The organism is Flavobacteriales bacterium, from assembly GCA_016713875.1.
GTDB lineage: Bacteria > Bacteroidota > Bacteroidia > Flavobacteriales_F > PHOS-HE28 > PHOS-HE28.
Map to the genome: position 1 here is coordinate 403,242 of JADJOI010000003.1, position 57,671 is coordinate 460,912.

The window sequence follows — 57,671 nt, forward strand, 5'->3', positions numbered from 1 at the left end:
ATGCGACCGGGTTCGCGCTTCAGGGCTTCACCATAGAAGCGTGACGCACCGTAGTGGTCGCCGCGCGCGAAGGCGGCATCGCCCCAGGCGATCCACTGGGCGAGCCCCTGGCCGAACAGGGCCGTGGGCAGGAGCAGCAGCAGCAGCAGCGTGTGGCGCTTCCTCATAGCTGATGCGGACAGGCTTTGAACCGGGCCGGTACCGACGGCCGGCGGCGGAACACGCGGGTCACCGTTACTTCAAAACCGCCCCGGTTGCGGCTGGCGGGCACCAGGTCGCTGGTGTTGATGTCGTAACTGAGCCCGGCGGTCCAGTCGTCGTACTCCAGTCCGGCGTAGATCGTTCCAGCATCGGCCGCGCGGTAGCTGCCGCCCATCCGCAGGGCGCGCAGGGTGCCGAAACGGTCCACCAGGATGTAGCGCAGCATCACGCCGAGCAGCAGCTCCCGGAACCTCCCCTGGGCCATGTATTGCATGTTCGGCAGCAGGTCGAAGCTGGTGCTCAAGGGCAGCTGGCCGATGACATGGAACGTGGTGCGCAGGTCCAGCGGTTCGGGCGGGCTGCCCAGGAAGCCGATGCGCGGGCGCGTGAGGTTGAACACGCCCAGGCCTGCCTGGATCAACTGGCGGTGCGCGGGACGGAAGCGGTAGGCCACACCGGCATGCAGGTCGGGATGCACGAGCGAGGCGCGTTGGAAGTCCTCGTTCGTGGCCAGGCTGGGGTCGTGGTAGAACCCGTTGTACTGGGCGTCGAAGCTCAGCTGGTCGTCGTTCAGGCTCAGCGCGGTGAAACCCAGCTGCATGCCGGCGGTGACGGCATGCCGCCCGCTGCCCGGGGCCAGCGTCCAGCTGGGGCCCACGCCCAGCTGGAAGGTGTTCAGCCGCGAGTCGCCCGCGTTGTCGTTGAAGAGCCAGAGCCCCACACCGAGGCCCCGCTTGCCGAAGGCGTTGGCCGCGTCATAGCCGAGGCCGAAGATGCGGTAGGGACGGGTGACCGCACGCCATTGCTGCCGGAAGATGGCGTGCACCCGATGGTCGCCGTCGAAGGCTCCGATCAGCCCCGGGCTTGTGGCCAGCGGCGTATGAAAGAACTGCGTGAAATGGATGTCCTGCGCGTGCGCACCATCGGACCACGCGAGCAGCAGGGTGGCGAGGGCCGGAAGGAGAATGCGGCGCATCGGATCAGCGGATCACCGTGACGTTGCCCTTCTTGAACAGCTCTTGCCCATCGGCGCAGCGCACCCGCAAGTGGTAGACGAAGACGGCCGGGTCCACCGCCTTGCCGTTGTACGTCGCATCCCAGCCGATGGCCTGGTCCGTGGTCTCGAACACCTTCTCGCCCCAGCGGTCGAAGACCTTGAACTCCAGGTCGGTGATGAAGCGTCCGCGCACGAACAGCACATCGTTGTTGCCGTCGCCGTTGGGGGTGAGGGCATTGGGCACGAAGATGTCGGGTTCGTCGCAGTTCAGTTCATATACGGTGACCAGCACGGAGTCCGACTTGGTGCAGATGCCGTCGCTCACCGTCACCACGAACCAGGTGCTGGTCGTCACCACGGCGGTGGGCGCGGCGATGGCGGGGTTGCTCACCGTGGTGGGCGTCCAGCTGTAGGTGACACCCGAGCCCGGTGTGGCGTTGAGCTGCACCTGCGTACCGGACACCACGATGGGTTGATCGACGGTGGCGTTGACGTCTGCGGCGTTCACCGGGCTCACCTCCACCGTCACCGTGCCCGACCACGAACAGCCGCTCGGCGCGGTCACCGTGACACTGAAGACGGTGGTCTCCGATGGGGCCACGGTGGCGATGGGGGTGCCCTGGCCGGCCAGGACCTCCGCGGCGGGGCTCCAGGTGATGACGGACCCGGGGTCGGCGCCGATCAGCACCAGTTGGGCCTGTTCGTCGGCACAGATCAGCTGGTCCGGGGACAGGGAGATGATCGCCAGCGACACGGTCACCGTCACACTGTCGGTCACCTGGCAGCCCCCGGCATCGGCCCGTACATGGTAGGTGCCGCCGATCGCCGGTTGCACCAGGGCGGTGCTGTCGGCCGAGGTGGCGTTCAACATGTCGGTGAACTGGGCGTTGGTGCTCCAGTGCCAGTTGGTCGCCGTGCCGTTGCTGGTGGCCGTGAGCAGGAAGGAGCCGAGCGGGCCGCAGAGCGTGGTGTCGGGCATGGCCTGCACCAGAGGCGCGGCGTCCACCACCACCACGGTGAAGGAGGTCTGGTCCTCGGCGTTGCAGCTGTTGGGGTCGAAGGCCGTGAGCGTCACGATGTAGTTCCCCGGGCCTGGGTACAGGTGCGTGGGTTCCACCAGCGTGGAGCTGTCGCCGTCGCCGAACTCCCAGAGATAGGTGGCCCCGTTGCTGAAGTTGGCGAAGTCCACCGGCGTGTTCGCGCACACCGTGTCGGGGGCATTGCCGGCGGCCACGACCAAGGGGGCGTCGAAGTCGAACTTGAACACGCCATTGTTGCAGTTCGGGCTGTTGTTCGTCGGGCTCCACGCTCCGGGGTCGGGCTCGATCGGGAAGTCCGAGTTGCCGCCGCAGCCGGCGCACACGCTCTGGTACACGCGCCCGCGGCGGTCGAAGCGGCTCGTTCCGCCGTCCACATGTTCGCTGCTCGCGATCCCACCGAAGTAGGTGGCATAGGTCAGCGCGCTCATGTCCACCTCGAACACGGCGAGGTAGAAGTCGTTGCCCGTGGTGGTGCCTTGGTAGGCGTCCGGGGTCACCGGCAGCCCTGTGGTGGTCATGGGCGGGCCGATGCCGATGTTGCTGCCCCAGCCGCTCACGTAGAGCTTGTCGCAGTAGTCGACCAGGAAGGCGGTGGGGCTGATGGACGGTGTGCCGTTCGCCAGCCCGAAGCGGGAGCCCAGCACCCAGCTCTGGAGGTCGGGGCTCAGCTTGGCGATGAACTGGCCGCCGTTCGGCACGTTGTACGGGGCGTTGAGGATGAGCTGCCCGACGGGGGCCTGGGTCTGTCCGAACAGGAACACGTTCTGCTGGTCGTCCAGGTCGGCGAAGTAGGCCTGATCGTAAGCGTTGGAACCGTAGAAGGTGCAGGCCTGCACGGTCGATCCATCCGCGGACAAGCGGGCGGCGAAGGCATCTGCAAGGCCACCCTGGTAGCTGCCTTGGTAGGCGTTCGAGGTCACCGGAAGGTCGGTGCTGTTCGTGCCCCCGCAGATCAACAGGTCGCCGTTGGCGAACAGTTCACCGCCGAAGACGGCGTCCGCGTTCCCTCCGCCCAGGAAGGTGCTCCACACCAAAGAGCCAAGGTCGGAGGTCAGCTTAGTGATCACACCATCATGGGTGCCCGCTCCGAACCCGGTCTGCGCAGCGTTCGGGCTCACGGGATAGTCGCTGGACTGGGTGCAGCTCATCACGATCACGCGGCCCGCATCGTCCAACAGGATCTCGCCGCGCATCTCGTCGGCGTAGTTGAACTTCAGCGCCGGAGCGCTGTTGTGACCGTCGTTCTGCGTACCGCCGAGGAAGGTGGCGGCGAGCAACTGGCTGCCATCTGCGCTCAAGCGCGCGACCAGCATGTCGCTGCCGCTCGGGTAGCTCACCCCGATGCCTTGTGGGGTGTACGTGGAGCCTCCGGCGAAGGTGGGCTGGAAGGCCCCGGTGCTCACCGGATGGTCCGGCGAACCTGTAGTGCCCAGGATGAAGACCTCATCGTTGGCGTTCACGATCAGGCTGTGCGGGAGGTCATCACCCTGTCCGCCCAGCATGGTGCTCCACACCAGGAAGGTGCCGGAGGTGTCGTACTTCGTGATCGCCATGTCCGTACCCACGATGGTGCCCTGCCCGTCGCCGCCGTTCCAGGTGGTCTGGTAGGCGCCGATGGTGGTGGGGTAGCCGCTGCCGAAGCTGGAACTTCCACTGTACAGGAAGCCCAGGTCGTCGAAAGTGGCCGTGTAGCCGAAGTTGTCCGTGGTGGCGCCCGAATAGGTGCTGAACTCCAGCGTGGGGTCGATGATCAGCTCATGCCGCGGGTCGTAGGGGCCAAGGGCATAGCCGATGCGGCCGTTCTTCAGGCGGTAGCCACAGCTTACAGGCACCTGCCGGCCGGCGATCACCTGGTAGGCCAGCGGGATGCGCTCCACCACGGGTCCGAGGGCGGTGCCGATCACCAGTTGTCCGTCCTGGATGCGCAGGCCATCAGCCCCTTCATAGCGAAGGTGCAGGCCGGCCGGGTCGGCGCCGGGCGCCAGGTGCAGATCGTACTTCAAGCCATTGGAGGTGGTGGTCAGCTGCAGGGCGATCCCCGGAGCGATGGCGCTCCATTCCACGGTGGAGAACGAGCGGGCGTTGCTTCCCCAGCGCGCGGGATCGTTGCCCAGGAAGAAGTGGTGGAGCCCCGGCTGCTGCTCGTGGCCTTTGGTGCGCGGGCTGGTCGTGGCGTCGGCGAAGTGCAGACGCAGAACGTGGTGGGGGATCACGGGGCGGCGGTCGCTCACCGGCGCTCCGCCCTCATGGGCGTGGGCCGCGTGCACCTCGCGCGCATCGAACCGGTCGATGAGCAGGGCGTTCCGTTCGCACCAGACGGTGGCTCCGGGCACATCCGCCTTGAAGTGGACGGCCTCCGGCCATTGCCCCTTGTTCTCCACGAACCGGACGCGTTCCTGCGGAAGCATCCGATGGGACGTGAGCGCGAGCACGCTGAGCGCCAGCGCCCTGGTCCAGGGAAAAGGTGAAGGCATCGAGCGAAAGTAGCGATAGCAGGACGTGTCCTGCCCGCTCGATGTTGCTCGGAGGCCTACTTGGTGATGCGGGCCTGGTCCTCCTGGGGGACGTTCAGGCGGAACTCCACGCGGCGGTTCTTGGCGCGTCCGGCCTCGCTGATATTGGAGGCAATGGGCCGGGCCTCGCCATGGCCGAGGGGCACGAGGCGGTCGGCAGCGATGCCCTGCCGGGTGAAGTGCTCCAACAGCGCTTGGGCCCGCTTGTCGCTCAACTCGCGGTTGTAGGCGTCGCGGCCGCGGTCATCCGTGTGCGCCTCGATCACCAGGGTCACACGCGGATGCTTGTTCAGCAGCTCGGTGATCTTGGCGAGCGAGGGCTCGAACCCTGGGTCGTAGTTGGCCGAGTTGGTGGCGAAGTACACGGTCGAGGCCCGCACCACGGTGTTGTTCAGGTCCTCTGCGGCCACCAGGCCCAGCATGCTCAGGTCGACCACTTTGTCCACATTGAGGGCCATCACCTCGGCATCCAGGAAGGTGAGTTGCTTCACCTTCTGGTAGAGGTCGTACACCTCGGCCAGTGTCTTGGCCTCACCCACTGAGTAGGTGTAGACCCCACGTGCGGGGTCGAATCGTTCGATCACGGGATAGTGCTTGCGGATCTCGGTGAACATCGGGTCGTCGAGGGAACGACGCTCCTTGCTGGCGAACAGTTCCACGGAGAAGCGGACGTCCACGCCCTCCTTCACTGCCAGCTGGAATTGATCGAACGGAAGCGCTTGGTAGTTGAATTCACGCGTCACGCCCTTGGCATCCTTGTAGCTTGCCAGCACGGGTTCATCCTCGGTATCCACGAACCGCTGGATCACAGCGATGGGTTTGGTGACACATCGGCTCATCAGCCGCCCGGTGGCGCGCTCCGTGCCCAGGATGTCGAGCTGCACCAGCTGATCGCCGACCGCGCCGAACCGATGCTGGGCCAGTGGACCTGAGACCTCCTTCCCGTCCGGGAAGCGCCAGCGTACGTCCTCGACCACCCATTCGGGCAGGTAGGTATGACGGGCATCCAGCAGCACCGGCCTATCGGTCCTGGCGGAATCCAGCGCGGTGATGTAAGGTTGGTGCACCTCATCGATGATCAGCTGCCGCTTGGCTGCGGTGAAGAAGACGGAGTTCGAAGTGGTATCGACCAGGTCCCGATGAACGATGTAGATACCCGGACGGGCATAGCAATGCTCGGCCACATCGCCCATGATCCGTGTGCCATCGCCCAGATCCCAGGCGTAGCGCAGCGGAAGGCCCTGCACTTCGGGGTCCACCGGCTCGCTGAACTGGTAGCAGAAATTGTTGGTCTCCTGCGGGCGGCAGTCCGCGAAGCGGGGCACCGTGCGCATGAACAGGAAGATCTCGTCACCCCCGTTGCGGTCGCTGCTGAAAGCCCCGGATACGTCCGTGGCGAAGCTCGTGTACCCCAGGTCGTTGGCCGCCGAGTTCACAGGCTCCGGCAGGTGAACGGGGCGGTCCCAGCCCTTGCCGCTGGGCTCAGCGGAAAGGATGTCCAAACGACCAGGACCACCTTCCCGGTCACTGCTGAAATAGAGTCGGCCGCTGGCATGGAGGAAGGGAAACACTTCGTTCTCCGGACCGTTGATGGTGGGCCCCAGATTCAATGGCAGGCTCCAAGACCCATCCTCGCGCTCGCACTCGTAGAGGTCCATCCCGCCTTGTCCGCCTGTCAGGTCCGCCGCGAAGATCAACCGCTTGCCGTCAGCGCTAAGGGTGGGGTGCATGATCCGGTGCTCGAGGTTGTTGAACGGGAACGGTTCAGGGGTCGTCCATCCGTCGCCTTCCGCACGGGCGAAGAACAGGCCGATGCCACCACTGGCCCGCTTCAGCTCCCTGAGCGTGCCGGGGGTGTCCAGGTTCCGCGTGAAACAGATGGTCCGCCCATCAGCGGTGAAGCTAGCCGGACCGTCGTTGAGGATCGTGTTGAGCGCGGGGCCCATGGACGCGGTCGGCACCGTGCCGGTGGCCGAATAGGGCACGGAGAACAGGTCCGCGAGCGGCTTCTCGCTCTCGGCCTGCTGGATGCGGACGGCCTGGTCGCCTTCGCGCAGGGTGCAGAACACCAGGGTGCTGTCCCGAAGGGCCGGGGCGTAGTCCTCCCCCTGCGGCCGGATCTGCGCCGGGCGCACCTCATAGGTCCATTGGGCGGCCACGGAGGTGGCGCACACCAAAGCGCAGAGGACGGTGGATGTACGGGCCATCAGAAATAGCGCGGGTCTTTTACGCGGATCCTGTATCCGAGTTCGTATTGGAGCATTATTTCATGTGTGCCGCTGTGGTACGGTGTGATGGCCGATAGCCCCAGGTCGTAGCTGTAGCCGATCCGCCATTGTTGCGTGGGCATCACCTCGAACATGCCGACCAGGGCGTCCTGCGTCCGGTACGACAGGCCCGCCGTGAAACGGTCCTTGAAGAACACGTTCATGTTCAGGTCGGCCTGCACGTTCGAGCTGGACTGGTACCGGATGAGGGTGCTGGGTTTCAGTTTAAGGTCGTTGGAGACCTTCCACACGTACCCGCCGGTGATCATGGGCTGCAGTTGGCGCAGGTCGGCCGAGGCCACCCAGCGACCGTTCGCCGCATCGAACCTCCGGCCCAGCAGAAAGGGGACCGAGGCTCCCATGAAGAAGGTCTTCTTGTAGTAGAACACGCCGCCGCTGAAGGTGGGCCTGAACGAGCCCCGGGTGTCCGCGGCATAGACGGCGTCCTGCCGGTCCTGGAGGGCCACCTCCGTCCATCGCGCCTGGGCGAAGATGGCGCCCGCCCCAAGGCCGAACGAAAGCCGGCCCTTGCGGAACTTCACGCGGTACGAGTAGTTGGTGGTCAGTCCCGTCTCGCGGCTCACCCCGATGCGGTCCGAGTAGAGCATGGCCCCCCAGGCCGAGCTTCCGGCCTTTGAGGGGAGAGTGCACGCTGAGGACCTGGGTCACCGGTGCACCTTCCATGCCCACCCATTGATGTCGGTAGGTGAGGTTCGCTGCGAACGCGTCGCGGCTTCCCGCGTAGGCCGGGTTGATCAGCAGGCCATTGAAGAGGTACTGACTCGTGATGGGCGTATGCTGCGCGTGGGCGGCAAGGCTCAGGGCGAGGCACAGCAGCAGGATGGAATGACGCATGCTCCTTACCGCTTGATGATCAAGTAGCCGTTGTACGTGCGTTCCTCATCCAGGTTCAGGACGAAGAAGTAGGTGTCGTCGATGAGCGGGATCCCGTTGCCACCGCGACCGTCCCAGCTGTTGTCGTAGCCGCGCTGGGCGAACACGGGCCGACCCCAGCGGTCGAAGACCTTCAGCTCGTTGGTCGGGAAGGCCTCGATGCCGGTGACCTCGAACGTGTCGTTCACGCCATCGCCGTTGGGCGAGAATCCCTGTGGCACGAACACGTCCAGGACGGTGACCTGCACGGTGTCGCTCGAAGTGGCGCATCCGGAGATGGAGGCGGTGAGGACAAAGGCGTTGGTGCCCAGAGCCAGGCCGAGCACATCGGTCGTCGTCCCATCGGGCGTGGCCAGATGCCCCTCGCCGGCGATGCGTGTCCACAGCACCTCGGCACCGGGTTCGGCCTGTCCGGACAGGGTGGTGTTGGTCACCATGGCCAGTTCCTGGTCCTCACCGGCGTTCACGAACAGGGCGGTGCCGGGTTCGTGGAACACCACGGTCACCGAGTCGATGGCGACACAAGGCGCCTGGCCCACGGTCCACAGGAAAGTGTATGTGCCGGGCGACGGTACGGCCACGTTCGCGTTCGGGGCGGTGGGGTCGTCGAACGTGCAGCCCATCGGCGCGCTCCAGGTGCCGCCCGCCTGGAGGACCAGGGCCTCAAGCTGCACCATCGTGCCGCAGACGGTGGTGTCTGCGCCTGCATCGGCCAGGGGGCCGGGCGTCACCAGCAAGAGCTGCTCCAGCTCGGCCGTACAGCTGCCGTTGAGCACGGCATAGGTCACGGCGAAGGTGCCGGGTCCCACGCCGGGGTCGAAGCCCGAGCCGGTGACCCCGGTGCCGGTCCAGGATCCACCGGCCGTGCCGGTGACAAGGGCGGCGAGGTCCACGGGGCCTTGCTGCACGCAGATGCTGCCGGGCTGCGTCCACTGTGGGTCGGGCAAGGTGTCGATGGACAGGGTGTCGGCGCTCACCGCCGGGCATGTGCCGGGGATGCTGTGCGTGATGAGGTAGGTGCCCGGAGCACTGTTGCCGATGTCGATGGACCCGGTGGACGGATCGAGGGCGAGACCAGCGGTGCTTTGGAAGGTGCCCGCCGTATCCGCCACCCACGGGGTCACGGTCCCGGTGTTCTCACAGTAGGCGGAAGCGGCATAGGCGAAGGAGGCGTCCACCACCAGGTGAGAACCGATGCAATTGCAGTTCGCGTCCCAGGTGTCATTGAGGGTGCAACCATCCCCATCATCGCAGGCCGTACCCGGCATGGCTGAGCCGTTGAGCACGCCGAGGCAGTCGGTGCAGGTGGTGTTCCAGAGCGGGTCGGAGGGGCCGTTCGCATAGCACACACCGCAGGCATCCTGCTGTGCACTGCCGCCCGGCACGCCGAGGCAGTCGAGCAGCTGACCCACGCAGGTGCAGTTGGCATCCCAGGTGTCGTTGCCGGTGTTCGCGTTGCCGTCATCACAAGGGGTGCCGGGCAGGGCGGTGCCGTTGGGGACGCCCAGGCAGTCGAGCATCACCGGCGTGCCGACGCAGGCGCAGTTGGCGTCCCAGGTGTCGTTGTTGGTGTTGGCGTTGCCGTCGTTGCAGGCAGTGCCCGGGAGGGCGCTGCCGCCCGGCACGCCGAGGCAGTCGATCAGCTGACCCACGCAGGTGCAGTTGGCATCCCAGGTGTCGTTGCCGGTGTTCGCGTTGCCGTCATCACAAGGGGTGCCGGGCAGGGCGGTGCCGTTGGGGACGCCCAGGCAGTCGAGCATCACCGGCGTGCCGACGCAGGCGCAGTTGGCGTCCCAGGTGTCGTTGTTGGTGTTGGCGTTGCCGTCGTTGCAGGCAGTGCCCGGGAGGGCGCTGCCGCCCGGCACGCCGAGGCAGTCGATCAGCTGACCCACGCAGGTGCAGTTGGCATCCCAGGTGTCGTTGCCCGTGTTCGCGTTGCCGTCGTTGCAGGCAGTGCCCGGCAGGGCGCTGCCGCCCGGCACGCCGAGGCAGTCGATCAGCTGACCAACGCAGGTGCAGTTGGCATCCCAGGTGTCGTTGGTGGTGTTGGCATTGCCGTCATTGCACGCCGTGCCCGGCAGGGCGCTGCCGCCCGGCACACCGAGGCAGTCGAGCAGCTGACCGATACAGGTGCAGCCGGGGCTCCATGTATCGTTGCCCGTGTTGGCGTTGCCATCATCGCAGGGTGTGCCTGGTAGGTTCGGTCCACCGAGAATGCTGAGGCAATCGGCGGGTTGACCGACACAGGTACAATTGGCATCATACGAGTCACTGATCGTATTGCTGTCACCATCATCACAGGCGGTGCCCGGCAGGGCGGTGCCGTTGGGGACGCCCAGGCAGTCGAGCATCACCGGCGTGCCGACGCAGGCGCAGTTGGCATCCCAGGTGTCGTTGCCCGTGTTCGCGTTGCCGTCGTTGCAGGCAGTGCCCGGGAGGGCGCTGCCGCCCGGCACGCCGAGGCAGTCGATCAGCTGACCCGCACAAACGCAGTTGGCATCCCAGGTGTCGTTGCCCGTGTTGGCGTCGCCGTCGTTGCAGGCAGTGCCCGGGAGGGCGCTGCCGCCCGGCACGCCGAGGCAGTCGATCAGCTGACCAACGCAGGTGCAGTTGGCATCCCAGGTGTCGTTGGTGGTGTTGGCCAGGCCGTCGTTGCAGGCGGTGCCCGGCAGGGCGCTGCCGCCCGGCACACCGAGGCAGTCGAGCAGCTGACCGATACAGGTGCAGCCGGGGCTCCATGTATCGTTGCCCGTGTTGGCGTTGCCATCATCGCAGGGTGTGCCTGGTAGGTTCGGTCCACCGAGAATGCTGAGGCAATCGGCGGGTTGACCGACACAGGTACAATTGGCATCATACGAGTCACTGATCGTATTGCTGTCACCATCATCGCAGGCGGTGCCGGGAAGGGCGGTGCCGTTGGGGACGCCCAAGCAGTCGAGCGTCACCGGTGTGCCGACACAGGCGCAGTTGGCGTCCCAGGTGTCGTTGGTGGTGTTGGCATTGCCGTCGTTGCAGGCGGTGCCCGGCAGGGCGCTACCGCCCGGCACGCCGAGGCAGTCGATGAGCTGACCCGCGCAGACGCAGTTGGCATCCCACAGGTCGTTGCCGGTGTTGGCGTTGCCGTCGTCGCAGGCGGTGCCCGGCAGGGCGCTACCGCCCGGCACGCCGAGGCAGTCGATCAGCTGACCTGCGCACACGCAGTTGGCATCCCACAGGTCGTTGCCGGTGGTGGCCAGGCCGTCATCGCAGGCAGTGCCGACGAGAGCACTACCGCCTGGTACGCCGAGGCAGTCGATGAGCTGACCCGCGCAGACGCAGTTGGCGTCCCACAGGTCGTTGCCGGTGGTGGCCAGGCCGTCATCGCAGGCGGTGCCCGACAGGGCGCTACCACCCGGCACGCCGAGGCAGTCGATCAGCTGACCCGCGCAGACGCAGTTGGCATCCCAGGTGTCGTTGCCCGTGTTCGCGTTGTTGTCGTTGCAGGCGGTGCCCGGCAGGGCGCTACCACCCGGCACGCCGAGGCAGTCGATCAGCTGACCCGCGCACACGCAGTTGGCGTCCCACAGGTCGTTGCCGGTGGTGGCCAGGCCGTCATCGCAGGCGGTGCCCGACAGGGCGCTACCACCCGGCACGCCGAGGCAGTCGATCAGTTGACCGGTGCACACGCAGTTGGCATCCCAGGTGTCGTTGCCCGTGTTGGCGTTGTTGTCGTTGCAGGCGGTGCCGGGCAGGGCGCTACCACCGGGCACGCCGAGGCAGTCGATGAGCTGACCCGCGCAGACGCAGTTGGCATCCCACAGGTCGTTGCCGGTGTTGGCGTTGCCGTCGTCGCAGGCGGTGCCCGGCAGGGCGCTACCACCCGGCACGCCGAGGCAGTCGATCAGCTGACCCGCGCACGCAGTTGGCGTCCCACAGGTCGTTGCCGGTGGTGGCCAGGCCGTCATCGCAGGTGGTGCCCGGCAGGGCGCTACCACCCGGCACGCCGAGGCAGTCGATCAGTTGACCGGTGCACACGCAGTTGGCATCCCAGGTGTCGTTGCCCGTGTTGGCGTTGTTGTCGTTGCAGGCGGTGCCGGGCAGGGCGCTACCACCGGGCACGCCGAGGCAGTCGATGAGCTGACCCGCGCAGACGCAGTTGGCATCCCACAGGTCGTTGCCGGTGTTGGCGTTGCCGTCGTCGCAGGCGGTGCCCGGCAGGGCGCTACCACCCGGCACGCCGAGGCAGTCGATCAGCTGACCCGCGCACACGCAGTTGGCGTCCCACAGGTCGTTGCCGGTGGTGGCCAGGCCGTCATCGCAGGCAGTGCCGACGAGAGCACTACCGCCTGGTACGCCGAGGCAGTCGATGAGCTGACCCGCGCACACGCAGTTGGCATCCCAGGTGTCGTTGCCGGTGGTGGCCAGGCCGTCATCGCAGGCGGTACCGACGAGAGCACTACCGCCCGGCACGCCGAGGCAGTCGATCAGTTGACCGGTGCACACGCAGTTGGCATCCCAGGTGTCATTGCCCGTGTTGGCGTTGTTGTCGTTGCAGGCGGTGCCGGGCAGGGCGCTGCCGCCCGGCACACCGAGGCAGTCGTTCAGCTGACCCGCGCACACGCAGTTGGCGTCCCACAGGTCGTTGCCGGTGGTGGCCAGGCCGTCATCGCAGGCGGTACCGACGAGAGCACTACCGCCCGGCACGCCGAGGCAGTCGATCAGCTGACCTGCGCACACGCAGTTGGCATCCCACAGGTCGTTGCCGGTGGTGGCCAGGCCGTCGTTGCAGGCGGTGCCTACGAGCGCAGAGCCGCCGGCTATGCCCAGGCAGTCGATCAGCTGACCCGCACAAACGCAGTTGGCATCCCAGGTGTCGTTGCCCGTGTTCGCGTTGCCGTCGTTGCAGGCAGTGCCCGGGAGGGCGCTGCCGCCCGGCACGCCGAGGCAGTCGATCAGCTGACCAACGCAGGTGCAGTTGGCATCCCAGGTGTCGTTGGTGGTGTTGGCATTGCCGTCATTGCACGCCGTGCCCGGCAGGGCGCTGCCGCCCGGCACACCGAGGCAGTCGAGCAGCTGACCGATACAGGTGCAGCCGGGGCTCCATGTATCGTTGCCCGTGTTGGCGTTGCCATCATCGCAGGGTGTGCCTGGTAGGTTCGGTCCACCGAGAATGCTGAGGCAATCGGCGGGTTGACCGACACAGGTACAATTGGCATCATACGAGTCACTGATCGTATTGCTGTCACCATCATCGCAGGCGGTGCCGGGCAGGGCGGTGCCGTTGGGGACGCCCAGGCAGTCGAGCATCACCGGCGTGCCGACGCAGGCGCAGTTGGCATCCCAGGTGTCGTTGCCCGTGTTCGCGTTGCCGTCGTTGCAGGCAGTGCCCGGGAGGGCGCTGCCGCCCGGCACGCCGAGGCAGTCGATCAGCTGACCCGCACAAACGCAGTTGGCATCCCAGGTGTCGTTGCCCGTGTTCGCGTTGTTGTCGTCGCAGGCGGTGCCCGGCAGGGCGCTACCGCCCGGCACACCGAGGCAGTCGATCAGCTGACCTGCGCACACGCAGTTGGCATCCCAGGTGTCGTTGCCCGTGTTCGCGTTGTTGTCGTTGCAGGTGGTGCCCGGCAGGGCGCTACCACCCGGCACGCCGAGGCAGTCGATCAGCTGACCTGCGCACACGCAGTTGGCATCCCACAGGTCGTTGCCGGTGGTGGCCAGGCCGTCATCGCAGGCGGTACCGACGAGAGCACTACCGCCTGGCACACCCAGACAGTCGATCAGCTGACCGACGCACACGCAGTTGGCATCCCAGGTGTCGTTGCCGGTGTTGGCGTTGCCGTCGTCGCAGGCGGTGCCCGGCAGGGCGCTACCACCCGGCACGCCGAGGCAGTCGATCAGCTGACCCGCGCACACGCAGTTGGCGTCCCACAGGTCGTTGCCGGTGGTGGCCAGGCCGTCATCGCAGGCAGTGCCGACGAGAGCACTACCGCCTGGCACACCCAGACAGTCGAACAGCTGGCCCGCGCACACGCAGTTGGCATCCCACAGGTCGTTGCCGGTGGTGGCCAGGCCGTCATCGCAGGCGGTGCCCGGGAGGTCCGATCCGCCCGGCACGCCGAGGCAGTCGATCAGCTGACCCGCGCACACGCAGTTGGCGTCCCACAGGTCGTTGCCGGTGGTGGCCAGGCCGTCATCGCAGGCAGTGCCGACGAGAGCACTACCACCCGGCACGCCGAGGCAGTCGATCAGCTGACCCGCGCAGACGCAGTTGGCATCCCAGGTGTCGTTGCCCGTGTTCGCGTTGTTGTCGTTGCAGGCGGTGCCCGGCAGGGCGCTACCACCCGGCACGCCGAGGCAGTCGATCAGCTGACCTGCGCACACGCAGTTGGCATCCCACAGGTCGTTGCCGGTGGTGGCCAGGCCGTCATCGCAGGCGGTGCCGACGAGAGCACTACCGCCTGGCACACCCAGACAGTCGATCAGCTGACCGACGCACACGCAGTTGGCATCCCAGGTGTCGTTGCCGGTGGTGGCCAGGCCGTCATCGCAGGCGGTACCGACGAGAGCACTACCGCCCGGCACGCCGAGGCAGTCGATCAGTTGACCGGTGCACACGCAGTTGGCATCCCAGGTGTCGTTGCCCGTGTTGGCGTTGTTGTCGTTGCAGGCGGTGCCGGGCAGGGCGCTACCACCGGGCACGCCGAGGCAGTCGATGAGCTGACCCGCGCAGACGCAGTTGGCATCCCACAGGTCGTTGCCGGTGTTGGCGTTGCCGTCGTCGCAGGCGGTGCCCGGCAGGGCGCTACCACCCGGCACGCCGAGGCAGTCGATCAGCTGACCCGCGCACACGCAGTTGGCGTCCCACAGGTCGTTGCCGGTGTTGGCCAGGCCGTCATCGCAGGCAGTGCCGACGAGAGCACTACCGCCTGGTACGCCGAGGCAGTCGATGAGCTGACCCGCGCACACGCAGTTGGCATCCCAGGTGTCGTTGCCGGTGGTGGCCAGGCCGTCATCGCAGGCGGTACCGACGAGAGCACTACCGCCCGGCACGCCGAGGCAGTCGATCAGTTGACCGGTGCACACGCAGTTGGCATCCCAGGTGTCGTTGCCCGTGTTCGCGTTGTTGTCGTCGCAGGCGGTTCCGACCAGCGCGGTGCCGCCGGGGACTCCGAGGCAGTCGATCAGCTGACCCGCGCAGACGCAGTTGGCATCCCAGGTGTCGTTGCCCGTGTTCGCGTTGTTGTCGTCGCAGGCGGTTCCGACCAGCGCGGTGCCGCCGGGGACTCCGAGGCAGTCGATCAACTGACCCGAACAGACGCAGTTGGCATCCCAGGTGTCGTTGCCCGTGTTCGCGTTACCGTCGTTGCAGGCGGTGCCGGGCAGGGCGCTACCACCGGGCACGCCGAGACAGTCGATCAGCTGACCCGCGCACACGCAGTTGGCATCCCACAGGTCGTTGCCGGTGGTGGCCAGGCCGTCATCGCAGGCGGTACCGACGAGAGCACTACCGCCCGGCACGCCGAGGCAGTCGATCAGCTGACCTGCGCACACGCAGTTGGCATCCCACAGGTCGTTGCCGGTGGTGGCCAGGCCGTCATCGCAGGCGGTGCCCGACAGAGCACTACCGCCTGGCACACCCAGACAGTCGATCAGCTGGCCCGCGCACACGCAGTTGGCATCCCACAGGTCGTTGCCGGTGGTGGCCAGGCCGTCATCGCAGGCAGTGCCGACGAGAGCACTACCGCCTGGTACGCCGAGGCAGTCGATGAGCTGACCCGCGCAGACGCAGTTGGCATCCCAGGTGTCGTTGCCCGTGTTGGCGTCGCCGTCGTTGCAGGCGGTGCCCGGCAGGGCGCTACCACCCGGCACGCCGAGGCAGTCGATCAGCTGGCCTGCGCACACGCAGTTGGTGTCCCACAGGTCGTTGCCCGTGTTGGCGTTGTTGTCGTTGCAGGCGGTGCCCGGCAGGGCGCTACCACCCGGCACGCCGAGGCAGTCGATCAGCTGGCCTGCGCAGACGCAGTTGGCGTCCCAGGTGTCGTTGCCCGTGTTCGCGTTGTTGTCGTTGCAGGCGGTGCCCGGCAGGGCACTACCGCCCGGTACGCCGAGGCAGTCGATCAGTTGACCGGTGCACACGCAGTTGGCATCCCAGATGTCGTTGCCGGTGAGCGCGTTGCCATCGTCGCAGGCGGTTCCGACCAGCGCGGTGCCGCCGGGGACTCCGAGGCAGTCGATCAGCTGGCCTGCGCACACGCAGTTGGCATCCCAGGTGTCGTTGCCCGTGTTCACGTTGTTGTCGTTGCAGGTGGTGCCCGGCAGGGCGCTACCACCCGGCACGCCGAGGCAGTCGATCAGCTGACCCGCGCACACGCAGTTGGCATCCCACAGGTCGTTGCCGGTGGTGGCCAGGCCGTCATCGCAGGCGGTACCGACGAGAGCACTACCGCCCGGCACGCCGAGGCAGTCGATCAGCTGACCTGCGCACACGCAGTTGGCGTCCCACAGGTCGTTGCCGGTGGTGGCCAGGCCGTCATCGCAGGCGGTGCCCGACAGGGCGCTACCACCCGGCACGCCGAGGCAGTCGATCAGTTGACCGGTGCACACGCAGTTGGCATCCCAGGTGTCGTTGCCCGTGTTGGCGTTGTTGTCGTTGCAGGCGGTTCCGACCAGCGCGGTGCCGCCGGGGACTCCGAGGCAGTCGATCAGCTGACCGACGCACTGGCACGACGCATTGATCACATCGTTCGCTGTACCGGGGTCGCCGTCGTCACAGGGAGAACCAGGCTCAGCCTGCCCGCATCCGCACAGTCCTGGAGAGGTCTTGTTGGGGTCGTTCGGACAACCATCGATGCAGTCAGCAGTGCCATCGGCATCCGTATCCGTATCGGCCACACCACAACCGCAAAAGCCTGGCGCGATCTTGTTCACATCGAATGGGCAGCCATCCGAGCTGTTCGATACATATCCCACTGGTTGTGCGCAAGCCAGCACTGAGGTCGCTGGGTCTCCGGCGTTGTCACCGTCCTGGTCCGCATAGTAGAGGATCGCGCTGGTCTCGGTCACTTGCACCACCGCGCTGTGCGCTGCGCATCCCGGGCCACCGGCCACGGTATACGTGTATGTGCCGGGGCCATCGACCGCAGGGTCATAGACACCGCTGTGCGCCGCGTTGGCCGGGTTGTTCCAGCTGCCACCGGGTGCCGGTGTGCCGTTCAACGAATCGATGAGGTTCACGGGCGCCGCGTTGCTGCAGATCGATAGCGAGCCGTTCGTTCCAGCCCAGGGTGCCTGGGTGATGGTCACATTCGCCGTGGTGCTGAAATCCGGGCACGCGCTGGTGGCCGGAATCGAGTAGGTCACGGTGTAGGTGGCACCCGTTGAAGTGGATGCGCTGCTGCCCGGTACGATCTGACCCGTTGAACCGTCCAGGGTGAGTCCGGCAGGCGTAGCGGTGAAGCTTCCACCCGCAGTTCCGCTGAAGGTCACGGCCTGCGGCCCAGTGTTGTTGCAGTAGGGCCCTGCGTATGCGATCGACGCATCGGGGGCCTGCTCGATGGTCAGCGAGGTGCTCGTGCTGAACGCTGGGCAAACGCCTGAAGCGGGAATGGTATAGGTCACCGTGTACGTGTCGGGGCTGGCCGCGGTGAGGTCCACGTTGCCGGTGGTGGAGGAGAGCCCGCTGAGCGAAGGGACGGCCGTGAACGTTCCGCCGGTGGTGCCGGTGTGCGTCATCGTCGCCACCGCCTCACTGCTGCAGAACGGTGAATCGGCATAAGAGATCACTGCCGTGGGTGCTGCCACCACTTCGATCGTGAACCCGTCATGCGATGTGCAAGCGCCCGCGAAGACGTAGTCGAGCGTGTGCAGACCTGGTGAAGCGACCGAAGGATCGAAGGCGCCGGTGGTAGTGTTGATCGTGCCGTTCTGGTTCGCATCACTGAACACGCCGCCAGCTGGTGAGGCGATGCTCGGAAGGATGGGCGCCGAGCCCTGGCAGATGCTCGTGATCGAATAAGCGATGTCGACCGCGGTGGCCTGCACCACCACATCGAATGAGCATGTGTCGGTGTTCGCACCGTCGCTGGCCGTGTACGTGATCGTCGTGGTGCCGATCGGGAAGCTGCTGGCGGATGGCAGGCCGGCAGTTTGAGAGATGGTCGCGCCCGGGCAGTTGTCTGTAACGCTGGGTGCCATCCATGATGCCGTTGCATTGCACGCCCCTGGGTTCGCGGTCACCAGCATGTTCGCCGGACATCCGTTGATGGTGGGCGCGATGTTGTCATTGACCACCACGTTCTGTGCGCAGCTCGCTGAGTTGCCCGCGGCGTCAAAAACGGTCCAGGTGACCACCGTGGTTCCGACCGGGAAGCTGCTGGGAGCATCGTTCTCGATGCGGAAAATGCTACAAGCGTCAGTTACGACCGGCGCACCCAGAACCACGCCCGTAGCGGAGCACTGTGCGTTCGTCGTCGTGGTTACGTTGGCAGGGCAAATGATCGTGGGTGGGGTCTGGTCGAGGAGGGTGAGGGGGCTCGTGCAGGTGCTGCTGTTACCGATCAGGTCAGTTACTGTCAATGCAACAGCGGACGTGTAGTGGGCAATGATGCTAACGTTGTCAGCACCGTAGTTCATGTTCCTTTCTTCGGCCGGACCGCCACCCACGCGACCGAAGGCCAATCGCACGGTCTGTCCAGGTGCGATGGTGAGCGATACATCATGGGTCAAGCCACGGGCAGAAAGTCCGCGCAGATCCATCTCCGCATCGGTCAACCAGCGCTGCGTGTCCGCAGGATCGGACACCAGGGCGTTCGTCAGCGTTGGGCTGGTGGCAATGGCGCTGCCAAAGGATAGTGGTCCCGGACCGTCCGTATCGAAGTACCACTGGAGCTGGGCCGAACGCGGTGTTGTGTTCGTAAGGCGGACATAGGGCACTTCCATGTCATAACTGACGGTCAGGCCGTGGATAGGTCTGGTCGAACTATTGGTCAATTCGATCTGCCAGCGAGCCGTATTGCCGCTTGCGGTACGATTGACCGTAAGGCAGCGATCCGGACTGGCGGTTGCGAAGGACCAGAACTCGTCGAATGTTCCTCCGTTCGCCCCTTGCACACCTACGTTCACGAATCCTGTGGCCGTCTGTTCGTCCGTGGGAGAGCACAGGTTGATGTCCGTGTTGAAGTCGTTCCGGTAAAGGAGCGCTGTTGTGAGGTCACTACAGGTGGCGCTTGCCGGGATGACGGTATAGGCAAGGGACCCGGCTGGCGTGCAGTTGTCGGACGACCCATTGTTCACCATGCCAGCGGTAATGGTCGCACTTCCTGACAAATCGATCGGCAGCGTAACAGGAGCACAGACCGCAGTTGGGGGGGTGTTGTCCGCAACGTTCACCACAAAGGAGCAGCTATCGCTTTGGCCACCTTGGGATACAAGCAGTGTGATCAGGTGCGTTCCGATCCCTCGCGCGGTTCCCGGAGCGGGCGATTGCGTGACCACCAGACCAGCATTGCCGCTGCAGTTGCCGTTCACCGTGGCGCTGGTGGTATAATCGGGCAGTGCCACTGTGCAGGCTGTGCCGGCATTGAGTTGTGCAATGAGGTTGGGACACGTGATCGTCGGCGCGTTGGCATCTGCCACATCCAAGCTCCAGAAGCAAGTGTCTTGGGTGAAGCTGTCGTCGCGGTGGATCTCCATCAACTCATGCAGGCCAGGAGCGAATGCGTGGTTGGTCTGACCGGTTACGTCCTGCCACACGATATTCCCGGCCTCTAGGATGAAGGTGCGGTGATCGCTCTCTGTATCAGCATCACAATTGTCGGTGCTTTCGATGGTTGGGAAAGTGTACAGGTGCTCGCAGCTGTTCGGGTCGGTGTTCACTGCAATGGTGCCCGGACCCGGGCAGTTGTCGAATACCGGCGGATCGCTGTCGATGGTCACCACCGTCATCGGGCATGAACCCATGCGCCCGGAAGCATCTGTTGCAGTGATACGGATGATGTCGCCGGCTTGCACCAGACTGCCGATCGGGACATCCTGCCCCATGACGGGCGGGTTCGTGCAGTTGTCTGTGGCGGTGAGGAACATGCCGCTCACGTCGGGCACCTCGGCTTTGCAGGAAACGCCGGCAGGCAGGCTGATCGTCCCGGGACAGGTCACCACGGGATCCTCATAGTCGCCCACGATGATGCTGAATGTGCACGTGCTCGTGTTGCCCGAAGCGTCCACGGCCTGGTAGGTGACCAGCACGGTATCCGGTGTCCACCAGCCGCTGCTCGGGCCTGCGATCTGCGTCCAGGTCGGGTTGGGATCGCAGTTGTCGGTGATCAGGGTATCCACATCAGCACCCCAGGGCAGGGTCACGTTGGTGCCGCATGCTCCGGGGTCACTGTTGTAGGAGGTGGAGAGGTTGCAGTTGAACACCGGGGCTATGGTATCCAGCACGTTCACCTGCCAGTTGCAGACGGCAATGTTCCCGGAGGCATCCGAGATGGTGTCCGTGAACGTGTGCGTGCCGGGACCAAGGAGCAGCACCGTTCCACCAGGGAGAATCACATCCTCATCGATCGCGATGGCCGTGCCATTAACTGCCAGGACATTGCCATTCGAGATGATGTTGACGCCGCCAGGTGCAGGTATTAGGCAGTTGTCGGAGCTCGCGATCAGTGGAACGGTGTACGCTACCGTGCAGCCCGAGCTCGGCACGTAGAGCGTGGTGAGCGGGGGAGGACATACCGCGGTCGGCGGCTCGGTGTCCTCCACGATCACGGTCGCCACCGCGCTGGTTTCGGTTCCGCACAGACCTCCATCGATCACCACACGGAAAAGCATGGTGCCGGTGATGCCGGACCAGGCCAGGGTAGCGGAAGTCTCGGTGATCGGGAGCCAGATGGTGCCGTTGGCGCTGCGCTCCCAGCGCAGAATGATGCCCGAGTGCCCGCTGAGCGTAAGGGTTCCACTAGCCCCGGGGCAAAAGGTGCCACCGCCAGCGATGCTGCCACCTACCGGCGTGGGCAGGACCACGATGGTGCGCGAATGCGTGTACGTGCATCCACCCGCCACCACTGTGTAGGTGACCGCGTAGCTGCCCGCAGCGCCGGGCGTGAAGAGGCCCGCCGAGGTCACGTACGGCCCGCCGCTCCAGGTACCGCCGGAGTAGGTGCCGCCCAGGTAGCGGAGCGCATCCAGATGGAAGCCGGTGTAAAGTGCTGAGCTATGGCGCTGCACCCTGATGAAGCGCGCGTTCGCCGGTACGGGGTAATTCGTCGTGATGAACGATCCGCTGGTGGTGCTGTAGGTGGTCGCAGCGCTCCATGTGACTCCATCAAGCGAGCTGGAAACGAGCATGCGCGCCTGGATGAGGTTGGTCTGGCTGCGCCAAGTGAGGGCAACCGCCTCGCCAACTGTTACCGTATCGCCCAGATCAAGCACTTCCCAACCGCTCACGCTATTGAAGTAGGCACCGAGGCTGTTCGGAGCTCCAAGGGCCTCCTGGGGAGATGTCACATTCGAGCTGGCGACCACCGAATCCGCGAAGGCCACCAGGTAGTTGTTCAGGTCAACCGGAGCGGAATTCGAGCAGAACGGCCCCGGCTGGGCGAAACGCGCCGGGTTGTTGCTCACGCTGCTCCACACCGGATCGGTGAAGCTGGCGGTGAACAAGTTGGTGCCGTTGGTGCCAGGGTAGGTGTTGCTGCCGAGCGTGAGGCCATCCTCGTACCAGCCGCCTGTGATCACATTGCCATTGCCCACAGCGGCGATCGCCAGGGGCCATTCATCATCCGTGCTCAGTTCTCGATCATACCATACAGCTGTGCTGTCGCTGTTGAAGCGCGCGATGCAGATGTCGGAGTTACTTCCGCCGCCGATCACCGTGCCGCCATCGGTGGTCACCGTACCAGAGAGCGCGCCGGCCACATGGATCTGCCCGTTGCGCCCCACCGACACGTCGTAGCCATCGGCGCCATGCGCAATGGAGCTCGACGCGGTGCGCACCCAGTTGGTGGTGCCGGTCGTGGTGCTCAGCGAGGCGAGGAACCAGTAGTCATGCACACCGGTGATCGTGCGTGTGATGCCACCGGGGAATACGGAACTGTTGTGGCTGTGGCCGGTGATGTACACACCGCTGCAATGCACGGCCACCCCGTTGCACTCGGCGTCCGAGTCGCCCGGGTTGTCGATCATCCTCACCCAGACGGGTGTGCCGCTAAGGCTCACCGCCGAGGCGAACAGCGCGTTCGTGTTCGTGGTGCTCGCGCTCGTGAGCGATGCGCCCAGGCTGCTCTGCCACGAGATGGCATTACCCACAGTGCCGCCCACCACGTACACGTTCGAGGCATCTGCGGCAATGCGCTCCGTGAGGATGTCGTCGTTGGACGAACCCGTCAGCGACCACTGTAATGTGCCTGCGAGGTTGTAGGCGTTGAGGTAGGCGTAGGTCCTGCCAACCACCGCCCCGGAGATCAGGGGCACGCCGCTCACGGTGGCTTGATGCGTGTATGAACCGTAGGCTACCAATGTGTTGCCCGCGAACACCACGCCGGTGCCTTCATCCCATTGTGTACCGCCGATGTTCTTCGACCATTGGAATGCGCCCGATGCGTCGTAGGCGGCGATGAAGGCATCGCTCTGCCCGGTATTCGGCAGGCTCAGGGCGGGGATGGCGGCGTCGTTATAGCCGGTTACCACCACAAGACCCGAGAGCGCTACAGCCACGCCCATGCCGGCATCTTCCTGCGTGCTCCCGAAGCCCCGGCTCCAGAGCAGGTTGCCGTTCGGGTCCAGCTTGGCCACGAACGCATCCACCGATCCGCCGTCCGTCGCGGGAAGGCCATACGGAGCAACCGTGGCGGCCACGGCCTTGTATGCGCCCGTTACATAGATGTTCCCCGTAACGGGCTCAATAGCGATGTCGCGCACGTACTCCGTATTCCCGGCGTCCAGCGTGCGCACCCAATTCCAGGTGGGGCCTTGAGCGGTCGAGAGGGCGGGCGCACCTGCGATCAGCAGGGCGGCCAGGCTTGGCGCGAAGCGCGCCCTTCCTACATGAAGCCGGAGAGTGTCGGCCATGGGTGAGGCGTTTGCACCATGCATGGGTTGTCCAGGCCCATGCAGGGTTGAGCGCTTCAACGGGGAAAACGGCCGCGGGTTACCAGGAACGACCCGACCCGGGACCTTCACAGGCCCGGGAAGGGTTCAGGCGGGGTGCCTGAGGCTCAGGGCAGTTGTGCGTTCCTCACCGCGGTGGGCACAGAGCCCCCCACGGTCTGTAGGATGCGGTCCCGGTCGTTGTTCGGGCCGGTGTACTTCACCACACCGTCCAGCGTCGCGTCCGTGCGCACGTAGCCGGTCGTGGTCGCGGTCGGCACGGCACCTCCGATGGCCACGAGCACGGGGTCGCGGTCGTTGGCCCCACCGGCATACTTCACCTGGCCGTTGCCATTGGAATCACCCGCCCAGAGGACCATCACCCCGCTGATGTTGCGCTGTGCGTTCGTGCCGAAGGTGGCCGTGGCCGGCAGGTCGAACCGGACCTCGGCAGGGATCCCGGGTTGCAGCGTGCGTGTTAGGCCGGTCATCACCGGCAAGTGGTTGCGGTGGCGCAGGGCGATGTGGTACTCGCCGGTAGGCACGTACAGATGCACCGGTGAACTGCCGTCCAGGTCCACCACATCCCCGTCGCGTTGAAGCAGGCTGCTGCGCGTGGCCACCACCGTTGCAGGGTTCGTGGACGACCGGACCTCAAGATAGACCCAGTCGACGACCGCATCGTTGCCTGTGACGCTCAACAGGGAGGGAGCGATCGACTCCCCGCCGCCTTGCGCCTGATGAACGAACCCCAACGAGGTGTACGGCTCCACCGTGGGCACCAGGCCTGCGGCACGCATGCCGTCGGCCATGATGTTCGGCAGGGGGCCGTAAGGCCCACCGAGGAACGCCTTCACCGACAGGCGCACCGTGCTGCCCGTGCATTGACAGGCGTTGTCCACCACGTCGTTCGCCGTGAACGGATCGCCGTCATCGCAGGCGGCCCCCGGGTATTTCGTCGGGTCGGCGTCGTCGCAATCGTCGCCGTTGGCCACGGTCCCAGGAGGTGCATCACAGGCCAGGGCCACGGTGCCCGCATCGCCGCGGCCATCCCCATCGGCATCCGTGTACCAGGGCGTGGTGGTGCAGGCCCGATGGACGTTCAGCGAACGGCCGGGTGCGCTTTGCGCCAAGGTGAATCCCCCAGCGGTAAGGAGCAGGTCATCCGCGGCGATCAGGCTCAGCACCGGGCCGGAGCTCAACGCGGGGTCGAACGGCGCCAGGGTCCCTGTGGCGGGGTGCAAGGCCGCCACTCCGCTCCGGGCCTGGCCGCCCACTTGGGCGAAGGGACCGGCGATGAAGACCTGGCTTCCCTGCACCGCGACCGCCGCGATGGTGCTGTCGGCCGCAGCGGTATCGAAGAGCGTGTCCACCGCTCCGGTCCCGGCGTGCGCGCGCACCAAGTGCGACACGGCGCCGCTGTTGAACGAAAAGAAATGCCCGCCGATGTAGATCATGCTGTCGACACGGTGCAAGGCATGGCAGCTACCCGTGGCATCCAGGTCGAACAGGCTGCCCGAGGCTGCTCCGGTCGTGCGGTCCAGCAAAGCGGCTCCGCGCCGACTTGCTCCACCGATCGTGTTGAAGCCGCCGCCCACATGCACATCCTGGCCGCTGACGCTGATCGCGAGCACGGGACCATCGGGGGCGGGGTCCCAGGGCTGCGCCACGTCCGCAGTGGTGCTCAGGAGGGCCAGGCCGTTCCGGGGAGCGCCTCCGACCTGGGTGAACGCGCCGGCCGCGAAGAGGTCGCTGCCGTCGGCCACAAGCACGTCCACGGGGCCATCGGCCACGGGGTTCCAGCTGTCCAAGGACAGGGTCGTGGCGTCCGTGGAGAGCAGGCGCTGCCGGGGCGCGGTGAATGAGCCTCCAGCGAACCAACGCCCGCTGGTGAAGGCCAGTGAACGGACCTCGCCGTTGAACGCAAGGGCGGGCTGCTGTGCGCTGGCAGAGCCCGTGCTGAGGTCAAGCAGGGCCAGGTTGTTCACCGCACGACCTCCGCAGCTGGTGAAGGTCCCCCCAACGAAGAGGCCGGCCGCTGTGGCCGTCAAGGTGAAGGGCGAGCCGCTGCACCGGATGTCCAGGGGATCCAATGTTCCGGTGCTGGTACTGTATGCGGCGAGGTTCCAACGGGGCTGGCCGGCCGCACTGAGGAAGTTCCCACAGGCGAACAGAAGCGCGCCATCGGTGGACAAGGCCAGGCCCAGCACGCCTCCGGAAGGCGGGGCGGGCTGTTGTGCGAGAGGAGCTCCTGTGATGCGGTCCACACTGGCCAGGTTGGCCTGGGGCTGGCCTTGAACAGCGGTGAACCCACCCCCCAGGTGGATCCGGTCCGGGCCGATGGCCACCGCCGTCACGCTGACGGAAGCCCCGGTCACCTGAGGGTCCCAGGGCAGCAGGGCTCCAGCGGTGGACACCGCGGCGCACCTGTTCCGTGGAGTACCATCGATCGTGGTGAAGTTGCCGACCATGAACAGGGTGTCGCCGGCAGCCCAGAGACCGGTGACCGATGCCGATGCCTGGGGAGCCCAGGGGAGCACGTTGCCCGAGGAGACCGAGCAGGCCAGGAGGTTGGACCGCGTGTACAGGATGCTGTTCGCTGTGACCGCTCCGATGCTGCCGCCCACGAACAAGGTGTCGCCGATGAGGTGCATGCTGATGTAGGTGTTGCCCGGCGCGTTGGTGGCGCCCTGCCAGAACGGGTCGAGGGCACCCGACACGGCATCGACCGCAGCGAGCCGTGATCGGAGCGTGCCGTTCACCAGGCCGAATCCACCGCCGATGTACACCTTGCCCGCGTTCACCAGCAGGTCGAAGACCACGCCGTCGGTCGCGGGTGCCCAAGCCCCGACCGATCCATCGGCCAGGATGTGCGCCAGGTTCGAGCGCGGTTGCTCACCGACAGCGGTGAACGAACCGCCGATGTACCAACCACCCGTTCCATCGCTCACAGCGGCGCGCACGACACCATTGATCCGCGGTCGATCCGAACGCAGCAGGCCCGTCGTCAGGTCGATCTCCGCACCGTACGGGTTGTTGGGCCCGGTGTACGAGAAAGAGCCGCCGAGCGCGACCACGCCGGAGGCCGTGTCCACCGCCACCGCACGCACGGTGCCATCGGTGATCCACCACTCGGGCCGGGGCTCGGTGAATTGCGCCAGCAGGGCGTTGGAGAGCGCGAGACCAACGAGGAAATGGAGGGGGTTTCTCATGGCCGTGACCGTTGGGATGGTCAAGGTAGGAGATCCCTTCCGGAACCAGCGTCCGCTCATCCTACCTTGCCGACCTTCATCATTGCATCATGTCACGCCGCCAGAAGTTCGCGCTCATCCTGTTGTTCTCGCCGGTCCTGTCCTCGGCCCACGAGGGCATGTGGCTTCCCACGGTGCTGGGAAGCATCCAGGACCGCATGCAGGCGGAGGGTCTCCGACTGACCGCCGACGACATTTACAGTGTCAACAATGGGAGCTTGAAGGACGCCATCGTGCTCTTCGGCGGTGGGTGCACGGCGGAAGTGATCTCCGCGGAAGGGCTGATCCTGACCAACCATCATTGCGGGTTCGGGGCCATCCAGGAGCATAGCACGTTGGAGCGTGACCTGCTGAAGGACGGATTTTGGGCGATGGACCGGTCGCAGGAGCTTCAGAACCCCGGCCTCTCGGCGACGTTCATCCTCCGGATGGAGGATGTGACGCAGCGCATGCTGGAAGCCGTGCCGTCCGGAGCGGATGAGGCCGCCCGGCAGAAGGCCCTGACCGCGCGGGGCCAGGAGCTGGCGCGCGAGGCCATGAGCGGCACCCATCAACAGGCGGTGGTGCGGGCCTTCAACTACGGGCTTCAGTACATCCTCATCGTCAGCGAAGTGTTCCGCGATGTCCGGCTCGTCGGCGCTCCGCCGGGCGCGATCGGCAACTTCGGCGGCGACACCGACAACTGGATGTGGCCCCGGCACACGGGGGACTTCAGCGTCTTCCGGATCTACGCCGATGCCGAAGGGCGTCCCGCCGAACCATCCGCCTCCAACGTCCCGTTCCGGCCGCGCCATGTGCTGCCCATCAACATGGACGGGGTCAGGGAGGGCGATTTCGCGATGATCTTCGGCTTCCCGGGCAACACCCAGCGCTATCTGCACAGCCGTGCCGTGGAGTACATCACAGGCACGGGTGATCCGCTCCGCATCCGCATGCGGCGTGCGAGCCTGGCGGTGATCGACGAGGCCATGCTCGCCAGCGACCGCACACGCATCCAATACGCCGACAAGCAGAAGGGCATCAGCAACGCGTACAAGAAGTGGATCGGTGAACTGCGTGGACTGAACGAGCTGCGCACGGTGGAGCGCAAGCGCGAGCTCGAGGCGGAGTACCGCATCCGCGCCCAGGCTGCGGGCCGGAGCGACCTTCTGGCCGTGCTGGATTCCCTGGAGGCCACCTACGCGGGCTTTCCGGCCGTGGCCAAGGCGCGCGACCTGCACGTGGAGTTCCACCTCGTCGGCGCCGAGCTGTTCCGCTTCGCCCTTGGCTTCCAGCAGTTGGCTAGCATGGAGGGCCGCGCCGCGCTGGAGAAGGAGGGTGAACTGCAGCAGGAGGTCGAGCGGCTGCGCGCGTCAGCGAAAGCCTTCCACAAGGACTTCGATCCGGCCGTCGACAAGCGTGTGCTCCTGGCGCAGTATCCCATCTACCGCGAACACCTCGATCCCACGCTCGGCCCGGACCTGAGCGCATTGGACAAGCAGTTCAAGGATGGCCGTGCCTGGGCCGAAAAGGTGTACGCCACCTCGATCTTCGCGGATGCTGGCGCGCTGGACGCCGCCCTCGCGGGTTACTCCACGAAGGTGATGCGGCGCCTGGCGAAGGATCCGGCGTTGACCTTCGCGAGAACGCTCAGCGAGGCCTTCACCACCAGGGTGAAACCGCGCTCCGACGCGCTGAACCAACGGGTGATGGTGCATAAGCGCACCTACGTAGCAGGACTCATGGCGTTGTTCCCCGAGCGCGGTCACTGGCCGGATGCCAACAGCACTCTGCGCTTGAGCTTCGGCAAGGTGGAGGGCAGCCGGCCGCGGGATGGCATGACCTACGAACCCTTCACCGACCTGGACGGTGTGATGGAGAAGTACCGCCCGGGCGATGCGGAGTTCGAGGTGCCCGGTCGGCTGCGCGAGCTCCATGCCACACGCGATTTCGGGCCTTACGCCAACGCGGATGGAACGATGCCCGTGTGCTTCACGTCCAGCCTTCACACCACCGGAGGGAACAGTGGCAGCCCCGTGCTGAACGGTCGCGGAGAGCTTATCGGCATCAACTTCGACCGCAGCTGGGAGAGCACCATGAGCGACATCCAGTTCGATCCCGCCAAGTGCCGCAACATCAGTGCGGATATCCGGTACGTGCTCTTCGTGATCGACAAGGTGTGCGGCGCGGGGCACCTGGTGGAGGAGATGAAGCTCGTGCGTCAGCCTGCCTCACCTGTATCCCTGATCGACCTGCCCATCCACCGCTGAGGCATGGGAACGCAATGGGTCGAAAAAGAGGGCGGGCTGGAGCGGAACTTCCGGTTCGCGGACTTCAATGCGGCCTTCGGGTTCATGACCCGTGTGGCCCTGGAGGCCGAGCGCATGCGGCACCACCCCACCTGGACGAACACCTGGGACCACGTGTGGGTCCGGTTGAGCACGCACGATGCCGGCCACAGGGTAACGGCGAAGGACCGGGACCTTGCCGCTGCGATCGATCGCATCGCCGGGGCCATGGGTGCCAGGTAGCGGCTCCTCCAACGAACGAGCCCGGCCTGGGGCCGGGCTCGACAATTGAATATGGGTCAGGTCAGCCGACCTTCTGCACGTTGGCGGAGATGCGCAGGGTGGTCTGCTTGGGCTCGGTATTGGCCGTGACCGTGACGGTCTTGTTCTGCTGGTTCTCCTGCTTGCCGGGCTTGTACACCACCTCGATCTCGCCCGTTTTGCCTGGGGCGATGGGTTCCTTGGGGTAGTTGGGCACGGTGCAGCCGCAGCTGCCCTGGGCGTTCTCGATCAGCAGGGGTTCCTTGCCTGTATTGGTGAAGGTGAAGACGTACTTGTTCTCCGAGTCCTGCTTGATGCTGCCGAAATCATGCTCCATGCTGGCGAAGCTGATCGACGTCTTGGGCCGGTTGTCGATGGCTGCCTGGGCCTGTTGGGCGAGGGGGTCGAAGGTCTTGGCGTCCGAAATGGTGCTTGGTGGCGTGGCAGGCTTCGTGGCTGACACGACGCTTGCGGTGCTGGTCTCGCTGCTGGAGGCGCCACCGGTGCCGGTACCGGTGCCTTTCGCGGCCATGTAGATCAGCGTGCCGGCGATGAGTGCCAGCAGGGCGATCTTGACGGTCTCTTTCATCGCTCGATGTGTTTGGTTTGGTCTTTGTCGGGGCGCGAAAATAGGTGAGCACGGGTCCTTCGGGGCCCCCTTAACGATCCATTAACAGCCCGTCACTGCTGGCGGGCCATGCCCATCCGCTCGTACGTGTCGCCAAGGAGGGCCTCAAGCGCCCTCCTGAAGCTGCTGTCCACCGGGTTGTCCGCGTTGATCACCTGCCAGTAGGCCGAGGTGTCCCACAGGTCGCGGGCCAGCAGGGCCTTCAACCGCAAGGCGATGAGGGGGCGTGACCGTGCAAGACCATCGGGGTCGGGTTCCACACCGTCCGTTTTGGCGGCTGCTTCCAGATCGCGGAGCACGACGTCGTCCACGCGATAGTGTTCGATGAACGCCCCCACGTTCGCGTGGGAGCGCAGCAACCGGTCGCGCTCCCGGTCCACCAGCCCCAAGGCGAAGGTGTTCAGGGTGCCCTTCCGCACAAGCTGGCCGAAGTAGTCCGAGCTCAGGCTGGTGTCGATGGCCACGAAGATGTCCGGCATGATGCCCCCGCCGCCGAACACCACCCGCTTGTTCATGGTGAAGTACCGTGCGGTGTCGGCCAGGGCGATGCTGTCGGCATGCATCAGCTCGCCCTTCGCGAGCCGCTCGGCGCGTTCCTTCCGGTAGGCCTCCACGCCCTCTTCGTAGGGCTTCTGGATGCATCGGCCGCTGGGCGTGTGATAGCGGCTAACGGTGAGCCGAACGGCCGAACCATCAGGGAGCATCACGGGGCGCTGCACCAATCCCTTGCCGAAGCTGCGACGGCCGACGACCAGACCGCGGTCCCAATCCTGTACGGCACCGCTCACGATCTCGCTCGCACTCGCACTGCCCTCGTCCACGAGCACCACCAGCCGCCCCTTTTCGAAACGGCCCTCTGCCGTGGCGAAGGTGTTCTCGCGTGGCGTGTTCCGGCCTTCGGTGTAGACGATGAGCTTGCGGTCCGCGAGGAACTCATCGGCCATCTCGATCGCAGAGCGCAGGTAGCCTCCGCCGTTGCCTTGCAGGTCGAGCACCAGGTCCTGCATCCCCTTCCCCCGTAGCTCGTCCAGCTTGTCCCGCAACTCCTTGGTGGTGGTGGCGCTGAAGCGGCTCACCTTGATGTACCCGATGGTGGGTGTGGCCATGTAAGAGGCCTCGAGGCTGTAGATCGGGATCTTGTCACGGGTGATGGAGAACTCCAACGGTTCCTTCTCCCCACGACGGGCGATGGAGACGTTCACTTTGGTGCCTTTGCGCCCGCGCAGCCGTTTCATCACGTCGGGGTTCTTGATGCCGATGCCGGCCACGACCTCGCCGTCGATGCGCACGACGCGATCGCCGGCGCGGATGCCGAGCCGCTCGCTGGGCCCGCCGGCGATCGCGTCCACCACATAGATGGTGTCGCGCACGATGTTGAACTGGATGCCCACCCCCTCGAAGTTGCCTTTCAGCGGTTCATTCACCTCCTCAAGCTCCTCCTTCGGGATGTAGATGGAGTGCGGGTCAAGCTCCTCAAGCATGCTCACGATGGCCTCCTCCACAAGCTTGTCCTGGTCCACGCTGTCCACGTACATCCGATCGATGTGGTACAACAGCGCCTCCAGTTTGCTGGCCGGTGAAGGCTTCGCGGTCTGCGCCAGGGTCAACTGGCCTGCCAACGGAAGGATGGCCAGGAAAAGGGCAAGGGAGCGGAGCGGGTGGGAAAGGTGCATTGGCAATGGAACGCGGTGGACGGTCTTGAGGTTGCCTGGGCGCATTAACGGATCGGTGTCTTGATGCCCAGAAAGCGGTAGGTACTGCCCTGAAGGAGCTTGCCTTTGTGCCATTTCTCCACACGCGCCAGGCGGCCGTCCTCGTAGTAGCGCCATTTGCCATGTGGCACACCGTCCTTGTACTCGCCCACGATGCCCTGGGCGCGGAAAGCCCAGGTGCCTTCCCGGACCCCCATGCGGTATTGGCCTTTGAGCGCCACGCGACCCTGCTCGTCGTACTCGGTCCAATCGCCATGCAGCGAGCCCCAGCCGTACACGGCGAAGATGAGCGGACGCCCATCGGGATAGTAGGCGCGATATACGCCGCTGGGTTTGCCGCGACGATAGCTGAGCGTGGCGGCCACCCTCGTGGTATCGTAGGCGTAATGGCTGGTGCGTACGAAAGCATCGGCATCCTGGAACGGACCGTGCACGAGGGGGAACGCGTAGGTGGTGTCACCCGAGGGCACGAACAACGTATCGGGCTGCGCACGCAGGCCCACGGCAGCGGCCAGAAAGGACAGGAGCGGGATCAGTCGGATCATCGGTCGGGCCCCGGAAAGGCCACCCGGAACTGGACCGTGGTGGACCGGCCCTCCGTGTCGGACAAAGTTAGTCGATGCGTTCCCGGATCGAGGTCCAGTGCCGTGCGGTGGCCCGCCCGGGTGCTCGTGAGGTAGCTCCCATCCACGTGCCAGTGGATCACCGCGTCGGCCTCACGGTGGGCCGCCTCTGCGACGACCTTGCCACGTCGACCGTCCAACTCACGGGCCAGCAACACCACCGTGCCCCTTTCGGGGTAGATCAGCTGCATCAGGTCATCCACCTCATCGAACGGTGCACCGGGCATGGAGGGTGGCAGCCTTCGGTAAAGCGGGTCCGTTGGGGCGTAGTAGGCTTCCATGGCCGGCGGAAGCACGAACCAGGAGATGGGCACCCCTCCATCCTGCGCTGACGCGCGATGCGAACCATCGGCGGTGCACCAGATGACCCGGTGGTACGGACAGGGCGGCGTGGCCGACCCGGTGCGTGGGATCGGTACGGTGTCCACCGCGGGACACGCTGCTTGGGCGCGATGACCGCTGCGACGACAGACCGGTCCCCACATCAGCTGGTCGTGCGGAGGCGAGGGCGGGGGCCCCGGCTCCACCAACCCGAAGAGCTCGAACAGGATCGGAGCGGCCGCGCGGCCGCCGGTCAACCCGGGGCGTCCTTCACCATCAGCATTTCCGCACCACACGCCGATGGCATGATGTTCGGTGACGCCCACGGCCCAGGCATCGCGGTGCCCGTAACTGGTGCCTGTCTTCCAGGCGATGCGCCGTGCCCCGGCAAGCCGTTGCCAGCCAGCCTCTTCGGCCGGGCGTGCCACGCGGGTCAGCGCTTCCAGCGCGAAATGGGCTCCCGAGGCTTTGAGGGGCGACGGACCCGTCAGGCACGGTCCATCGCGAAGCACGATCGGATCACGCACCGTCCGCGCGGGGTCGGCGGCCGAGCGCCCGTGCTCAGCACGCACGCGGGCCAGGCTCGCGTAGGCACCGGTGATCTCCAACAAGGTGGTCTCCCCACCGCCCAGGATGAGGCTGAGCCCGTAGTGGTCGGCCGAGCGGTCCAAGGTCCTGATGCCCATGGCGCGGAAGAGCTTCAACGAGCGTTCGATGCCATGCTGGCGAAGGGCACGGACGGCTGGGACGTTGAGGGATCGGGCCAGCGCTGTGGACGCGGGGATGGCGCCCTGATACCGACCGTCGTAGTTGCCCGGTGCGAAGCCGTCGTAGTGAACAGGAAGGTCGGCCACGAGCATGTCGGGCAGGAGCTCACCGTCATCGAGCTGCGCGGCGAACAGGAACGGTTTCAACAGGCTACCGGTGCTGCGCCGGGCGACCACCAGGTCCACTTGACCGTGATGCAAGCCACCGGCAACGCGCAGATTGCCCACATAGGCCAGGACCTCTCCGGTGGCGATGTCCATGATCACCGCGGCGGTGTTCATCACGCGCTCGGCCTGCAGCCGTTGGGCGTGGCGGTCCAGCAGGGACGAAGCACGGTCCTGGAGCGCTCCGTCCAGGGTGCAGTGCAGGGTACCCTCATGGGCGGATCCGAGGGAGGAGAGCAGATGCGGCGCGCGGTCGGGCAGGGCCAGGGGTTTGGAGGGCAGGGGCTCCTCCCGGGCCAGCGACCATTCCAAGGCGGTGAGGCGGCCATCGGCCTTGAGCTGATCGAGCAGCCGGTCGCGTTTGGACCGCAGGGCTTCCCGGTGGCGACCCGGATGCAACAGGGAAGGGGCATTGGGCAGCACGGCCAGGGTGGCGGCCTCGGCCCAGCTCAGTCCTTCCGGACCATGACCGAAGAAGCGCCAGCATGCGGCCTCGATCCCCACCACATTGCCACCGAACGGTGCATTGGCCGCATGCATGCGGAGGATCTCGGCCTTGGTGAAGCGGAGCTCAAGACCCACGGCCAGGGCCATATCGAGCACCTTGTTCAGGATGCTCCGTTCCCCGCCCCGGGCAAGCCGGGCCACCTGCATCGTCAGGGTGCTTCCCCCGCTCACCACCCGGCCGGCCCGCACGTTCTGCCACACCGCCCGCCCCAGGGCCACGGGGTTGATGCCGGGATGGTGGTGGAAGTGCCGGTCCTCGAACCGCAGGAGACAGGTCTCGAAGCGCGGATCGAGCGAGGCGCTGCCCGCCGTGAGCCTCCATTGTCCGTCCGCCGCCACCCGGGCGCTGAGCAGGTGGCCATCGCGGTCCAGCAGGGCCATGGACCGGGGCTCATCGAACACGGGTCGGCCAGCCCAGGACCAACAGGCCAGCAGTACGACCATGGTAGCCAGGAAGGCCCGGCCCACAAGGGTTCGAGCGCGCCTGGACAACTTGGGTCGGACGGGCGGCGTCATGCTGGTTGGAACACGTCGGGCCCGAAGATCCGTCGGAGTTCCGGGGGAACCTTATCTTCGACCGCCTTAACGAACCACGATGCACCGTAAACTGCTGGCTCTGGCCGCCTTGGCCACTCTCTCCTGGCATGAAGCGAAGGCCACCCACGTCTCGGGTGGTGAGATCATCTACGAATGCCTGGGGAACGGCGAATATGCGTTCACCCTGATCATCTACCGGGACTGCTTCGGGACCACGCTGGGCACCTCGTATGACCTGACGTTGGAGAGCCCCTGCGGCAATCAGACCGTGACGGTCACCCAGCAGAGCTTCACCGAGGTGAGCCAGCTCTGCCCGAACGAGCTGCAGAACAGCACTTGCAACGGGGGCAACCTGCCCGGCTTGGAGCAGTACATCTTCACGGGCACGGCCACGGTCCCGCCCTGCGATTTCTGGACCGTGTCCTGGTCGTTGTGTTGCCGCAATGACGCGATCGTGAACCTTCAGCAACCCGGCAACGTGGACGGCTATATCGAGACCACGTTCAATAACGCGGACTACCCCTGCGAGGATTCCCCGGTGTTCACAAGCGCGCCGATCCCATACGTGTGCCTGAACCAGCCGGTGTTGTACAGCTACGGTGTGTATGACCCGGACGGGGACAGCCTGAGCTACGCGCTTCATCCCGCGCTGGACTTCGGCGGTGTGCCCATCGGCTATGTGTTCCCCTACACGGCGAACGAGCCGATCACCGGCATCACCTTGGATCCGCTGACCGGCCTGCTCTCCTTCACGCCCAATGCCATCGGCAACTTCGTGGTGGTGGTGGAGGTCACCCAGTATGATGAGGATGGGAACGTGATCGGTACGGTGATGCGCGACATGCAGTTCGTGGTGATCCCCTGCACGAACCAGGCGCCTGACCCGATTTATTGCATTGGCAATTTCTCCGGCACCGCCGTCCAGGTCAGCTGCACGGAGATCGAGCTCTGCGAGTCGGACAACTTCTGTTTCGACGTGGTGATCGGTGATCCCGACCTCGGGGATACGCTGGTGGTGGAAAGCAACGTGCAGCAGAACCTGCCCGGCTCCACGCTATCGTGGACCGGAACGAACCCGGTGACCATCACCGTGTGCTGGACGGCTCAGCCGGGGAACAGCGGATTCTATCCCTTCACCATCACCGTGGAGGACCAGAACTGCCCCATCAGTGCGTTCCAGACCTATGTGTTCAACACGAACGTGCTTCAGCGGACGTCCGTCGGTCCTGACCAGACCATCTGCGGCCCTCAGGTGGCGAACATCGAGGCCGATGGCGGTGCCAACTTCGTGTGGTCCATCCTGCCGGGCGGCGACCCCATCACCCCGCAGAACTTCATCTGCCTCGACCCGCCCTTCTGCTCGCAGGTGATCGCGGATCCCAACAGCACCACCACCTACGTGGTCGTGAGCGATCTGGCGGGCTCCTGCATCAACTCGGATACGATCACGGTGGCCGTGGTCAGCGACTTCTCCTTCTCGCTCACCCAGAGCGACGATACGCTCTGTCTGGGCGAGACCGCCCAGATCAACGTGATCACCAACCCTGCGTTGCCGGGCTACACCTTCGAGTGGACGCCGTCACTCGGTCTTTCCGCGGACGATATCGCGAACCCGATCGCCGGCTACAGCCAGCCGGGGTCCTATGACTACTCGGTGGAGGTCACCAGCCCTGACGGATGTACCAAGCGGGATTCCAGCCTGACGCTGGTCGTGCTGCCCGGGTTCGTGCCCGACTTCACGGTCACGGTCGCTGACGATTCCTTCTGCGAGGGTCAGGGCACCACGTTCACGGTCGAGATCGATAACTCACCTCCGATCTATTGTGGACAGAACTTCGGAGGCTGTACCTCGGGCATCGTGGCCGACTTTGAGCTCGGAACGGGCACCGTGCAAGGCACGGCGACGTCCTACCCCGCGCCCTTCGGCAACTGGTACAACAGCACCAAGCACCAGGTGCTGATCCGGGCCAGCGAGCTCCTCGCGCTGGGCTTCACCGGCGGTACCATCAACGAGCTGGCTTTGAACGTGGCCGCGGTCAACGGTCTGGCGTTGTACCCGGGCTGGCAGATCCACATGGGCTGCACCACGCTCGATTCGTTGAACATCGACCAGGGCTTCGTCACCGGCCTGTTCCCCGTGTTCGGGCCCACGGATGTGCCGGTCACGGTGGGTTGGAACAACTTCGTGCTCAATCCGGGCTTCAACTGGGATGGCGTGTCGAACGTGGTGGTGGAGTTCTGCTTCAGCAACTACCCGAACGGCTTCACCCAGAACTCGCCGACCTTCGCCACCAACACGGGCTACACTTCGGTGATCTACAACTTCACCGATGGTGCCAACCTGTGCGACACCATCCCGCCGCCCTTCTTCAACCAAGGGGAGAGCGCCGATCGTCCGAACATGCGCTTCCGGGTGTGCGCGGGCGTGAACGAGGACCTGCTCACCTTCAGCTGGTCGCCCACGGTGGGTCTCTCCGACCCGGACGGCGCCGTGACCAACGTGGTGCCCGTGACCTCTCCGGCGAGCTACACCGTGACGGTGGGTGACCCTGGCCTGGGCTGCTTCGGCACCGCCACGGTGACCACCACTTGGGATCCTCCCGCGGATGTGAGCTTCAACCCCCTGCCCAACGAGGGCGTGGCACCGCTGGACGTTTTCTTCGATAATACCTCTTCAGGGAACGTGGTGTCGTTCAACTGGAACTTCGGCGACACCACCGGAACGTCCACCGAGTTCGAGCCCACGTACACCTTCAACGACCCTGGCGTCTACATCATCACCTTGAACGGGGTGAGCGATCAGGGCTGCACTGGTTTTTACCAGGATACCGTGATCGTGCTTCCGGATCCCATCGTCATCATCCCCAACGTGTTCAGCCCGAACGGCGACGGCAACAACGATGCCTTCGAGTACGCCGACCTGCGCGGGTGGAAGAGCGTGGACATGACCATCTACGACCGCTGGGGCACCAAGGTGTACGCCGTGCCGCAGACCACGACCAACAAAGTGATCTGGAAGCCGAGCTCCAACATCTCCGAGGGGACGTACTACTGGGTGTTCGTCGGGGTCGGCAACGATGGCTCCGAAGTGAAGGAACAAGGTCATGTCACCCTGCTGAGGTGATCCGATCGTCGTCCGCAATGCGAGGGGCCCCATGGGGCCCTTCGCCATTTCAGGGCCATGGCCTGGGCCTGCCTATTTTCGTGCGAAATGCGCACGCTTCGCCGGGGGATCGGGGTCTGTGCCTGGATGGCAGCCGGAGTCGTTGGCCTGCACGCCCAGGAGCACAGCTCGATGCTGACCGTGCACACGGCTCCGTTCGTGGAGGAGGTGGCCTTGGCACTGGACTCCGCTGGGCGGGCCATCGGGCAGCCCCCGGCCTATGGGGTGGTGCTTCCCGTGGAGGAGCGGATCGGAACGGAGCTGACCCGGACCGGAGCAGGCCGGGTGCGGATCTGTTCGGATGGCGCCCTGGCCGTGGAACCCTTTCTGGTGGATGTGCGGCTCGGTCAGGGTGAGCGCCTGGTCCTGCGCGATGCGAACACGCTTGCCGAAGTGATCGGCATCGACCGGACCGAGGTGCCTGCCAGCGGTCGCGTGGCGCTTCCGCGCGTCTTCGGCCCGTGCTGCATCGTTGAGGTCATCGGGGGAGCGGATGGTGGAACGGTCGGCACGTTCACGGTGGCCGAAGTGGGCCACACCTTCCGTGAAGTGTCGTGGCAGAAGTCCGATCCGTGCGAGGTGGATGTGAACTGCACCGAGGGCCAGGCCTTTGCCGACCAGCGTGACGCCGTGGTGCGCGTGGGGGTCCGCGCGAACGGCGCGCTGATCTGGTGCTCGGGCACCTTGATGAACAATACGGCCCTGGACTGCCGTCCCTTCATCCTCACCGCCCTCCATTGCGGCCTGAACTCCACCGCAGCCGATCTGCAGGACTACAAGTTCTACTTCGGGTACCAGCGCACGGGCTGCGGCAGCGGAGCGGCGGACCAGACCAAGTACATCACCGGCTGCCACCGCCGTGCGGACAGCAACGATGGAGGCCTGAACGGGTCGGACTTCCTGCTGCTTGAAGCCTACACCAGTGTACCGGCCGGCTTCGATCCCTACTGGGCGGGTTGGGACGCCTCCAGCGCGCCGAGCGCCAGCGGGGTCACCATCCATCATCCCACGGGCAGCGAGAAGAAGGTGAGCACCTACGCCATGAACCTGCTCACCTCGCAGTGGATCGCAGGTGGGCCGTACAGCCACTGGTTCGTGAAGTGGACGGCCACGGCCAACGGACATGGCGTCACCGAACCCGGTTCTTCCGGGGCACCGTTGTTGGATACGTTCGGCCGGGTGATCGGCACATTGAGCGGAGGAACCAGTTGTTGCGTCGAGGATGGCTGTGGGCTGCCCGGTTCGGGCCCGGACCAGCCGGACTACTATGGCAAGATGAGCTTCCACTGGACGCAGAACCCCAACACCGCCGCGCAGAAGCTCAAGGCGTGGCTCGATCCGCTCGTCCTGGGGGTGCTTGCCCTGGACGGATCCCGATCACCCTGCGCCATCGGCATTGAAGAGCTCTTGGATGAAGACCTTCGCGTGCATCCTGTTCCGGCGCACGACCGGTTCACCGTACGGTGGGAGGCGCCCGATGAGGAGATGGACCTGGTGCTCTGGTCGGTGGGCGGGCGACCGTTGCGCCGCGTGCGGAGCCGGAACGGGGCGATAATGGAGGTCGGGGATCTGCCGGCAGGCAGCTACATCCTCACGCTGACAGGCGCTTCCGGTGGACGTGCCTCACACCCGGTGATCCTGGTCGGTACGCCATGAGAAAAGGCGCCCAGGGGCGCCTTTTCGATCGGGGTCCGGGTGGTCCGGGCTCACTTGAGCTCCTTCACCGTGCGACCGCTCGCGCGGTACTTGGCGTCCATTTCGGCCCGGGCCTTCCGGGCATCCGCTTCGCTGGTGTGACGCACCACTTGCCAGCGCTGGGCGGGCACTGTGGCGGGCAGCTTGCCGAAGCGCGCCTTCACCGCATCGTTCGAAAGATCGGCGTCCACGGCGATCACCTCCGTGACGATCACACGACCACCCTTCTCCTCACCCACGAGGAAGGCGGCTGTGGTGGGTTGCTGGGCCTGGGCGGCGACGGTGATGATGGCGCAGGCGGCGGCGAGAGCAAGGCGTCGGAGGATCATGGGCCGGTGTTCGTTCGTGCAATGATACGCATCGTCGGCAAGCTTACCAAGCCGCCCGTGGTTCGGCGCCCGGAGCGATCACCTGCACCGGCCCCCCCTTCGTCCGGGCATAGATCCGCGCATCGTACATGGCCTCCACCTGGGCGCCCGGGAAGTGGTATCGGCCGGTGTAGGCTGCGGTCACCCGCAGATGGAAGACGGCCTTTTGTCCGCGTGCCAGATCGAAGTAGGTCATCACCCGGTCGTCGCGCACATCCTGGTAGGTGTAGGGGCTGTCGGTATGGACCTGCTCCAGACCTTCCATGCGAGCGTTCCGGATCTCCCATCCGGAGGGGAAGACCTGCGAGAGCGCCAGATTGCTGTAGAGGGGCTCGGTGCCCACATGGGTCACCTCCACGTTCACGAGCACATCCGTGCCCTGCGTGAGCACCGCCGGGTCCAACGTGCTGCCATTGGTCCCTGTGAAGGTGGTGCGGATGCTGAGCCCATTGGATGACGCGTTCTCCTCGCCGTGACCGGGTGTGCCGTGCCGGGTGATCCGGGTGAAGACCAAGCCGGTGCCTTTGTTGACCAGATGTACGGTGTGCGGGCGGTCCGGCGTTCCAAGCGCCATGCGCCAGGTCGAACGGGCGCTTCGCACCGTGGTGGGTTTGCCGTCGATGGCGACGGTGAGGTCGAGACCGTTGCCCTGCCCGTTGGCGGCGGTGTAGCGGGCCACGGCCATCAACGCGAAGGCCGCGCTCTGTGTGCTGAGCCACTGATCGCTGCCAAGACGCTCGGCGATGCGGAGGACCACGGGGCCGGCCTCGGGAAGACGTCCGCTGCGCAGGAGGGTCAGGGCGATGAGGGCCTCATCGCGGACCGCGCTCCCAAAGGTGCCGCTCAGTTCGGCGTAGTCCGTGATCCCGGCGGAGATGCCCGTGGTCAAGGCGTTCGCTGCATCGGTCCGGCCGAGCTCGGCGTAGGCGGCGGCCAGGGTCCACCGGGCCATGGGTTCAAGGGTGGGGATCGACCGAAGACGGTTCATGGCGGCAGGCTCCTCGGCCCCGGCCAGGGCCAGGGCGAACAGGCGGTAGGCCTGCACGAAGGCCGAACGGCCTTCGGTGGCCGGTGACCACGCCCGGGCCGCGTTGCGCTGCGAAGCGGTCCATCCGGTGCGCATGGACCCGGGCACGGCGTGACCCAGTCGGGCGGCCTCCAACAGGAAGTGCCCGGCGTAGATGCTGCTCCAGTCGTCCGTATGCGTCCCTCCCGGCCAATAGCTGAAACGACCGTCACCACGCTGGAAGAACGCCAGCTTGCGGATGGCGGCCCCCACATCGGCCTGCACCTGCTCCTTCAGGGAAGGCGAAAGGTCAACGAGGCCGTCCAGGTAGAGCTGCGGGAAGGCCTTGGACACGGTCTGCTCGAGGCATCCGTGCGGGTAGCCCAACAGCTCCTGAAGGCGTCGCTCCAGACCGAGCGGTGGCAGGCTGGTGACCTCGATGACGGCCGAGTTGGTGCCACCGGCGCCGATGGGGACCACGGAGAGGTCCACCTGCCCACCCGCCTGCACCGCTCCATCCTCCGATCGGGTGATCGGCAACATGGGCGAGCGAACGCCGATGTCGATCCGCGTGGTGGCGCGCTCTGTGCCCGCCAGGGCGGTCACGTTCACCTGAGCGGCCCCTGTGCGGTCCCCGGCACGCAGCTGGAAACGGACCACCTGTTCCCCGGTGCCGTCGAACCGCACCGCCCGTTCAAGCGGGCCTTCGCCCGTGACCGCACCGGACAGGCCGACCTTGACCGTGACCTCGCGCAGCAGCTTGTCCATGGCGAACACGGTGACGGGAAGCTCCACCGTCTCGTCAGGCCCGAGCACACGGGGCAGGGTGGCCAGGACCATGAGCGGCTGGCGCACGGGCACGGCTTGTTCGGCATGACCATAGGCCCCGTCGGGGTGGCTGGCCACCACCATCACCCGCACCCGGCCCACGTAGTTGTCGATGGTGAACCGATGGGTGCCGCGCTGGCCCGGAGCCAGGGAGAGGGGACCGGCGTGCAGTACCACGGGCTTGAACCGCCCGATGCGGGAGGGATCGACCGGCCCGCCACCATCGCTGCCCCCGACGGCCAGCACGCGGCCGGCCTCCACCCCGAAGGCGCCGATCACCTGGTCGTACAGGTCGAAGCTGTGCACGCCGAGCGCTTCACGCGCGTAGAGCTGTGCCCAGGGGTCGGGTGTCCGGAAGCGCGTGAGGTCGAGAAGGCCCTCGTCCACCGCATACAGCATGTAGTGCATGGCACGTCCGCTCTTCTCCGCCACCGTGAGGGTGAACTCGCGCCCGGGCTTGATCTCCGACGGCGCCTCGATCACGGGCTCCAGGCGGGTGGCCGGGTCCTCCACCAGGATGGGGACCACCCCATAGAGGCGGATGGGCAGGTCGTTGGCCACCTCACCGTGCGGTTGCAGCAGCGTGACATGCGCGTGGATGTTCGGCATCATGGCGGCAGTGGCCTTGAAGCGATGGGTGGTGCCGCCTTCGGTCAGTGCGATCCGCGTGATCTCCACCACGCGGTGGCCGTTCTCGAGGCTCACGATCGCGGTGCCCTTGTGCGCGGATGGGATGGTGAGCTCCACCTCGTCGCCCGGGGCGTACCGCTCCCTGGCCGTGCCGATGGCCAGACGGGTGGCCGCGGGGTCCTTGCCGTGCTCCGCCGCATCGGACGTGCCGTCCGCTCCGAAGTGGAGGCTGACGACGGCCACATGGCCGCTGGCCGGATCCTCCGCGCGGACCAGGTACCGTCCGGTGGCGGCGGCCTCCACGCGCACATCCAGGGAACCACGGCCCTGGGGATCGGTAAGCACATCGTGCGAGGAGATCACCCGCAGGCCCTCGCCGGTGCGGCCGCTCGTGGGCCCATCCATCGCGCCATGCCACCATCGCTCCTCATCCACCTTCATCACCTGCACCTTCAGCGGACGACCAGGTGCGGGCTTGCCCGCACCGTCCAGGCTCACCAGGTCGAAGCGGTGCGGCCGGCCGGCCAGGTAGGTGTCCCAGGCCCCGTCCGGTGAGGGAGGCCGCAGACCCGCGTAGGTGCGATAGGGGTGGAGCACCACCTCCTGCTGGTCCGTGCTGGCATCCCCGCCTGGATCGCTCACGCGGCTGACGACCGTGAGCCGCAGTGCCGAAGGGGCGCCCGCCGATGGCTTCAGGTCGAAGGGGAAGACCGCGCGCCCCTGTGCGTCGGTGCGCCCCTCGAACACGATGGTCTCGCCCTCGGTGAGCTGATGACCGATATCGTCGAACACGAAGTCGTCATGCCCTTTCGGCTTGAACTCGGCCCGGGCGAGGCCCACGGAGACCACGACCGGCGCCTGAACGGCGGGAGCTCCATGCAGCCAGACCGCCTCGAGCCGGATAGCACGCGGAAGTTGATCCGCCAGCAGCGGACCGGTGCCGAGGTCGAGCGCGATCCGCATCCGGTTGGGTTTCACCGTCTCGATGCGCAGCGACCGATGGAAGGCGGCATCGCCCACCGTCACCCGCCCCAGCCAGAGGCCGGTGGGTGCATCCGGTGATGTGGCGCACGGGAATCCGTACTGGTCACCCACCGCCTGTCGACGCACGGCACGGTGCACGACCCGGCCGTTCGGGTCCATCAGTTCGAACACCACCGGATGGTCCTTGGGGAGGGCCTTGTCGCGGTCGTTCAGGATGAAGGCCAGATGGAGGGAGTCGCCGGGTCGCCACACGCCGCGCTCGCCGTAGAGGAAGCCCTTCAGGCCTTGAGGAAGCGCCTCCCCACCCACGTCGAACGCGCTTACATCGAGCGCCGAACCATCATCCACACGCAGGTAGCCGCGCTGTTCCTTCGATCGGGCCACCACCAGAAAGGGGGTATGCGCCGGGGCCGGCAGTGCGGCGAAACCCTGACCGTCGGTGGTCAGGTGGCCCAGGATGCGCAGTTGCGGATCGAGCACATCCACCTCCGCTCCGGGGATGGCTGCACCGCTCCGCAGGTCGCTCACCACCACCCGGAGGGCACCGTTCGCGTCGCGTTTGGCCAGCAGACCGAGGTCGCTGGAGAGCACATTGCGGCTGGTCTTGCGACGGCTGCCGTAATAGCTGGATGAGCAAGGGTTGTCGCGTTCCCGATGGTCATAGTCATCCGTATACCAGGAGTCGTCATAGTAGTAGTAGTAGCCCGCGCGGTCGAAGGCGCTGTCGTCCAGCGTCGGCGTTTCGGTGCGACCGTTCAGCCCCGCCTCGGGGGAGGGCGGAGTGCCGTCGCCGCACGGGAATGCGGACTGGTCCTGGCGGAAGCCGAGCTCCACCCGGTGGATGGCACCGGGTTCCGCGGAAATGAGCTTGTCGAGGTCGAGGAAATAGCGGTTCCATCGTCCGGGATCCGGGGTATCCGAGCTGATGAGGGGCACATCCTGTTCGGCCACCAGGCGCCCCACGCGGGCCAGCTCCTCGCCACCGGCCAGGTCGTTCACCTGCAGGAATTGCGGGATGTTGTCCGCGTGCACCCGGATGATCCGCACGGTCACCGCGCGCAGGTTGACGGCCTCGAAGGGGAGATTCCGGCCACCGGTGGTGGGCAGCACCACGCCATCGCCGACGAAACGCACCGCCGGGCCCGGTTCGGGGAAGCGCACACGGGTGGTCACATCCCGATCGAGGGTGAGGCCAGTGGCGGTCCGAAGGCCCGCAGCCGCGAACACGGTCTGCTCGCCGTGCTGCGGCTCGCTGGGATGAAGGATCAGCGTGTTGCCCTCCACGGCGATGCGCATCGGTGGTTCGCCGGAGACGCCGGCCAGGCCGGTCAGGTCCTGGGCGGGGTCGGGCGGCTCGGAAAAGAGCAGGCGCACCTGCTGCTCTCCATCGAGCAGGGCGCGGGCGCTCAGCAGGGCGAAGCGTCCGGCCTCCGGCAGGTCGAGGCTCGTACGGCCCTCGTCCGCACTGCCGATCGCCTCCGCGTCCCAGATCAGGTCCACCACGGTGGCGACGGGGCCTCTGCGCACACTATCGGCCACCACATCGTGCCGCAGCCGGTCCGGCGAGCTGCTGATGCGCAGCGGCACATCTCGACCGTCCTGCCTCGCGCTGAAGCAGGCCAACAACTGTTCCGCTCGGGCCTGATCGGCCGTGGTCACCTGCCAGGTGATGCTATGCATGCCGCCGCCGTCGCCGTCCAGCGGGGCCACGTCCTCAAGATCCACGGCGAGGTGTTGCTCGAGGGTGCGGAATCCGAAGCGGAAGGTGGACAAATGGTCGGGCAGTGACACGATGCCTCCGAGCTGAAAGGTGACCGCATGGTCGGTGCCCGGCCGCAGGGCTTCCTTGGGGACGAATGCGAGGGTGCGGGCATCGTGCCAGCGCACAGTACCCTCCACAGTGGGATCCAGATCGAAGAGGGAGGCCAGCTTCGTCGCGCTCGTGTCGGTGAGGGTGAGACCCTCCGCCAGGCGAACGAGCACGGGGGAGGAGGCTGAGACCGGCCCGGCCGTGAAGGCCGTGATGTACGGGGCGAAGGCCGGATCAGGGCGGGGGAGCGGAGGCCGGCTGCAGGCGGCGGTGAACAGGGCCAAGGAGAGGGCCGTGGGCCAGGACCAGGAACGGAGCATGGTACAGGGATGTGCGGCAAAAGGTAGCCGCCATCGCCTCAACGACAAGAAGCTGCGGGGAATTGCCGGGATCAGGGCTCCGCCATGAGGCGGTCGGCCTCGTCGGCGGTGATGACGCGGTCGCCCATGGCGCCCACGGTGAAGGCATCGGAGAGGCCTTTCGCCTTCAACTGTTCCTTGGCGGCCTCGGCCTCGGCACGGGTGCGGAAATCGCCGTGGTAATAGCGCACCGCATCCACGCTGGGCACGGGGGTCACGTTGCCGATCTCGATGTACTTGTCCATGATGTCCATCGGGACATTGCCCGCGAACGTGCCCACCTGCACCCGGTAGCGGATGAGGCTCTTATCGATGCCGCCCACGGCGGTGGTGCGCAGATCCTCCGGTCCGGTGAGGCGCGCTCCGGCCTCCTTGAGGCTCACCCGTTTTCCGTTCTTGAAGGCCACGAGGAACGCGCCCTTGAAGCCTTTCAGCAGCATGTCCACCTTATGCTTGGCGGCCGGGTTCACATCGGTGAAGCTGCCGGTGTAGTATCGCGTGAGACCATCCTCTCCTTCGATCACCACCAGGTCGGGGATGCCGGTGAAGATGTTCTTCGCGAGCTTGTTGCGGAAGGCGCCCAGCTGCACGCGCACCACCACGCCCTCCGCGGAGGCCGGTCCACCGCTGCCATCAAGACCCGCACCGGCCCGGCGGACCTCCTCGTCGATGTCGATGAGCCTTCCGTCCTCCTCGGCCATCACCCGGCCGTCGATGCCTTTTCCGCTCAAGGACAGCTGCCGCCGCAATGCCTCGGGCAGCGCATCGTAGTTGCCCACCACATAGAAGGTGGTGTCGCCCTTCTCCAACGTGCGCACGTCCGGGATGCTCAGGATCTTCTGGATCAGGTCTTCGGGGATGCCTTCCATGTGCTCACCGACCTTCACCACGTAGGCCCGGCGTTTTGCGGCTGTAGCCGACCGTCCGCGAGGGCCGAAGGACTCGACCCGGGAGCTCAGCATGTTCACGTTCGCCGAGTCCTTGTAGTTCAGCCAGGCCTTCAGCAGCGCGTCATCGGTCAGGGTCACCCCGTCCGCATCCACAGCGGCGCCCGGTGCGGTGTTCAGCTCCAGGTCCAAATGGTCGGGCACGCCGTCGCCGTCGCCGTCCAGCGGACAGCCATGGGCATCCACGGGCACGCCGGACGGTGTTCCGGGGCATTGGTCGTTCCAATCCGTGACGCCGTCCCCGTCCTCGTCGTCGGCCAGGGCCAGCAGGTCCATCTCCTCGGTGGAAAGGGAGGGGCCTTCGCGATCGCGTGGCTTGCGCTGGCCGATGCCATAGTTCAGGGAGAACGAACTGAACAGGAAACGGTCCATCCGAGCGTCGCCCTGGCGCTCCTCGCGGCTGTCCTGCGTCACACCGTCGATGAGGTCGGTGGAGGTGAAATGCATGGTCGTGCCGATGCGCAGATCGAACCGGCCGCCCAGATGCATGCGCGCACCGATGCCCACAGGGATCGCCCAGGTGAGCTCGGGGTATTTGCCGAAACCGTCGAGGTCGAGCTCGCGGATATCGCTTTCGTAGCTGTAGTCGCGTTGCAGCTGCACGGCATCGCCGGCCTGCGGGTCGTTCTCGGTCCGGTCCCGGATGGTACCATCGCTCCAGTAGTGGTACATCCGTCCTTCAGCGTCCAGACGGTCCGTCTTGCTCAGGAACTCCACGGCCTCGACGCCGATGGAGAGGTACGGTTCCACCCGGCGGCCGGGGTTCAGCAGCTGGTGGAAGTTGTAGGTGAACTGGACCCCACCCGTGGTGACACGGGATTCGAAGTTGAGGTTGCGGGTGATGCTGCGTTCGTTGGCGCCCATCCGGCCGTGCAGCGCGTAGAGCCCCACATCGAGCCAGGGTGTCAGCGGGGTGCCGGCCCTCAGCTCATAGCCCACACGGGTCAACAATGGGCTGTAGCCCTTGTGTCCGTTCCCGATGTCGCCGAGGAAGGCGAACATGCCCACGCCGAGGCCGAAGGTGGGGCGGATGCTGTAGCGGCTGCTGTCCACATCTTGTGCGCAGGCACTGCCGGAGGGCGTGCAGAGCAGGGCCCCGAGCGCCACGGCGAGTGTCGTGCGCACGACGGGCCGGTGGCGAAGGTGGGTCAGCATGCGGGGAAAGATAGCTTTCCCGGACTATTGGACCCAGGTCTGACTGGAGAGCATCAGCGCCTCCTGCACAGAGATGCGCTCGCCGTTGTTGTAAGCCGTCACGAAGGGGCCCGGGAGCTCATGGCCGGCGGCCACCAGGGCGATGCGCTTGTCCCTGGCCTCGCGGTATTGACCGTAGGAGCCGGTGGTGTACTTGATCCAACCGTCGTGGCGCTCGATGCTGAACGGTTCGTTGAACCGGTGGCGGCCGGCGAAATACTCGCGTCCCACTTCGCGGTGCGCCGCGGTGATCTGGACCTTGTAAGCGATGCCTTTCTCCGGTGCCGGAACCCCTTTGGAAGGGGCGGGTCTCGTCGTGGCCGGCTTGCTGTCCTCGCTGGGCACCGCCTGTGCGGTCTCGGTCCTGGTCTCCTTGGCGGGCAGGTTGAGGCTGGTATCCTGGGCGTCCGTGGGGCTCATGCGGGCCTGGTCCTGATGCAGGGCGCTGAAGGCCATGTCGCCGATGGTGAAGGTGGAGGCGCCCACGGCCACGCGCTGGGTCTCGTCGTTCAGCAGGTAGCCGAATTCACCGGAGACCGTGTAGTCGCCATCGGGCTGGCCGTTCGCACGCAGCTTGTAGGCCACTTTCAGTTCCTGGTCGGCGGGCAGATTGAGCCACACGAACTTGGCGATGCGGTCCTGCGTGGTGAAGATGGCCTGTGCGCTGCTCTTCTCCATCGCAGTGAACCCCGGGGGCAGGTTCTCCTGCAGCTTGCCGAAACCGCGGATATCGCCCTTCTTGACCATCACCTCCACGAGGAGTTCGCTGGCGGAGACGAGGGTCACCTTCCGTTCCACGGCGACACCGCCCGGACCCTGGCCAGGGGTAGAAGGCACAGCGGGCGCTTCCTCGCTCGGCATCGGCACGGCACCTGCGGCCGTCACGATGTCGTTGGAGGCGTCCGTGGGCTGGGTGATGGGTGCAGCGGCAGGGGTTGCGGCGGCCACGGCGGGATCGCCCATCACGGTCACCATGGCGGTGGCCAGGTCGTAAATGCGCCGTTCGTTGTCGAGGATGTAGCTGAAGCGGCCGTTGATGGGCATCTGCCCGCTCGCCGATGCGGAAGCGACCAGGTTGTACGACACTTTGAAGGACGGCTGGGTGGGCAGGGACATCCAGATGAACTTGGCCTTCTGGTCGCTGAAGGTGAAGGAGGCGCCTTTCGTTTCGATGGCGGTGCAGGTGAATCCCTCGGGGAGGTCGATCTGCAGTTTGGCGAACCCGCTGAGGTCGCCCTTCTCGACCGTCAAGGTCACCTTGGTCTCGCTCCCCGGCATCACGGTGGCCGGCACATCCTGCGTGATCTTGATGTCGGTGAGGAGGAAGATCTCGATGAGGAGGACGCCGATGAGGTCGACGAGGATGAGCAGTTGGGCCATGGATCCGGAACGGTTTGCACGGCCCTTCGGTGGGCCTGAGCAAAACTACCCGGAGGCCTAGCGGCGCAAGGAGGTGAACACGCGCCCGTTGCGAACAGCGCCGTGTTGAGAAGGGGGTGCGGCCCTAGAAGTTCGGCTTCAGCAGGTACTTGCTGTAGAAGGCATCGATCGCGTCCACCGCCTCCTGCGCCGTGTCCACGGCCGTGATGAGGTCGAGGTCGACGGGGTTGATGTAGGCATTGCGGTCGCCCATGGTCTGCTTCACCCAATCGAGCAGGCCCTTCCAATAGGTGCGCCCGACAAGGATGATCGGGAAGCGGCCGATCTTCTGTGTCTGGATCAGGGTGAGGGCCTCGAAGAGCTCATCGAGCGTGCCGAAACCTCCAGGCAGCACGATGAATCCCTGGGAGTACTTGGTGAACATGACCTTTCGCACGAAGAAGTAGTCGAAGTGCAGGCTCTTCTCCTTGTCGATGTAGGGGTTCGGCGCCTGCTCGAAGGGGAGCTCGATGTTGAGGCCCACGCTGGTGCCCCCGCCGCGTTGCGCACCCTTGTTGGCCGCCTCCATGATGCCCGGCCCGCCGCCGGTGATCACGCCATAGCCGTAACCGGTCAGCAGGAAGGCGATCTCCTCGGCGAGCTTGTACTCGGCGCGCTCGGGCGCGGTGCGGGCGCTGCCGAAGATGCTCACGCAGGGCCGGATGCGCTGCATGGCCTCGAAGCCTTCCACGAACTCGCTCATGATCTTGAAGATGGCCCAGCTGTCGTTGGCCTTCACCTCGCTCCAGCCCTTCCGTTTGAAGGCCTTCCGGATGCGGCGTTCGCTTTCTTCCTGTGCGTGCTGTGCCGGCACGGCCGGCTTGGGTGTGCGTTTCATCGCAGTTCGTTGCTGAGGTAACGGGCGGTGTGGCCTCTCCCCATGCGCACGACCTCCTCGGGCGTGCCGCGGGCCACGATGCGTCCGCCGCCATCGCCGCCCTCGGGGCCCATGTCGATCACATGGTCGGCCACCTTGATGATGTCCATGTTGTGCTCCACGACGAGCACGGTATTCCCTTGGTCGACCAGCCGGTCGAGCACGGCGATCAGCTGCCGCACATCCTCGAAGTGAAGGCCGGTGGTGGGCTCGTCCAGGATGTAGAGCGTGCTGCCCGTGCCGCGACGGCCCAGCTCGCTGGCGAGCTTGATGCGCTGGGCCTCGCCCCCGCTGAGGGTGGTGCTGCTCTGCCCGAGGGTCACGTACCCGAGGCCGACGTCCATCAGGGTGCGCAGCTTCATGGCCAGCTGGGGCAGGTCGGCGAAGTGCTCCAAGGCTTCCTCCACGCTCATGTCCAGGACGTCGGCGATGCTCCGGCCCTTGAAGCGCACCTCGAGCGTCTCGCGGTCGTACCGTTTGCCACGGCATGTCTCGCAGGGCACGTCCACGTCCGGCAGAAAGTTCATGGCGATCGTGCGCACCCCGGCGCCCTTGCAGGTCTCGCAACGGCCACCGGCGGTGTTGAACGAGAAGCGGCCGGCCTTATAGCCGCGCACCTTCGCTCCGGGAAGCTGGGTGTATAGCTGGCGGATGGCGTCGAACAACCCTGTGTAGGTGGCCGGATTGCTACGCGGCGTTCGGCCGATCGGGCTCTGGTCCACTTCGATCACCTTGTCCAGGTGCGCGAGACCGTCCACCTTGCGGTAGCGCAGAGGCCGCGTGTCGGCGCGGTGGAAGTGGCGGGCCAGGATGGGGTACAGGGTGTCGCCGATGAGGGTGCTCTTGCCACTGCCGCTGACGCCGGTGACGCAGATGAAGCTGCCGAGCGGAAGTACAAGGTCCACATCCTGCAGGTTGTGGCCCGAGGCACCGAGCACGGACAGGCGGTGCCCGTTGCCGGCGCGGCGCAGACGGGGCACGTCAATGGCCAGTTCGTTGCGCAGATAGCGGCCGGTGAGGCTGTCGGCCTTGCGGACCTCCGCGGGCGAGCCCTGGGCCACGATGCGGCCGCCATGCTCGCCGGCCCCGGGCCCGATGTCGATCAGGTGGTCGGCCTGCAGCATCATCTCCTTATCATGCTCCACCACGATGACGCTGTTGCCACCGTCGCGCAGATGGCGCAGGCTGCCGATCAGCCGGTGGTCGTCGCGCTGGTGCAGGCCGATGCTGGGCTCGTCCAGGATGTACAGGACCCCGGTGAGCTGGCTGCCGATCTGGGTGGCCAGCCGGATGCGTTGGGCCTCACCACCGCTCAGCGTGCGGGCGCTGCGGTCGAGGGTGAGGTACTCCAGGCCCACATCGAGGAGGAAGCGGGTGCGCGCGGTGATCTCCTTCACCACATCGCGGGCGATCAGGGCCTGGCGTCCCTGGAGGCGGTCCAGCAGCCCCTGGGTGTGCGCATGCAAACGGTCCAGTGGCAGGGAGGCGAGCTCGTGGATGTTGAGCCCGTCGAGGCGGAAGTGAAGGGCGGTGCGCTTCAGCCGGGTTCCCATGCACTCGGGGCAGGTCACCATGTGGGTGAACTGCTCGGCCCACTTCTGGGCCTGGGCCCCGCCTTCCTTCGCCTGCTCCAGGATGAAGGGGATGATGCCCTCGAACTGCACGGTGCGGTCGCTCAACCCCACCTGGCTGCTCACGCGGAGCGGCTCATCCAGGCCGTTGAGCAGCGCGGCCACCACATCGTCGCCCATCTCCTCCACGGGCGTGTCCAGATCATGCCCGAAGCCGGCGAGCACGGCCTCGACCTGGCGGAAGACCCAGGAGCTCTTGAAGCTGCCCAGCGGCAGGACGGCACCGCGCCGGATGCTCTTGCCGCGGTCCGGGATGATCTTGCCGATGGCCACGTCGGTGACCTGTCCGAGACCGCTGCACCGTGGGCACGCGCCATAAGGGCTGTTGAAGCTGAAGAGGTTCGGCTCCGGCTCCTCGTAGGCGATGCCGCTGGTGGGGCACATCAGGTGCCGGCTCAGGTAACGGGGCTGGGTGCCGTCCGGCGGCAGTGCCATCAGGTTGCCCTTCCCGAGCTTCAGGGCCAGGTCACAGGCATCGGCCAGGCGTTTCCGGCCGGCGCCGGCCTGCCCGGCGGCCGGCACCTTCAGCCGGTCGATCACCACCTCGATGTCGTGCACCTTGTAGCGGTCCAGGCGGGGGCGCGTGGTGAGGTCGATCACCTTGCCATCCACACGGGCGCGCAGGAAACCCTGGCGCAGCAACTGCTCGAAGAGCTCCTTGTAGTGGCCCTTCCGACCTCGCACCACCGGTGCGAGCACGAGCAGCTCGCTGCCGGCATGCTCCTCCATCAGCAGGTCCACGATGCGGGCATCGGTGTAGCGGACCATGCGCTCGCCTGTCACGTAGGAGTAGGCATCCGCCGCTCGGGCGTAGAGCAGGCGCAGCAGGTCGTAGATCTCCGTCACCGTGCCCACGGTGCTGCGCGGGTTGCGGCTGATGGTCTTCTGTTCGATGGCGATCACCGGGCTCAGCCCTGTGATCAGGTCCACATCGGGGCGCTCGATACCTCCGAGGAATTGCCGTGCATAAGCGTTGAAGGTCTCGATATACCGGCGCTGCCCTTCGGCGTGCAGAGTGTCGAAGGCCAGGCTGCTCTTTCCGCTTCCGCTCAGGCCCGTGATCACCACGAGCTGATCGCGGGGGATGACCACGTCGATGTTCTTCAGGTTGTGCACCCGGGCGCCAAGCACCTCGATGGCGGCATCGCCGTTCGATGGTGCGGTGGCGCTTGCGGTGTCCGCAGCCTCACTGGTCCTGCGCACCTTCCGCGGCATCGAAATCAGCGGCAGGCAGCAGCAGCTCGTAGCGCCGGCCTGCGGGGTTGGACAGGCGCGTCTCGCGCAGCCAGGGGTTCAACAGCTTCAGCACCTTGTAGGAGGTGCCCTGCTCGGACCCGAAGGCGGCCAGGTCGTTCACGGGCCCGTCCACCACGTGGATCCGCACCTTGTAGGGCGCGTACAGGTCCTTGGAGCGGATGTGGAAGCCGTAGCGGCCGGGGTCGGCCATGATCTCCTTCATCGCAAGGGCGCGGAACACGTAGCGCGAGGTCTCCTCCGGCAGCAGCAGGTCGTAATAGTCCTTGGCGTTCTGCCGGCCGATCTGTTTGTCGAGCCCACCGACGCCCAGGTTGTACGAGGCCATGGCCATCGCCCAGGAGCCGTATCGCGCATACGCCTCCTTCAGGTAGCGGGCGGCGGCGCGTGTGCTCTTCACCACGTTGTAGCGCTCATCCACCTCGGTGTTCACCTCCAGGCCGTACCGCGGGGCGGTGTCCTTCATGAACTGCCAGAACCCCGCAGCGCCCATGGGGCTCACGGCGTTGGTGAAGCCGCTCTCGATGAGGGAGATGTACTTGAGGTCCTCGGGCACACCCTCTTCAAGCAGCACCTGTTCGATGAGGGGGAACCAGCGTGCGGCCCGTTTATGGGCCAGGATGGAATTGCTCTGCCAGTAGGTGTTCACCAGCAGCTCGCGGTCCAGCCGTTCGCGCACATCGAGCTTCTCCAGCGGTACGCGTTCGCCGCACAGCTCCACGGTGTTCGGCAGGGTGAGGGAGAAGATCTTGTAGCTGTCGTTGAAGTGCCGCTGGTGGTCAAGGTCGTTGTGCTCCTCGATCACCGCGTACGTGAACAGGTTGGCGCCCAGGACACCCGCCAGCAGAAGGGCTCCCGCCCCGGCGATGCGCAGGGCATGGACGAGCGGTGTGCGGGGTTCAGTGGCCATGTTCGGGGGGGGGAGTGGGTCGTGGGCGCCGGGTGGGCAGGTAGAGCAGCAGGAAGACCGCGACGGCGTACAGAACGAAGATCGCCGTGTGAAGGTTCCGCCACACGCCCACGAAGCGCAGGACCGCAAAGTTAAGGAACACGCTGAGGGCCCCCAGCGCACCGAAGGTGAGGGCCACCTGGGCATCGCTCAGGCCCAGGTAGCTCAGGTGGTGGGTGGTGTGGTCACGGCCGCCCACGAACGGGCTTCGCCCACGCCCGATGCGGTTGATCGTCACGGTGGTGGTGTCCGCGATGGGCAGCAGGAACACCACGAGGGTCATGATCGCCTGCCTCCAGTGCTCGTCCGCACCGGTGACGGGGGAGGGGGCGTTCCAGAAGCAGCGGATGCCCACGTAGGCGAGGTAGACGCCCAGGAACTGGCTGCCGGTGTCGCCCATGAACATCCGGCTGGGGTTCCAGTTGTAGAACAGGAATCCGGCCAGCGCGGCGATGGTGCCCACCAGCAGCACCATGTGGACGCCCTCCACCGGGCCGAGCATCAGGTGCACCACGAGCCCGTTCAGCAGGATGAAGACGGAGACCACCGTGGTGATGGCGTCCATGTTGTCCAGCATGTTGATGGAGTTCATGATGCCGACGACCCACACGATCGTGAGGAGCATATCGGCCCAAGGCGCGTGGAAGAACCGGATGCCATTGCCCGAGGCGACGAGGAGGGCACCGCAGCCCACTTGGGCCAGGAACTTCAGAACGGGGCGTGTGTTGTAGGCGTCGTCGGCGAGGCCGAGCAGAAAACCGAGCGAGGTGGCGGCGATGAGGCCCAGGAGACCGGGTTGCCAGAGCGGGGCCAGCGCGGGGAAGAAGACACCGTTCACCGAGAAGGCGCCGAGGAAAACGATGAAGAAGGCGATGCCGCCGAAGGCCGGTTTATGCGTGGCGCTCCAGCGGACCAGGTCCGTGTTGTGTTCACGCGAGCCCAGCGTTCGGGCGAACCGCATGAACAGGGAGTTGATCAGGAGCGAGAAGAGGACCGCGGCGAAGAAGAGGCCGGAGTAGATGAGGAAGAGCTGGGCCGGGGTGTACATGGCCGGGCTAGGCAAGCGTGGGCAGAAGGTCCTTCAACGGAAGGCCGGCCTGGTCCTTGGCGTTCACGATGGGCCCGGTCACCCCCCAGTCGATCGCGAGGGCGGGGTCGTTCCACAGGAGGGTGCGTTCGGCCGCCGGGTCCCAATAACGGGAGCACTTGTACTGGAAGAGGGTGTTGTCCTCCAGCACCGCAAGGCCGTGGGCGAATCCCTCCGGGATGAACAGCATCACCGGTGCGCTCTCGTCGAGCCGGATGCTGAAGTGCCGACCCCGGGTGGGGCTGTCGGCACGCAGGTCCACGCATACATCGAGAACGGCGCCGCGCGCCACGCGCACGAGCTTGGCCTGGGCCGAGGCGCCCGTCTGCAGGTGCAGTCCACGCAGCACGTTCCGGCGCGATACCGATTCGTTGTCCTGTACGAAGCGCACGTTGAGCCCTGTGGACGCAGCGAAGGTCCGCTCGTTGAAGCTTTCCAGGAAGTGGCCCCGGTCGTCGCGGTGCACGGCAGGTCGCAGCACCAGCAGGCCATCAAGGGGAGTGGTCTCGATCCGCATCAGGCCCTGCCGGTGAGTTTGCCCAGAAGTCCCTTGCGGCGACCGCCCTTGCCGCCCTTCCGGTCGCCACGGTCCTCGTAATAGCCGTAGCCCGTGCCATAGCCGTGGCCATAGCCATAGCCGTAGCCGTAGCCATAGCCGTAGTTGTAGCCGTACTTATTGCGGTCGATGTCCACACCGTTCAGGATGGTGGTGATGCGGGTGATGCGGTTCTCGTTGATCAGGCGGTCCACGTTGTGGATGAAGGCCTTCTTGCTGTAGTCCGAGCGGAAGATGTAGATGGGATAGTCCGCACGCTGGATCATGGCGATGCCGTCCGTGACCAGGCCCACGGGCGGGTTGTCGATCAGGATCACGTCGTACGACTTCTTGAGCTCTTCGATGATGAGGTTCATGCGTTCACTGATCACCAGTTCCGACGGGTTGGGCGGGATGGGGCCGGCGGTGATGAAGTACAGGTTCTCGAGGGCGCTCTGCTGGATGCAGTTCTCCAGCGTGTCCTTGTTGATGAGCAGGGTGCTCATGCCGCGGATGTTGTCCACGCCGAAGCCCAGGTGGATCTTGGGTTTCCGCATGTCGAGGTCGAGCACGATGACGCGCTTTCCGCTGAACGCGATGATGCCTGCGAGGTTGATGGCCACGAAGGTCTTCCCCTCGCCGCTGATGGTGCTGGTGATGGCGATGAGCTTTGGCCCCGGGGTATTGTCCACGAACTGCATGTTCGTGCGCACGGTTCTGAAGCTCTCGGCGATGAGGCTCTTGGGGTTCTTATCCACGAGCAGCTGGCTGATGGGGATCTCCTTCTTGTACTTGGGGATCATGCCCAGGATGCCGATGGACGCGCTGGAGGTCTTGGCGATGTCGTTCAGCGAGGTGATGTTGTCGTGAAGCACATAGCGCACCAGAACGATGAGGAAGCTGATCACCAGCCCGGTGAGCAGGTAGGAGAACAACACCAGGTTGCGGTTGGGCGCCATCGGCATCGCAGGGATCACCGGTCGCTCGAGGACCTTGTTGTCCGGCACGAAGCCCGCACGGCTGATCCGGTACTCGATGTCCTTCTCCAGCAGCAGGGTATAGTACTTCTCGTTGATCTGGAACAGGCGGTCGATGCGGGCGAACTCGAGCTCCTTCTCGGGAAGTGTGAGGAAGCGGGCCTCATGCTGGAGGATGATGTCCTCGTATTCCTTCACCTTGTCGGTGAGCCTCGAGCGCAGGCTCCGGATGCTGTTCACCACGAGGCCCTTCTGCACTTGGATGCGGTGCTCGACGTCGCGTACGGCCTGGTTGCTGGGCGTGGCCTCCAGGAAGAGCTCCTCACGTTCGAGGAGCAGTTTCTGGAGCGATTCGATCATGGTGGTGAGCGAACGTTCGTAGGTGGTGCCGACGAGCAGGGGCATCAGATTGTAGACGTCGATGTCGCCCAGGGCTTTGTCCGTGGATTGCTCAATGGCGGAAAGCAGGTCCATCTCCACCCGCACTTCCACGATCCGGTCCTCGTACTCGCGCACCCGGTTCAGGTAGATCGGTGTCAGCTCGCTCATGTCGGACACCTTGTTCTCCATCTTGAAGGCCTGCATCCGGTACTCGGACTCGCGCAGCTTGTCGAACACGGTGTCCTTCTGCGATTCGATGAACCGCAGGATGCTCTCGGCGCTTTCGCGCATGCGCTCCACATCGTATCCGATGTAGGTCTCGGCCATGGCCTCGGCCAGGTCGCGGGCCAGCACGGGGTTGGCATCGCGGCAGTCAATGGCCACGGTCCGGGCATCGTTGTCCAGGATGCGGGCGTCGATCTGCTTGGAGTACTGGGCCACCAGGCTCGATGGACTGTTGATGCGGAAGAAGGTCGAGCCGTCCGCCTCCATGCGTTCCATCATCGCCACGTCATCAAGCCACACGCTGCAGCGGAAATGAGGAGTGGTGATGCGTTCGTTGAGGTCGAAGGTGAGGGTGAGCGGCTGGCCGGCCACGGCATAGGAGAAGGTGGCCTTTCCCTCGGTCTTCAGATCGATGAAGATGGGCATGTCGCGCACCCGGGGATCGAGCACCTCCACATCCTCGATGCGGAAGAAGGTCCCGGTGTACAGCTCGTTGGTGAGGATCTGGCCCTTGTAGAAGTAACTGACCTCGAGCGGAAGCTTGCGCAGCGCCTTGTCGATGAAGAACTTCGAGCGGAGGAGCTCCACATCGGCCAGCAGGTTCTTGTCCTCCACGAACTGGTTCATTTCCAGCACCAGCTGGGCGTTGTTGCTCTCGCGGATCTGCAGGATGGCGCCGCTCTTGAAGGTGGGGGCGGTGTATCGCAGGTAGAGGTAGGCCGCGGCGCCCGACAGGATGATGCAGAGCATGATCCAGACGGACGATCGTTTGATGATGTACAGGAACAGCCCGAGGTCGAACTCGTTGCTGAAGTTCGTGATCCGCTCCCGATAGCTGTCGAGGGTGATGTTCCGCTGGCTGACGTCCTCGTTCAGCATGCTGGTGCTATTGGAAGCCCCGGATGATGCCGATCACCAGCACCACGCTGGTGAGCAGGGTGATGATCGGGGTGATGTCGGCGAGCACCTCGCGCACAAGCTCCGGGTTCGGTTCCACGTACACCACGTCGTCCGAGAACATGACCATGTCCGCATGCCTCAGCCCTTCGATGTCCGTGAGGTCGAACTGGAAGATCTGCCTGCCCCCGGCGGGGTCGCGCCGGAAGACCTTCACCTTGTGGGCGTTGCCGCGCTTCGCCACCCCCCGTGCGCTCGCCAGCACCTCAAGCAGGGTGGTGTTCGCGTTCTCCAGAGGCACCACCACCGCATCGCCGCCCCCGCCCGGGAAGACGACCACACGGCGGTTGGTCACGCTCAACTGGACGAAAGGCCGGTTGTAGAACTCCATGTAGCGCTGTTCCAGCCAGGTCTCGGCCTCCCGAAGGGTCTTGCCCGATAGGG

General features: G+C 65.7%; 26 protein-coding genes and 2 pseudogenes (2 of these 28 cut by a window edge). 4 read left to right on the forward strand and 24 right to left on the reverse strand.

Going from position 1 to position 57,671, the window contains the following annotated elements; genetic code table 11:
• From IPJ87_03170 to IPJ87_03210, 9 genes and pseudogenes are all read right to left on the reverse strand, one after another.
• On the reverse strand, positions 1-167 hold the start of the coding sequence (locus IPJ87_03170; protein ID MBK7940868.1) for a DUF1573 domain-containing protein. The gene continues 2,056 nt to the left of window position 1, outside the view; only the first 167 of its 2,223 coding nucleotides appear in the window; the start codon lies at positions 165-167; the stop codon falls past the left edge of the window.
• The gene (locus IPJ87_03175; protein ID MBK7940869.1) at positions 164-1,177 is read right to left on the reverse strand and encodes a PorP/SprF family type IX secretion system membrane protein; all 1,014 of its coding nucleotides are present in this window, start codon (positions 1,175-1,177) and stop codon (positions 164-166) included. Before IPJ87_03175 ends, IPJ87_03170 begins: the two co-directional genes overlap by 4 nt.
• Before the next feature lie 4 nt (positions 1,178-1,181).
• Complete coding sequence (locus IPJ87_03180) at positions 1,182-4,712, reverse strand: gliding motility-associated C-terminal domain-containing protein (protein MBK7940870.1); 3,531 nt, start codon at positions 4,710-4,712, stop codon at positions 1,182-1,184.
• Between the two features lie 56 nt (positions 4,713-4,768).
• Positions 4,769-6,958 carry an OmpA family protein gene (locus IPJ87_03185; GenBank protein ID MBK7940871.1) on the reverse strand — a complete coding sequence of 730 codons (2,190 nt, stop codon included), beginning with the start codon at positions 6,956-6,958 and terminating at the stop codon, positions 4,769-4,771.
• Positions 6,958-7,626: a type IX secretion system membrane protein PorP/SprF gene (locus IPJ87_03190; protein ID MBK7940872.1), complete on the reverse strand. Its 669-nt coding sequence runs from the start codon at positions 7,624-7,626 to the stop codon at positions 6,958-6,960. The genes IPJ87_03185 and IPJ87_03190 overlap by 1 nt, the downstream gene beginning before the upstream one ends.
• 1 nt (position 7,627) lies before the next feature.
• Positions 7,628-7,873, reverse strand: a pseudogene (locus IPJ87_03195) (type IX secretion system membrane protein PorP/SprF).
• Between the two features lie 5 nt (positions 7,874-7,878).
• Positions 7,879-11,778 (reverse strand): gliding motility-associated C-terminal domain-containing protein, encoded by a 3,900-nt coding sequence (locus IPJ87_03200; GenBank protein MBK7940873.1) that lies wholly within the window; start codon positions 11,776-11,778, stop codon positions 7,879-7,881.
• Positions 11,765-22,954: an HYR domain-containing protein gene (locus IPJ87_03205; GenBank protein MBK7940874.1), complete on the reverse strand. Its 11,190-nt coding sequence runs from the start codon at positions 22,952-22,954 to the stop codon at positions 11,765-11,767. Before IPJ87_03205 ends, IPJ87_03200 begins: the two co-directional genes overlap by 14 nt.
• 146 nt (positions 22,955-23,100) lie before the next feature.
• On the reverse strand, positions 23,101-26,184 hold the full coding sequence (locus IPJ87_03210) for a putative metal-binding motif-containing protein (protein MBK7940875.1): 3,084 nt from the start codon (positions 26,182-26,184) through the stop codon (positions 23,101-23,103).
• 89 nt (positions 26,185-26,273) lie between these two features.
• Here IPJ87_03210 and IPJ87_03215 point away from each other — a divergent pair, with 89 nt between their 5' ends.
• Both IPJ87_03215 and IPJ87_03220 read left to right on the forward strand, forming a co-directional pair.
• Entirely contained in the window at positions 26,274-28,472 is a 2,199-nt protein-coding gene (locus tag IPJ87_03215; protein MBK7940876.1) for a S46 family peptidase, read from the forward strand.
• Between the two features lie 3 nt (positions 28,473-28,475).
• Entirely contained in the window at positions 28,476-28,733 is a 258-nt protein-coding gene (locus IPJ87_03220) for a 4a-hydroxytetrahydrobiopterin dehydratase (GenBank protein ID MBK7940877.1), read from the forward strand.
• 61 nt (positions 28,734-28,794) lie between these two features.
• Here IPJ87_03220 and IPJ87_03225 read toward each other — a convergent pair whose 3' ends face one another.
• The 4 genes from IPJ87_03225 to pbpC all read right to left on the reverse strand — a co-directional run bounded on the left by IPJ87_03225 (position 28,795) and on the right by pbpC (position 33,918).
• Positions 28,795-29,283: a DUF1573 domain-containing protein gene (locus tag IPJ87_03225; protein ID MBK7940878.1), complete on the reverse strand. Its 489-nt coding sequence runs from the start codon at positions 29,281-29,283 to the stop codon at positions 28,795-28,797.
• A 149-nt stretch (positions 29,284-29,432) separates the two neighbouring features.
• Positions 29,433-31,052, reverse strand: a complete 1,620-nt coding sequence (locus IPJ87_03230; protein MBK7940879.1) for a S41 family peptidase — start codon at positions 31,050-31,052, stop codon at positions 29,433-29,435.
• 44 nt (positions 31,053-31,096) lie between these two features.
• Positions 31,097-31,636: a hypothetical protein gene (locus tag IPJ87_03235; GenBank protein ID MBK7940880.1), complete on the reverse strand. Its 540-nt coding sequence runs from the start codon at positions 31,634-31,636 to the stop codon at positions 31,097-31,099.
• Complete coding sequence (pbpC, locus tag IPJ87_03240) at positions 31,633-33,918, reverse strand: penicillin-binding protein 1C (protein ID MBK7940881.1); 2,286 nt, start codon at positions 33,916-33,918, stop codon at positions 31,633-31,635. Before pbpC ends, IPJ87_03235 begins: the two co-directional genes overlap by 4 nt.
• Positions 33,919-34,069: 151 nt before the next feature.
• Between pbpC and IPJ87_03245 the strand changes: the two genes are divergently transcribed.
• Positions 34,070-37,135 carry a gliding motility-associated C-terminal domain-containing protein gene (locus IPJ87_03245; protein MBK7940882.1) on the forward strand — a complete coding sequence of 1,022 codons (3,066 nt, stop codon included), beginning with the start codon at positions 34,070-34,072 and terminating at the stop codon, positions 37,133-37,135.
• A gap of 126 nt (positions 37,136-37,261) precedes the next feature.
• Positions 37,262-38,830 (forward strand): hypothetical protein, encoded by a 1,569-nt coding sequence (locus tag IPJ87_03250; protein MBK7940883.1) that lies wholly within the window; start codon positions 37,262-37,264, stop codon positions 38,828-38,830.
• A 50-nt stretch (positions 38,831-38,880) separates the two neighbouring features.
• Here the strand turns inward: IPJ87_03250 and IPJ87_03255 are convergent, their stop codons facing one another.
• From IPJ87_03255 to IPJ87_03305, 11 genes and pseudogenes are all read right to left on the reverse strand, one after another.
• A complete protein-coding gene (locus IPJ87_03255; GenBank protein ID MBK7940884.1) occupies positions 38,881-39,198 on the reverse strand; it encodes a hypothetical protein in 318 nt (105 codons plus the stop codon).
• A gap of 43 nt (positions 39,199-39,241) precedes the next feature.
• A complete protein-coding gene (locus IPJ87_03260; GenBank protein ID MBK7940885.1) occupies positions 39,242-44,815 on the reverse strand; it encodes a hypothetical protein in 5,574 nt (1,857 codons plus the stop codon).
• A 1,112-nt stretch (positions 44,816-45,927) separates the two neighbouring features.
• A pseudogene (locus IPJ87_03265) lies at positions 45,928-46,053 on the reverse strand (thrombospondin type 3 repeat-containing protein).
• Between the two features lie 927 nt (positions 46,054-46,980).
• Positions 46,981-48,375, reverse strand: coding sequence for a hypothetical protein (locus IPJ87_03270; GenBank protein MBK7940886.1), 1,395 nt, complete (start codon positions 48,373-48,375; stop codon positions 46,981-46,983).
• A gap of 124 nt (positions 48,376-48,499) precedes the next feature.
• The gene (locus IPJ87_03275) at positions 48,500-49,252 is read right to left on the reverse strand and encodes a TIGR00730 family Rossman fold protein (GenBank protein MBK7940887.1); all 753 of its coding nucleotides are present in this window, start codon (positions 49,250-49,252) and stop codon (positions 48,500-48,502) included.
• On the reverse strand, positions 49,249-52,137 hold the full coding sequence (uvrA, locus tag IPJ87_03280) for an excinuclease ABC subunit UvrA (protein MBK7940888.1): 2,889 nt from the start codon (positions 52,135-52,137) through the stop codon (positions 49,249-49,251). The genes IPJ87_03275 and uvrA overlap by 4 nt, the downstream gene beginning before the upstream one ends.
• Positions 52,109-53,086, reverse strand: a complete 978-nt coding sequence (locus tag IPJ87_03285; protein ID MBK7940889.1) for a lytic transglycosylase domain-containing protein — start codon at positions 53,084-53,086, stop codon at positions 52,109-52,111. Before IPJ87_03285 ends, uvrA begins: the two co-directional genes overlap by 29 nt.
• On the reverse strand, positions 53,076-54,188 hold the full coding sequence (locus IPJ87_03290; protein ID MBK7940890.1) for an undecaprenyl/decaprenyl-phosphate alpha-N-acetylglucosaminyl 1-phosphate transferase: 1,113 nt from the start codon (positions 54,186-54,188) through the stop codon (positions 53,076-53,078). Before IPJ87_03290 ends, IPJ87_03285 begins: the two co-directional genes overlap by 11 nt.
• Positions 54,181-54,729 carry a dTDP-4-dehydrorhamnose 3,5-epimerase gene (rfbC, locus tag IPJ87_03295; protein MBK7940891.1) on the reverse strand — a complete coding sequence of 183 codons (549 nt, stop codon included), beginning with the start codon at positions 54,727-54,729 and terminating at the stop codon, positions 54,181-54,183. Before rfbC ends, IPJ87_03290 begins: the two co-directional genes overlap by 8 nt.
• Positions 54,729-57,209 (reverse strand): polysaccharide biosynthesis tyrosine autokinase, encoded by a 2,481-nt coding sequence (locus IPJ87_03300; GenBank protein MBK7940892.1) that lies wholly within the window; start codon positions 57,207-57,209, stop codon positions 54,729-54,731. The genes rfbC and IPJ87_03300 overlap by 1 nt, the downstream gene beginning before the upstream one ends.
• 7 nt (positions 57,210-57,216) lie before the next feature.
• On the reverse strand, positions 57,217-57,671 hold the 3' portion of the coding sequence (locus tag IPJ87_03305) for a polysaccharide biosynthesis/export family protein (GenBank protein ID MBK7940893.1). It continues 325 nt past the right edge of the window; the window shows 455 of its 780 coding nt (coding positions 326-780); its start codon lies off the right edge, out of view; it ends in the stop codon at positions 57,217-57,219.

Bases quoted from the DNA above. Each gene is read 5' to 3' on its own strand.
- IPJ87_03175 (MBK7940869.1), bottom strand. From the start codon at position 1,177: ATGCGCCGCATTCTCCTTCCGGCCCTCGCCACCCTGCTGCTCGCGTGG.
- IPJ87_03180 (MBK7940870.1), bottom strand. From the start codon at position 4,712: ATGCCTTCACCTTTTCCCTGGACCAGGGCGCTGGCGCTCAGCGTGCTC.
- IPJ87_03185 (MBK7940871.1), bottom strand. From the start codon at position 6,958: ATGGCCCGTACATCCACCGTCCTCTGCGCTTTGGTGTGCGCCACCTCC.
- IPJ87_03190 (MBK7940872.1), bottom strand. From the start codon at position 7,626: ATGCTCTACTCGGACCGCATCGGGGTGAGCCGCGAGACGGGACTGACC.
- IPJ87_03205 (MBK7940874.1), bottom strand. From the start codon at position 22,954: ATGGCCGACACTCTCCGGCTTCATGTAGGAAGGGCGCGCTTCGCGCCA.
- IPJ87_03210 (MBK7940875.1), bottom strand. From the start codon at position 26,184: ATGAGAAACCCCCTCCATTTCCTCGTTGGTCTCGCGCTCTCCAACGCC.
- IPJ87_03215 (MBK7940876.1), top strand. From the start codon at position 26,274: ATGTCACGCCGCCAGAAGTTCGCGCTCATCCTGTTGTTCTCGCCGGTC.
- IPJ87_03220 (MBK7940877.1), top strand. From the start codon at position 28,476: ATGGGAACGCAATGGGTCGAAAAAGAGGGCGGGCTGGAGCGGAACTTC.
- IPJ87_03225 (MBK7940878.1), bottom strand. From the start codon at position 29,283: ATGGCCGCGAAAGGCACCGGTACCGGCACCGGTGGCGCCTCCAGCAGC.
- IPJ87_03230 (MBK7940879.1), bottom strand. From the start codon at position 31,052: ATGCACCTTTCCCACCCGCTCCGCTCCCTTGCCCTTTTCCTGGCCATC.
- IPJ87_03235 (MBK7940880.1), bottom strand. From the start codon at position 31,636: ATGATCCGACTGATCCCGCTCCTGTCCTTTCTGGCCGCTGCCGTGGGC.
- pbpC (MBK7940881.1), bottom strand. From the start codon at position 33,918: ATGGTCGTACTGCTGGCCTGTTGGTCCTGGGCTGGCCGACCCGTGTTC.
- IPJ87_03245 (MBK7940882.1), top strand. From the start codon at position 34,070: ATGCACCGTAAACTGCTGGCTCTGGCCGCCTTGGCCACTCTCTCCTGG.
- IPJ87_03250 (MBK7940883.1), top strand. From the start codon at position 37,262: ATGGCAGCCGGAGTCGTTGGCCTGCACGCCCAGGAGCACAGCTCGATG.
- IPJ87_03255 (MBK7940884.1), bottom strand. From the start codon at position 39,198: ATGATCCTCCGACGCCTTGCTCTCGCCGCCGCCTGCGCCATCATCACC.
- IPJ87_03260 (MBK7940885.1), bottom strand. From the start codon at position 44,815: ATGCTCCGTTCCTGGTCCTGGCCCACGGCCCTCTCCTTGGCCCTGTTC.
- IPJ87_03270 (MBK7940886.1), bottom strand. From the start codon at position 48,375: ATGGCCCAACTGCTCATCCTCGTCGACCTCATCGGCGTCCTCCTCATC.
- IPJ87_03275 (MBK7940887.1), bottom strand. From the start codon at position 49,252: ATGAAACGCACACCCAAGCCGGCCGTGCCGGCACAGCACGCACAGGAA.
- uvrA (MBK7940888.1), bottom strand. From the start codon at position 52,137: ATGCCGCGGAAGGTGCGCAGGACCAGTGAGGCTGCGGACACCGCAAGC.
- IPJ87_03285 (MBK7940889.1), bottom strand. From the start codon at position 53,086: ATGGCCACTGAACCCCGCACACCGCTCGTCCATGCCCTGCGCATCGCC.
- rfbC (MBK7940891.1), bottom strand. From the start codon at position 54,729: ATGCGGATCGAGACCACTCCCCTTGATGGCCTGCTGGTGCTGCGACCT.
- IPJ87_03300 (MBK7940892.1), bottom strand. From the start codon at position 57,209: ATGCTGAACGAGGACGTCAGCCAGCGGAACATCACCCTCGACAGCTAT.